Raw genomic sequence first — 56,170 nt, forward strand, 5'->3', positions numbered from 1 at the left:
CATTCCGATGAAGGAGCGCGTGGCGGACCGCAAGTACGACCCGCTCGTATGGCTCGGCAACAAGATCGGGCTGCGGAGCAAGGACTACGAGGGTCGCACCGAGGTCTGATCGGGCGTAGCTTCGAGGCGTCCCGGCGAGGCGAGGAGACGTCCATGAGGTCCAGGATCCTGACGGTGGTCGTGGCGTTGCTCGCCGCCTTGCTGCAGGCGCCGCCCAGCTCTGCTGCGCCGCCGGACTGGCTCGACACCGGCGTCCGGGTGTCGTACCAGGACAACCATCCGGTCTGGGTCACGGACCTCCGCCACGCCCGACACGAGGGCTACGACAGGGTCGTGATCGAGCTGCGTGGCCCGATGCCGGACTACCGCACCGGCTACGTCCGCCGGTTCACCTACGACGGCACTGGCGACCCCATCCCCATCGCGGGTCGCTCGGGCCTTTGGATCGGCCTGATGGCTGCCAGCTACAACCTCCAGGGTGACCGCATCTTTCACGGCCCTCGACTGGTTCGCCCTCGCTACGAGTCGGTCAAGGCGCTCGCACTCGCCGGGTATCACGCGGGGCAGACGACCTTCTTCTTCGCGCTGCGGCACCGTGCGGCATACCGCGTCTTCCACCTGGCCGACCCGAGCCGGATGGTCATCGACTTCCGGCACCGCTGAGGCGCCACGGTGCTGGATCGTCCTCACCTGGCGCCTTGGATCCAGCACTTGTCTCCCGCCTCGGACCGGCGCACTCGGGCCTTCGTGCCTTGCTCAGTCGACGCGCCCTCCCGGCGGCGCGTTCCGCAGCGTGGCCGTGAGGTCACGGACGACGAGGATTGCCAGGACGGCAGCCACGATGTTGACCACATTTGAGCTGAGCTCGGCCCACGCCGCGGACTGGAGCTTCTCGCCGAAGGCCCTGAGGCCGGGCTCGTCGCCGGCGGGCCAGAGCCACCCGGAGACCTGCTCCATGAACGCTCCGAGGAGGAAGGCGGCCCACCAGTAGGGCTGGGCGACCGGGGTGACGCCGAACCGGTCGGCGCCCCGTCGGACGTCGTCGACCATCTGGTAGGGGCGAAACAGTCCCATGATCGGGATGAACCAGCCGATGACGGCCCAATAGGACTCGTGCTGAAGTGCGACCGGGTCCGTCCGGTCGCTCCGGTGTGCCTGGAAGAGCCAGCAGATGAAGGTGATGCCGGTCAGCAGCAACAGGGTCAGGTAGACGACCAACGTCCACAGGGTCACCGTGTCGAAGCGCTGGAGATCCTCGAACGGGACCCTGCGAGGAGTGTCGATGAGGCGTTGGGCGAGGTCCAGGTAGTACCAGTCGGCGATGATCATGGCCACGTGCATCAGGGCCGTGGCGACCAACAGGCCCTGGACGACCCGGGCGAGCCGGAAGAAGTCCGTACCCAACGGCGGGCGCGTGCTCACCGGGGGGATCCAGACCTGGTTCGGGTAAGGCTGAGTCACGACATCCCCCGTTGTGCGCGCCCGACCTCGTGACAGACGACGCCCGGAGGCTAGCGGACCCGCGGGGGCCACGTGAGACGTACGCCATAGGTCCACCGGGGTTGCCGTCGCGCCCGCCGGGCCTATCCTGCCCACCATGACAGACGTCCCTGCCGATCTCGAGGCCGACCTCGAAGGTGGCCTCGCCGAGCCCGAGGACCTGGAGCCCGCCCAGGGCTCGCTCCGGTTGTCCTCGCCCGGTGACGACTACGACGCCGCCCAGTGGGAGGCCGCCACCGCTGGGGTGTTGCGCAAGGCCCGCAGGCTGGGTGACGACGACCCGGACTCGGCCGTGTGGGCCAAGCTGGCGCGCACGACCCTCGACGGGATCGAGGTGGCCCCCATCGGCGTCCCGGGCGACCTCGAAGGCGTCGCGACCTCCGGCCGGCCCACCCGTGCTGGCGACTGGGACATCCGCACCCATGTCAGCGGGCCCGACGCAGCCCAGGCCAACGAGGCCGTGCTGCTGGACCTCGACAACGGCGCAACGTCGCTGTGGGTCGAACTGGGCGCCGGTCTGGGCGTCGAGGACCTGCCGCGTGCCTTGAAGGGCGTGCTGCTGGACCTGGCCCCCGTCGTCCTCTCCGGATCCTCGGCCGCTGCAGCGTCCGCCCTCGTCGCTCTGGCCGACGACACCGGCGTCGACCTGCACCCCGGCACCAACTTCGGCGTCGACCCACTCGCCGACGACATCGCCGAGGTGGCACACCTGGCGCGCGCACACGGCGTGCTTGGCGTCGTCGCGTCCGGCCTGGCCGTGCACGAGCAGGGCGCGAGCGACGCCCAGGAGCTCGCGGTGGCGATCGCGGGAGGCGTCACGGCTCTGCGGGTGCTGACCGGGGCCGGCTTCACGCCCGACGAGGCAGCGGCGGTCATCGAGTTCCGCCTGGCCGTCACCGACGAGCAGTTCCCCTCGATCGCCAAGCTCCGCGCCGCGCGACGGCTCTGGACACGCGTGCTCGAGCTGAGCGGGGTCGGTGACCTCACCGTTCGTCAGCACGCGGTGACGTCTCGTGCCCAGATGAGCAAGTACGACCCCTGGGTCAACATCCTGCGCGGCACGGTTGCCGCCTTCGCAGCCGGCGTCGGGGGCGCCGAGGCCGTGACGGTGATCCCGTTCGACGAGCCGCTGGGCCTGCCCGACGCACTGGGTCGCCGTATCGCGCGCAACACCTCGTCCCTCCTCATCTCCGAGTCGCACGTCGCCCGCGTCGCTGACCCGGCCGGCGGTTCCTATGCCGTCGAGAAGCTGACCGACGACCTGGCTGCTGCTGGCTGGGCCGCGTTCCAGCAGATCGAGGCGGCCGGCGGGCTGGCCGCCGACGTCGGTCTGGCCGGCAGGATCGCCGAGGTCGCCGCGGTCCGGGACGACCAGGTGGCACACCGCACGCGGCCGCTGACCGGGGTGAGCGAGTTCCCCCACCTCGGTGAGTCGCTCCCGGTGCGCCAGCCGTCTCCGGTCGGAGCGGACGTGCGCCGCTACGGAGCCGCCTTCGAGGCGCTGCGCGACGAACCCGCGGCCGCCCCGGTGTTCCTCGCGACCATGGGGTCGGTGGCCGCCCACACCGCCCGGGCCACGTTCGCCACCAACCTGTTCGCCGCCGGCGGCGTCGCCGTCGAGGCTGCTGGTCCGGCCGACGGGGTCGAGTCCGTGCTTGCGGCGTACACGTCACAGGGCGTCGCCTGCAGTGTTGTTTGCCTGGCCGGCACCGACAAGGCGTACGCCGACTGGGGCACCGACCTCGTCACCGCGCTGCGCGAGGCGGGAGCCACGCACGTGATCATCGCCGGGAAGCCGATCGACGGGGTCGACGACAGCTGTGCCGTCGGTGTCGACGCACTGGCGTTCCTGACCAGGACGAGGGAGAAGCTGGCATGAGCATCCCGGAGAGCTTTGCCGACCTGCCGCTGGCGGGTGGCGCGACGACGTCGGCCACCGCTCCGGCCGGCGAGCCGTGGGGGAGTCCCGAGGGCATCGACATCCTTCCCGTCTACGGCCCCGAGCACCTCGAGGGGCTCGACGCGCTCGACACGTGGCCGGGCCTGGCGCCGTTCCTGCGTGGCCCCTACCCCACGATGTACACCACCCAGCCGTGGACGATCCGCCAGTACGCCGGGTTCTCGACCGCCGAGGAGTCCAACGCGTTCTACCGGCGCAACCTCGCGGCCGGTCAGAAGGGTCTGAGCGTCGCCTTCGACCTCGCGACCCACCGCGGCTACGACTCCGACCACCCTCGCGTGCGCGGTGACGTCGGCATGGCCGGCGTGGCGATCGACTCGATCTACGACACCCGGACGCTCTTCGACGGCATCCCGCTCGACGAGATGTCGGTCTCGATGACGATGAACGGTGCGGTCCTGCCCGTGTTGGCCCTCTACATCGCGGCGGCCGAGGAGCAGGGGGTGAAGCCGGAACAGCTCGCGGGGACGATCCAGAACGACATCCTCAAGGAGTTCATGGTCCGCAACACCTACATCTACCCGCCCCTTCCCAGCATGCGGATCATCAGCGACATCTTCGCCTTCACCTCGCAGAAGATGCCGCGCTTCAACTCCATCTCGATCTCCGGCTACCACATCCAGGAGGCAGGGGCGACGGCTGACCTCGAGCTGGCGTACACCCTGGCCGACGGCGTCGAATACATCCGCGCCGGTCTCGACACCGGCATGACCATCGACCAGTTCGCGCCCCGACTGAGCTTCTTCTGGGCCATCGGCATGAACTTCTACATGGAGGTCGCCAAGCTGCGAGCGGCGCGCGCTCTCTGGGCCCGGCTGGTGCGTGACTTCAACCCGCAGAACCCCAAGTCACTCTCCCTGCGCACCCATTCGCAGACCTCCGGGTGGTCGCTGACCGCGCAGGACGTCTTCAACAACGTCGGCCGCACGTGCATCGAGGCGATGGCCGCGACCCAGGGCCACACCCAGTCCCTGCACACCAACGCGCTGGACGAGGCGATCGCGTTGCCGACCGACTTCTCGGCCCGCATCGCCCGCAACACCCAGCTGCTGCTCCAGCAGGAGTCGCGGACCACCGAGATCATCGACCCGTGGGCCGGCTCCTACTACGTCGAGCGGCTCACCCACGACCTCGCCGAACGCGCGTGGGCGCACATCCTGGAGGCCGAGCAGGCCGGCGGCATGGCCAAGGCCATCGAGCAGGGCATCCCCAAGATGCGCATCGAGGAGGCGGCGGCCCGGACCCAGGCGCGCATCGACGCCGGCTCGCAGAAGGTGATCGGCGTCAACACCTTCCGTCTGCCAGTGGAGGACAAGCTCGACGTGCTCCGGGTCGACAACGACGACGTCTACAAGCAGCAGGTCGCCAAGCTGGAGCGGCTGCGCGCCGAGCGCAACGATGACGACGTACGCCGCACGCTCGACGCCCTCACCAGGTCGGCCGAGGCCGGGGCAGTCGGAGGCGGGTCGCTCGAGGGCAACCTGCTGGCGCTCGCGGTGGACGCCGCCCGGGCCAAGGCCACGGTGGGCGAGATCTCGGACGCGCTCGAGAAGGTCTACGGCCGTCACCAGGCCGTGATCCGTACGATCAGCGGCGTGTATCGCGACGAGGCCGAGAGCGGCGCCGGCGGCAAGGTCGCCGAGGTGCTTGCCGCCACCGACGAGTTCGAGGCCGCCGAGGGCCGCCGTCCCCGCATCCTGGTCGCCAAGATGGGCCAGGACGGTCACGACCGCGGACAGAAGGTCGTGGTGACCGCGTTCGCCGACCTCGGCTTCGACGTCGACGTCGGTCCGCTCTTCTCCACGCCCGAGGAGGTCGCGCAGCAGGCGATCGACGCCGACGTCCACATCGTCGGCGTCTCCTCGCTCGCGGCCGGTCACCTGACCTTGCTGCCTGCCCTGAAGCAGGCGCTCGCCGACCAGGGTCGCGCCGACATCATGGTCGTCATCGGCGGGGTCATCCCGCCCGACGACGTGCCCACGCTCAAGGAGATGGGAGCGGCCGCGGTGTTCCTGCCCGGCACGGTGATCGCCGACTCGGCGCTCGACCTGCTGGCGCGGCTCCGTGACGCCTGACGTCCCCTCCCTCGTCGAGGGCATCCGCGCCGGCCAGCGAGCAGCCGTCTCCCGTGCCATCACGCTCGTCGAGTCGTCCAGGCCCGAGCACCGCGTGGCGGCCCGCGAGCTGCTGGCGGCGCTGGCGGGGGCGCAGTCGTCGGTCCGGGTGGGCATCTCCGGAGTCCCAGGGGTCGGGAAGTCCACCTTCATCGAGGCGCTCGGCTCCCGGCTGACGGCTGGGGGCCACCGGGTGGGGGTCCTCGCCGTGGATCCGTCCTCGGTCCGCACCGGCGGGTCCGTGCTCGGCGACAAGACCCGGATGGCGCGCCTGTCGGTCGACCCACACGCCTTCATCCGGCCCTCACCGTCCGCCGGCACCCTGGGTGGCGTCGCTCGAGCCACCACGCAGGCGATGCTGGTGCTGGAGGCGGCCGGCTACGACGTCGTGCTGGTCGAGACGGTGGGCGTCGGTCAGTCGGAGGTCACTGTGGCCGGCATGGTCGACACCTTCTGCTTCCTCACCCTGGCCCGGACCGGCGACCAGCTGCAGGGCATCAAGAAGGGGATCCTCGAGATCGCCGACGTCATTGCGCTGAACAAGGCGGACGACGCCGGCGGTCACGCCGAGGGGGAGCAGGAGGCGCGGGTGGCCGCCCGCGACCTGGCAGGGGCGTTGCGCCTCGTCCGCGGTCGCGGGGAGTGGGCGCCCCCGGTCGTCACCTGCTCGGCGCTCCGCGACGTCGGTGTCGACGAGGTGTGGGCCCGGGTGCTGGCCCACCGCGAGCACCTGGGGGAGTCCGGGCTGGCCCGGAAGCGCGCAGGACAACAGCTCGACTTCACCTGGGCGCTGGTCCGCGACGAGCTCGACCAGCGGCTGCGTCGCTCACCCGGCGTGGCCGCGATCCGCGACGACGTCCGGGCCGCGGTGCTGACCGGTGAGCTGGCGGCGCCGATGGCAGCCGACCGCATCTTGGCGGCCTACGACTCGTCTCCTGGCGGTGAGTGACCCACATTCCCGGGCCGTGAAGTGTGGCTGTGCGACCGCTCCACCGGGTGGTCGCCGCAACCCGCCCGGCGAAGGTTCGTGAGCCACATTGTCGAGCCGGGGAAGGTGGCTGTGACACCGCTACGGGCCTGTTCCCACTCCAACATGCTGGTATCCCCCTGTCGTCACAACCGCTCAACTAGGCTGGGGGGATCATGCCCGACACCCCCTCAACAGCCGACGAACCGAGCGGCGTCATCGCTGGCGTCGTGGAGAAGTATGCCGACCACCTGATCGACTTCCGCCGCGACATCCACGCGCACCCCGAGCTGGCGTGGGGCGAGTCGCGGACGACCCAGAAGGTGCTCGAGGCGTTGGCAGACACCGACTGGCACCTCAAGGCTGTCGTCGGTGGGGGCATCATCGCCGAGCTCGGCACGGGTGAGCGGCGTGTCGCGCTCCGCGCCGACCTCGACGCGCTCCCGGTCGAAGACCTCACCAAGGACCCTTGGACCAGCACCGTGCCCGGTGTCGCCCACGCCTGCGGCCACGACGTGCACACCGCCGGTCTCGTGGGCGCCGCACTGGCGCTCGACGAGGTCAATGCACGTGGGCTGCTGCCCGGACGCGTCCGCCTGCTGTTCCAGCCGGCCGAGGAGATCATGCCCGGCGGCGCCCTGCACCTCATCCAGGCGGGCGCGCTGGACGACGTGCACCACGTCTTCGGCCTGCACTGCGACCCCAGCCTGGACGTCGGCCGCCTCGGCCTGCGGGAGGGGCCGCTCACCGGGGCCGCGGACTCGCTGTTCGTGCGGGTCGGGGGCAAGGGCGGGCACACCAGCCGTCCCCACCTGACCGAGGACCTCACCTTCGCGCTCGGCAAGCTGATCACCGAGCTGCCTGCGATCCTGAGTCGCCGCCTCGACCCCCGGGCCGGCGTCAGCGTCGTGTGGGGCATGGTGCAGGCGGGTTCGGCCCCCAATGTGATCCCCGGGCGCGGTCAGCTCTCCGGCACCGTGCGGATGCTCGACGCAGTCGCCTGGGCCGACGCCGAGCACCTCGTGCGGACCCTCGTCGGGCAGATCGTTGCGCCGTACGGCGTCTCTGCCGAGGTGACCTACCAGCGTGGAGTGCCGCCGGTCGTCAACGACGTCGACGCCACAGCGATCCTCGCCGGAGCGATCGAGCGCGTGCTCGGCGTCCACGGGCACGTCTCGACCAGCCAGAGCCTGGGCGGTGAGGACTTCGGCTGGTACCTCGACCGCATCCCGGGCTCGATGGCCCGGCTCGGCACCCGGACACCGGGTGGGCCGACCTTTGACCTGCACCAGGGCAACCTGCGCATCGACGAGCGCTCCACCGGGATCGCCGCGCGCGTGCTGGCCGAAGCAGCGGTCGCCTCCCTCACGGCCTGACGCCTGCTGACCCGCGGGGCAGAGGACGGCCGGCGGCCTACTCCTTCTGGTAGGGGATCCCGTCTGCCGCTGGCGGTCGTGACCGGCCGACCAGTCCGGCCACCGCGAAGATCGTGATGACGTAGGGCAGCATCAGCATGAACTGGCTGGGCACCGGCGACCCCAGGACCGCCAGGACGCCCTGGAGGTTGGAGGCGAAGCCGAAGAGCAGCGCCGCGAGGGTCGCGCGGACCGGGTCCCACTTGCCGAAGATCACGGCGGCCAACGCGATGTAGCCTGCGCCGCCCGTCATCTCGCGGTTGAACTGCGGCACCGAGACCAGGGTGAAGAACGCGCCACCCATCCCGGCGATGGCGCCGGCCAGCACGATGGTGCGGTAGCGAGTGAGGTTGACCTTGATGCCGACCGTGTCGGCAGCCTTGGGGTGCTCACCGACGGCGCGGACGCGCAGGCCCCACCGGGTGCGGTAGAGCGCGAACGTCACGAGCGCGACCGCGATGTAGAGCAGGTAGACGATCATGGTCTGGCGGAAGAAGATCGGCCCGATGAGCGGGATCTCGCCCAGCAGCGGGATCGGCACCCGCGGGAAGCGCGGGGGCGAGTTGAGGGTCGCGGCGTTGGGCGCCAGGACCTGGCTGAACAGGAAGCTCGTCAGGCCGATGACGAGGACGTTGAGCACCACGCCGACGATCACCTGGTCGACGAGGTAGGTGATGGCGAAGACGCCCAGCACGAGCGCCACGAGAGCTCCGGCCAGCATGGCCGCGGCCAGTCCCGCCCAGGGGGAACCGGTGGCAGAGCCCACGATCGCAGCCGCGAACGCGCCGAGGAGGAGCTGACCGTCGATGGCGATGTTGACGACACCGGCTCGCTCGCCGAGGACGCCGCCGAGGGCGCCGAAGACGAGGGGTACGGCGAGGGCCAGTGACCCCGCCAGCAGTCCCACGACCGGCACCGAGCCGCCAGCGGCGGCCCAGGTCAAGAAGGCGGCCATCCAGGCGACCGCGAAGGCTATGACCGCCCAAGCGGGGGTGGAGCGCTTGGCGAGGTAGCGGCGCAGCGACTCTGCGGTCAGCAGGGCGCAGACCGCAGCCAGGAGCCAGGCGGTGCGCAGGGAGGGGACGGTCAGCTCCGGCAGGGAGACGAAGTCGGTGTCGGCGGCGAGACGGAAGGTCGTCTCGCCCGTCTCTGCGGATCGCGCGAGGATGAGAGCCAGGCCCACGGTGAGCACGGCGAAGATGATCAGCGTCTTGCGGCTGACGACTGTCACGGTGGCGACCACCGGCCCCCCGGTGCGGGGGGCGGGGGACAGGCCGGCGGTGGTGCTCACTTCGCCTCCTTGGCAGGGAGCCGGAAGATCGCGCGCACCAGGGGTGGTGCGGCGATGAAGAGGACGATGAGGGACTGCACCACGAGAACGATGTCGACCGGGATGCCCTCGGAGGCCTGCATCGAGAAGCCGCCCGCCTTGAAGGCGCCGAAGAGCAGGCCGGCGCCCAGGATGCCCAGGGGCCGGGACCGGCCCAGGAGGGCGACGGTGATGGCGTCGAAGCCGATGCCGGCGTCGAGGTCGGTCGTGACGCCGCTGGTCACCGTCCCGAGGACCTGGTTGGCACCGGCGAGGCCGACGAGTGCGCCGGCGATCAGCATCACCACGACGTAGGTGCGACCCACGTCGATGCCCGAGGCCCGGGCGGCGGAGGGGTTCTCGCCGACGGCCCGGATGCGGTAGCCGAGAGTCGAGCGGTTGAGGAGCCACCACACCGCCGCGACGGCCACGAGGGCCAGCACGAAGCCGAGGTGGAGGTTGAACCGCTCACCGAGGACGTCCGGCAGGATCGCCGACTCCTTGGCAGGTGCCGACTTCGGGTTGGATGACTTGGGTGCCTGGAGCAGTCCTGGGGTGCTGAGCGCGTAGAACACCAGGTAGTAGCCGACGTAGTTGAGCATGATCGTCACGATCACCTCGTGCGCCCCCGTGCGAGCCTTGAGCAGACCAGCGAGCCCGGCCCACAGGGCCCCCGCCAGCATGGCGGCGAGGATGGCGAGCGGGAGGTGCACGATCATCGGCAGGTCGAAGGTGAAGGAGACCCAACCTGCGGCAGCCCCGGCGAGGAGCATCTGGCCGCGCCCGCCGATGTTGAACATGCCGGCACGGAAGGCCAGCCCAACACCCAGACCGGCCGCGATCAGCGGTCCGGCGAACTTCAAGGTCTCGGTGAGCGGGCGGATCTGGGTGGCGAAGTCGTCGACCCGGTCGTTGTAGATGGCACCGCGGAAGAGAGCGGTGTAGGCGCCCCAGATCGCGTCCCAGCTGGCCTGGAAGAAGTCGCCGGGCCGCGCGAAGACATAGCCCGCTGAGGCGCGGACCTCCTCGTCGGTCAGCGCGATCATCACCGAGCCCACGAGCACGGCCAGGAGGACGGCCAGGAAGCCGGCCAAGGCGTTGCCGGAGGCGATCTCGCGAAGCACCGACTGGGATCGGCTCGGGCCCACGGGTCGCGCGCCGGAGGTCTTCTCGCCCTCGGGCGTCGGCTTGTCCGTGTGCGGTGCGGGGGGTGGGGTCTCGGTGCCGCTCACGCGACCACATCCTTCGGGCGCTCGCCGGTCATCATCAGTCCGAGGGTCTCGCGGGGAGTGTCGCCGGGCACGATGCCCACGACCTGCCCGCGGTAGAGCACCATGATCCGGTCAGCCAGGGCCACGACCTCGTCCAGCTCCGTGGACACCACCAGCACCGGGATCCCCCGGTCACGCGTGGCGATGACCTGCTTGTGGATGAACTCGATCGAGCCGACGTCGACGCCGCGCGTGGGCTGCGCGGCCACGAGCAGGCGCAGGTCGCGCGAGAGCTCACGGGCGACGACCACCTTCTGCTGGTTGCCGCCGGAGAGCTTGCCTGCGTGGGTGTGGATGTCGGGGGCGCGGACGTCGTACTCCTGGAGCTTCTCGCGCGCGAAGGCGTCGAGGGCGTCTCCGCGGAGCGTGCCACGCTTGACGAAGGGCGAGCGGAAGCTCCGGTTGAGCATGAGGTTCTCGGCGATGGAGAAGCCGCCGACCAGACCGTCTGCCTGACGGTCCTCCGGGATGAAGCCGACACCGGAGTCGAGGATGCGCCGGACGGACTTGCCGACCAGCTCCTTCCCGTCGAGCTTGATCGAGCCCTTGACGTGGTCCTGGAGGCCGACGAGCGCCTCCGTGAGCTCGGTCTGCCCGTTGCCCTGGACCCCGGCGACCGCGAGCACCTCGCCGGCGCGAATGTCGAAGCTGATGCTGTCGAGGTGGACGTGGCCGAGCGCGTCGACCACGCGGAGGTCCTTGACCACCAGCGCCTCGTCGCCGAGCTGCGGGGCGTCCTTGTGCACGGTCAGCTCGACCGGTCGCCCGACCATGAGCGCCGCCAGCTCGGCGTTGGTGGCGGTGGGTTGGGCCTCGCCCACGACTGCACCGCGGCGGATCACCGTGATGCGATCGGCGACGGCACGCACCTCACGGAGCTTGTGGGTGATGAAGACGATGGCCTTCCCGGCCTCTTTGAGCTGGCGCATGATGTCCATCAGCTCGTCGGTCTCCTGGGGCGTGAGGACCGCGGTCGGCTCGTCGAAGACCAGGATCTCGGCGTCACGGGAGAGTGCCTTGATGATCTCGACCCGCTGCTGTACGCCGACGGGCAGCTCCTCGACGATCGCGTCGGGGTCGACGTGGAACCCGAACCGGGCCGAGATCTCGCGCACGCGCTCGCGAGCCGCGCCTGCGTCGAGGGTGCCGGCGAAGCCGGTGGACTCGTTACCCAGCATGACGTTCTCGGTGACGGTGAAGACGGGGATCAGCATGAAGTGCTGGTGCACCATGCCGATGCCGGCGGCCATGGCGTCGCCGGGCCCCGAGAAGCGCTGGACGACGTCGTCCAGCAGGATCTCGCCCTCGTCGGCCTGGTAGAGCCCGTAGAGCACATTCATCAGCGTGGACTTGCCGGCGCCGTTCTCACCGAGCAGGCAGTGCACCTCACCGGGCAACACCTCGAGCGAGATGTCGTCGTTGGCGACCAGCGACCCGAATCGCTTGGTGATGTTTCGAAGGACGAGCTTCATGGGTCGGCATCCTATGCATCAGGGCGGCCACGGACGTGCAGAGGGAGGCTGACCCTACGGGTCAGCCTCCCTCGCGACTAGTACTGCGACTAGTGCTTGCGACTGAGCGTCACTCAGCCAAGTAGGACGTGACCTCGATGGAGCCGTCGATGATGCCCGCCTTGACCTCTTCCAGCTCGGCCGCAAGGGTCTCGGAGATCTCGCCCTCGAAGTTGTGGAACGGGGCGATGCCCACGCCCTCGTTCTCGAGCGTGCCGACGTAGGCCTCGGTGTCGAAGCTGTCCTCACCTGCGGCCATGACGGCCTCGTAGGTGGAGACCTCCATGCCCTTGAGGATCGACGTCAGGATGACGTCCTGGGTGTTCGGGTCGGTCTCGTAGACGTCTGCGTCCACACCGAGCATGACCGCGTCCGCGCCGGAGTCTTCGATCGCGGTGAGAGCACCCTGGTAGATCGGGCCACCCACCGGGAGGATGACATCGGCGTCCTGGTCAAGGATGCGGCGAGCCGTGCTGGTCGCTGCCTCGTTGGCCTCGAAGCCACCGGTGAAGGAACCGGTCTTGCCGTCCCAACCGACGACCTTGACGTCCTTGCCCTTGGTCTCGGCGTAGTAGTCGGCGCCCTGCTTGAAGCCGTCCATGAAGATCGTGACGGTCGGGAACTCCATGCCGCCGTACGTGCCGACGACGCCGGTCTTGGTGAAGTCGGCTGCGGCATAGCCAGCGAGGAACGCGGCCTCGGCCGTGTTGTAGAGCAGCGGCTTGACGTTGTCGGCGTCCTTGGTGCCGTCGAAGTCGTTGTCCGCGGCGTCGTCGATGAGGACGTAGTTGATGTCGGGGTTGGCCGTGGCCGACTCGACGGTGGCCGCTGACAGGGCGAAGCCGACCGTGACGATGACGTTGCAGCCCTCGGCCACGAGGCTCTCCAGGTTGGGCGCGTAGTCGTTCTCGCTGTTGGACTCGACCGCCTTCAGCTCAGTGCCCAGCTCTTCGGCGGCGCGGGTGGCGCCCTCGAAGCCCAGCTGGTTGAACGACTTGTCGTCGAAGCCTCCCGCGTCGGAGACGATGCAGGGCAGGAAGTCACTCGCTTCTTCCGTCGGCTCGCTGCTCTCGCTGCTCTCGCTACCGCTCCCGCTGGGCTCTTCTTCTTCGGGGGCGTCGCCACATGCAGCCAGCGACGCGGTCGCCATGAGCGCCATGATGCCGCCAGCGACGACCCTTCTCGTGTTCCTCACAGATGCCTCCATACTCGAACCGTCCCCAGGGTGGGGCCAGGTATCGGAGTGAATGATGCCCCTGCGGCACCCGGTGGGGAAGACATACACGCCAATACGTACCCGTCTGTGACCTGCCGAGCACCCGATGCGCCATGATTGATGACGATGAACTGGACAGAACTGCGCGCCGAAGCGGTCATCGCGATGCGACACGCGTACGCCCCCTACTCCCGCTTCCCCGTCGGTGCTGCTGCGCTGGCGGACGACGGACGGCTCCTGGTGGGCTGCAACGTGGAGAATGCGGCATACGGCGCAACACTGTGCGCCGAGTGCGGGCTGGTGTCCGCGCTGCATGCCACCGGGGGCGGTCGGCTCACCCACTTCGTGTGCGTCGACGGTGACGGCCACGTGATCATGCCGTGCGGTCGCTGCCGACAGCTCCTCTGGGAGCACGGCGGAGCCGAGCTCCTGATCGAGACGCCTGAGGGCGTCCGGACCATGGCCGAGATGCTGCCCCTCGCATTCGGACCCGACAACCTGAAGGACGTGTGAATGGCTCCCCACGACGCCGTCGAGGTGATCACCGCCAAGCGCGACAAGGGCGAGCTGAGCGACAGCCAGATCGACTGGGTGATCGCCGCCTACACGCGCGGTGACGTCGCCGACGAGCAGATGTCGTCGTTGGCCATGTCCATCCTGCTCAACGGGATGGTGCCGCGCGAGATCGCCCGCTGGACCGCGGCCATGATCGCCTCCGGGGAGCGCATGGACTTCTCCGCCCTGTCCAGGCCCACGGCGGACAAGCACTCCACGGGTGGTGTGGGTGACAAGATCACGTTGCCGCTGGCTCCGTTGGTCGCGGCGTGCGGAGTCGCCGTACCCCAGCTCTCGGGTCGAGGCCTGGGCCACACCGGCGGGACGCTCGACAAGCTCGAGTCGATCCCCGGCTGGCGTGCCACGATCTCCAACGAGGAGATGTTCGACCAGCTCGAGTCGGTCGGGGCAGTCATCTGCGCAGCCGGCGACGGGCTCGCGCCCGCCGACAAGAAGCTTTACGCCCTGCGGGACGTGACGGGCACCGTCGAGGCGATTCCGCTCATCGCGTCGTCGATCATGTCCAAGAAGATCGCCGAGGGGACCGGCGCACTCGTGCTCGACGTGAAGGTCGGCACTGGGGCCTTCATGAAGGACGTCGACGCGGCGCGCGAGCTGGCCCAGACGATGGTCGAGCTCGGCACGCACGCCGGCGTCAACACGGTCGCGCTGCTGACCGACATGAACACCCCGCTGGGGCTGACGGCAGGAAACGCGATCGAGGTCGTCGAATCCCTCGAGGTGCTGCAGGGGGGCGGGCCCGCCGACGTGGTCGAGCTGACCCTGGCCCTCGCTCGCGAGATGCTCGCCGGCGCCGGTGTCACCGACGTCGACCCGGCCGACAAGCTCGCGGACGGCTCGGCCATGGACGTATGGCGCGCGATGATCAGCGCTCAGGGGGGAGACCCCGAGGCGGCGCTCCCCGTTGCGCGCGAGTCGCACGTCGTCACGGTGCCGAGCACCGGCACGCTGACGCGGCTGGACGCGATGGCTGTCGGGCTCGCGGCCTGGCGCCTGGGGGCTGGTCGTGCTCGCAAGGAGGACCCGGTCCAGGCCGGTGCCGGAGTCGTGTGGCACGCGCAGCCCGGCGACGTGGTCACGCAGGGTGAGCCACTCTTCACGTTGCTGACCGACGAACCCGAGCGGTTCGACCGCGCCCTGGCGTCGCTCGAGGGCGGCTTCGACATCGGCGAGGGCCCGTTCACGGCCCAGGACCTGATCATCGACCGGATCGGCTGAGCCGCCCCGACCTCGAGGTGAGGTCCGTCAGGGAAGCAGCAGGACCACGAGCTCAGCCACGCAGGCGGGCTTCTCGACGCCCTCGATCTCCAGCGTGTGCTTGATGATCAGCTGCTTGCCGGCGGGGAGGTCCGTGACGTCTCCGAAGGACACGTGCGAGCGCAGCCGCGACCCGACCGGGACCGGGTGCGGGAACCGCACCTTGTTCAGTCCGTAGTTGAGTCGAGCTCCCGGCGTCTCGAGCTGGAAGGACTGCACGTTGAAGTAGGGCAGCAGGCTGACGGTCAGGAAGCCGTGCGCGATCGTGGTCCCGAAGGGACCCTCCTGGGCGCGCTGCTCGTCCACGTGGATCCACTGGTGATCGCCCGTGGCGTCCGCGAAGAGGTTGATCCGCTCCTGGTCGACGACCAGCCAGTCGGTGGTGCCCATGTCGGTGTTGGCGGAGCCGGCCACCTCGTCGAGCGTGGTGAATGTGCGCATGGCTGGAAGGATAGGGCCATGAGCACCCCTTCGATCGACGACGTCCGTCGCGCCCCCAAGGTCCTTCTGCACGATCACCTCGACGGAGGCCTCAGGCCGCAGACCATCATCGACCTGGCCTCCGAGTGCGGGCACACCCTGCCCGTCGACGACGCGGCCGGTCTTGGCAAGTGGTTCGTGGAATCGGCGGACTCGGGGTCACTGGTGCGATACCTGGAGACCTTCGACCACACCGTTGCCGTGATGCAGACCGGGGCGGCGATCACTCGGGTCGCGCGCGAGTGCGTGGAGGACCTGGCAGCGGACGGAGTCGTCTATGCCGAGGTCCGCTACGCCCCCGAGCAGCACGTCGAGCAGGGGCTGACGCTGGACGAGGTGGTGGCAGCCGTCAAGGAGGGCATCGACGAGGGCGTGGCCGCCGCGGGCGGCCGTATCGTCGTCCGGCAGCTGCTCACCGCCATGCGCCACCAGGCGCGTTCGATGGAGATCGCGGAGCTGGCAGTCGCGTGGCGCGATCGTGGTGTCGCAGGCTTCGACATCGCCGGCGCCGAGGCGGGGTTCCCGCCCACCCGCCACCTCGATGCCTTCGAGTACCTCCGCCGGGAGAACTCTCACTTCACCATCCACGCGGGCGAGGCGTTCGGCCTGCCCTCGATCTGGGAGGCGATCCAGTGGTGCGGCGCCGCGCGGCTGGGGCACGGCGTGCGCATCGTCGACGACATCTTGGTCGCCGACGACGGCTCGGTCGAGCTCGGTCGCCTGGCGGCATACGTGCGGGACAGGCGCATCCCGCTGGAGATGTGCCCCCGGTCCAACGTCCAGACCGGGGCGGCCCAGTCGATCGCCGAGCACCCGATCGGGCTGCTCACGCGGCTGCGGTTCCGGGTCACGGTCAACACCGACAACCGGTTGATGAGCCAGACCTCCATGACCGACGAGATGTTCGGGCTGGTGGAGGCGTTCGGCTACTCGTTCGAGGACCTGCAGTGGTTCACGATCAACGCGATGAAGTCGTCGTTCCTCCCCTTCGACGAACGACTCGCAATCATCAACGACGTCGTCAAGCCTGGTTATGCCGCGCTGATCGACGCACGCTGAGGACCAGCCAGGGCTGCTGCCAGCTGGCCAGGCGGAGACGACCCTCGATCCACTCTTCCCGGGTGACCTGGGCGACTCGTCCCGACGACGGTTCATACACGCGTACGGCGTCCTCGCCCTGCTCGAGAGCCAGCACGACATGCCGGGGCGCCCAACGATCGCCGACGTAGGCGGGGACGACGAGGCCGCGGGCCAGACCGGTGTTCATCGCGGCCCAGGCCACCCCGGGGCGAAGCCTGGCGGGCACCACATGATGCTGTCGCGTCCCGCGGCCCAGCTGCCGGGCCAGTGCCCACGGAGGAGTGCCGACCGCCCGCGGCCACGGTGCCTGCACGTGGCCGGACACGTCGATGAGCCCGGTGATCCGCCGGTGCATGCCGATGACCTCGGCACCGAACTCCTCGTCGCCGCCCGCGAGCAGTCGGCGGGCGTAGCGGTCGTTGCGCATGGCCTCGGCGATCACCGCGACGGCCGCGCCGCAGGAGCGCCGATCCGGTTGCTGGAACTGGCGTCCCAGCACCAGGCGTCCGGTCTCGCTGATGCTCACTCCGCAGACCCTCGCGCGAAGCGTCGGCTCAGCTCTGCGTGAGCCTGATCGGCCGTCAGCACCCGGCAACCGACCGCACGCGCTGCGTCGACGATCCGTCGCTGGGCCCGCATCAGGTTCCAGCCCCGCCGGACCAGGACGAGCGGCGGCTTGCGCCGTTCAGCGAGGTCCCGGCGCAGGCGCCGTACGAACGTCAACAGCGGGTGCTGCGTCACGCAGACCGCCTGCGCCAGGAAGTCGCGCTCACGGCACTCCTCGATGATGTCCTGGGCGAAGATCCCCTCGGCGACGAACGCCGTGCCTTCTCCGAGCCCGAGGGCCTGGGTGCCGGTGGTCCTGCTGCTGGAGATGTCATACACCGGGACGTCGGTGTGGCCAGAGCAGCACAGCTCGGCGATGGCATCAAGGGCATCCGCCCGGTTCCACGAGTCCGTGTGGTCCCAGTCGACCAGCCCGGCGTTGGCGCCGTGCGTGATCCTCGGCAGGGTCGGGTCGTCGCCCTGCTTGTAGAAGTCGTCGAGCCTCAGGACCGGTAGTCCGAGCCGCTCGGCCAGACGTGACTTGCCGGCTCCGCTGGGACCGGCAAGGACGATCACGTGTGCGCGCACGGGACACATTGTGACGGGTGGCTCCGCCGCGCCCGGATGTGACCTGCGTCCTAGGGGGCAGGGACTTTGTGCATTCCACCTACCGGGGCTCTGGGGAGGACCTATCGTCAGCGCACATCCTCATCTCAGCTCTGAGAGGCACCCTGCATGTTCGGCGCTCACAACACCCACACGTCCGACACGGTCGACCGCGAGTCTGCCACGTCGACTTCCAGGCCGTATCGTCTCGCGATCGCCGGCCTCGTGCTGGCGCTGCTCGCAGCGGCCGCCTGGGTCGCCCTGCTGGGATCCGGCGATGACGACACGGCTGCGGTCGACGCCGACTGCAAGGTCACCCTCGTCACGGTGGCGGTGGCCCCGGCCATGACCGACCTCGTCGACGACGCCGTCGAGGCACTCCCAGACAATGGGCAGTGCATCGAGCTCCAGGTGATCACCAAGACTGTCGCCGACGTGTCGGCCGAGCAGGAGGAGCTGGACGAGGGCGACGAGGACGTGCTCCCCGACCTGTGGGTCCCCGACTCGCCGGCCTGGCAGAGCGTGCTCACCGATGCCGGTCGCACCGGCAAGGTCCTGGTGGCCTCGTTGGCCACCACCCCGGTCGCTTTCGCGAGTGGTCGAGCCGATGATCCGCCCGCTTCCTGGCTGGAGGCGCTGGCCTCCCCGCGCCTGGTGATGTCGGACCCCAAGGCCAGCGGAGCCTCCGCCCTGGCACTGCTCAGCCCGTTCGTCGAGGGTGACGTCGCTGCTGCTCAGGGCGAGCTCGTGCCAGTCGCCCAAGCGTTCGGTGACGACGTGGCGTCCGAGAAGGTCGGCAAGCTCAACATCGACAACCTCGAGGCCGGGAACGACAAGCTGCTCCCGGTCACCGAGCAGGACTTCCTGGTCGCCGAACGCGGTAACTCCGCCCTGGAGTGGGTCGCACCCGACACCGGCGTCGGCCTGCTGAGCTATCCCCTCATCCAGCCCTCTGCGGGTGGCAGTGGAATGGCCGTCAACTCCGGATCCCTGGATGTCGCGGGCCGGACCGGAGCACGCCTCGCTGAGTGGTTCACCACCGATGCGGGCCTCGCGGCCATCGCGGCGGAGAAGCTGCGCGCCCCCGACGGCGCGCCGCTGCCCGACGGTGAGGGCATCAGCGACGAGGAGCAGCTGCCGCCTGTCGACAAGGCACAGGTCGACTCGGTGATGAAGAGCTGGAACAGCTTGATCGTGCCGTCCAGCATCCTCGCCCTGGTCGAGACGTCTGACTCGATGGGCACCGCCTTCGGCGACACCACCCGGATCCAGCTGGCAGTGGACGCCTCGCTCACGGCCCTCGACATCTTCCCCGATGCGGTCCGCCTGGGCCTGCGTTCCTTCTCCACCAACCAGGAGTCCAACGGGCAGGACTGGCGTGAGCTGGCCCCGCTGAGCCGCCTCGACGCGCCGCTGGGCAAGGGTCAGGGCATCCACGTCGAGCTGGTCCGCAAGAGGGCCGACGAGCTGCCGTCCCAGACGGGTGGTGGGTCCGGTCTCTACGACTCGATCCTCGCCGCATACCAGGAGACCAACCGGCTCTACAACGAGTACTACGAGAACTCGCTGGTGGTCTTCTCCGACGGTCCCAACGACGACCCCGAGGGCATCTCGCTCAACGAGCTCAAACGCGAGCTGCGCCAGCTGTACGACCCGGAGAAGCCGGTGAAGATCATCCTGATCGGTATCGCTGACGAGGCCGACCTCGCCGCCCTGGAGGAGATCGCCGCGGCGCCCGAGGGGAGCGGGAGCGGGGCCTACCAGGTCCTCAAGGCCGACGACATGCTGACCGTCCTGGCCTCCACCCTGCTCTCGCGCGACTGATCCCAGTCCCTGTGTGACCCCGCCGTCCTCGGACGGCGGGGTCGGGGTCACACCCCGATCGGGTGCCAGACCGTCTTGGTCTCCAGCCAGTCGGTCATCCGGTCGATGCCGGGCGTGGCCAGCCAGTCGACTGCGACCTCGGGTGCGCGGCGTACGCGCTTGAGGTTGTCAGCCGACGCCATCTCGAGCGAGGCCGCCAGCTCGGGATCGGCGACCCCGGTCAGGTCGATCCCGTTGACGTCCATGTGGGACGCGAGCCACGGAGCGATCTCCGCGACCGAGCCGGTCAGCATGTTGACGACGCCGCCCGGAAGGTCGGAGGTCGCCATCACCTCGCCGAGCGTGATCGCGGTCAGTGGGTGGGCCTCGCTGGCGATCACGACGCAGGTGTTGCCCGTCGCGATGACGGGCGCGACGACGCTCACCAGTCCGAGCAGCGGACCGCTCGGGGCCACGACTGCAACGACGCCGGTCGGCTCGGGGGAGGAGAGGTTGAAGAAGGGCCCGGCAACGGGGTTGGCGGTGCTGACGACCTGGGTGATCTTGTCCGCCCAGCCGGCGTACCAGACGAGCCGGTCGATCGCGGCGTCCACATAGGTGTTGGCCTTGGCGGCGGTCATCCCCTCGGTGGCGCGGAGCTCGGCGACGAACTGGTCACGTCGCCCCTCGAGCACCTCGGCGATGCGATACAGCACCTGACCACGGTTGTAGGCGGTCGCGGAGGACCAGCCGCCGAAGGCCTTGCGGGCTGCGATCACCGCGTCGCGGGCGTCCTTGCGGCTCGCCTTGGCGGCGTTGGCCAGCAGGTTGCCCTGGGCGTCGTTGACCACCGAGGTGCGTCCGGACTCCGAGCGCGGGAACGCGCCGCCGATGTAGAGCTTGTAGGTCTTCTTGACGTCGAGGCGAGCCATCAGCCGGTTCCCTTCAGGTACGCAGCGAGGCCGGGGAGCCCGCCCTCGCGGCCGTAGCCCGACTCCTTGTAGCCACCGAACGGTGCGGTCGGGTCGAACTTGTTGAACGTGTTGGCCCACACCACGCCGGCGCGGAGCTGGTTGGCCATCCACAGGATGCGAGAGCCCTTGTCGGTCCACACGCCGGCCGACAACCCGAATGGGGTGTTGTTGGCCTTCTCCACGGCCTCCGCGGGGGTGCGGAACGTGATGACGGACAGGACCGGGCCGAAGATCTCCTCGCGCGCGATGCGGTGGGCCTGGGTCACGCCGGTGAAGAGGGTGGGCGGGAACCAGAAGCCGTTCTCCGGCAGGTCGCACGCCGGCGACCACCGCTCGCCGCCCTCCTGCTCGCCGACGTCGGAGAGCTCACGGATCTTCGCCAGCTGCTCGGCGGAGTTGATGGCACCGACGTCGGTGTTCTTGTCGAGCGGGTCACCCACGCGCAGCGTGGACATCCGGCGCTTCAGCCGCTCGAGGACCTCGTCGGCGACCGACTCCTGCACGAGCAGGCGCGACCCGGCACAGCAGACGTGACCCTGGTTGAAGAAGATCCCGTTGACGATGCCCTCGATCGCCTGGTCGATCGGCGCGTCGTCGAAGACGATGTTGGCGGCCTTGCCTCCGAGCTCGAGGGTGACCTTCTTCTTCGTGCCGGCGACCGCGCGAGCGATGGCCTTGCCGACATCGGTCGAGCCGGTGAAGGCGATCTTGTCGACGTCAGGGTGAGCGACGATCGCCCGGCCCGTGGCGCCGGCGCCCGTGACGATGTTGACGACCCCCGGCGGCAGGTCAGCCTGCTGGCAGATCTCGGCGAAGAGCAGGGCGGTGAGCGGGGTGGTCTCGGCCGGCTTGAGGACGACCGTGTTGCCGGCGGCGAGCGCGGGTGCGATCTTCCACGCGAGCATGAGCAGGGGGAAGTTCCACGGAATGATCTGGCCAGCGACCCCCAGCGGCTTCGGGTCCGTGCCGAGACCGGCATACGACAGCTTGTCGGCCCAGCCCGCGTAGTAGAAGAAGTGCGCCGCGACGACGGGGATGTCGATGTCGCGCGACTCCTTGATGGGCTTGCCGTTGTCGATGGACTCCAGGACCGCGAGCTCGCGACCCCGCTCCTGGATGATCCGGGCGATGCGGAAGAGGTACTTGGCTCGCTCGCTGCCAGGCATCCGGCCCCACACCCGGGTGTGGGCGCGCCGCGCGGCCCGGACGGCGAGGTCGATGTCAGCCTCGTCGGCCTCGGCGACCTCGGCGAGGACCTCTTCGGTGGCGGGGTTGATCGTCTTGAAGCTGGCGCCGTGCCCGTCGACGAACTCACCGTCGATGAACAGGCCGTAGGACGCCTTGATGTCGACGATGGCCCGAGACTCGGGGGCCGGGGCGTACTCGAAGAACGGGGTGGCCCGCTCGGGAACCTTGACCATGTGTGTGTCGCCTCAGTCCAGGGTGAAGTAGTCGGGGCCGGAGTAGCGGCCGGTCGTCATCTTGGTGCGCTGCATGAGCAGGTCGTTGAGCAGCGTCGACGCGCCGAACCGGAACCAGTCGGGGTCGAGCCAGTCGGGGCCGGCGATCTCGTTGACCATGACGAGGTACTTGATGGCGTCCTTGGAGGTCCGGATGCCGCCAGCGGGCTTGACCCCGATCATCTGGCCGGTCTGGTCGCGGAAGTCGCGCACGGCCTCGAGCATGATCAGCGTGACGGGCAGCGTGGCAGCGGGCTGCACCTTGCCGGTCGAAGTCTTGATGAAGTGGCCGCCGGCCATCATCGCCAGCCACGAGGCGCGACGGACGTTGTCGTAGGTCTGCAGCTCGCCGGTCTCGAAGATCACCTTGAGATGCGCGTCGCCGCACGCCTCGCGGACGGCGACGATCTCGTCGAAGACCTGGAGGTAGCGGCCGGAGAGGAAGGCGCCACGGTCGATGACCATGTCGATCTCGTCGGCACCAGCCTCGACCGCATCACGGGTGTCGGCCAGCTTGATGTCGAGGGCCGCCCGGCCGCTGGGGAACGCGGTGGCCACGGCGGCCACCTTGACGCCGGAGCTTCCCAGCGTCTGCTTCGCGGTCGCGACCATGTCGGGGTAGACACACACGGCGGCGGCCATCGGACAGGTCGGGTCGGCAGGGTCGGGCCGCATGGCCTTGGAGGCGAGCGCCCTGACCTTGCCCGGGGTGTCCTGGCCCTCGAGGGTGGTCAGGTCGACCATCCGGATGGCGAGGTCGATGGCGAAGCTCTTGGCCGTGGTCTTGATCGAGCGAGTGCCGAGGCCCGCCGCCCGGGCTTCCGCCCCGACCTGGTCGACACCGGGCAGCCCATGGAGGAATCGGCGCAGCGAGGACTCGGACGAGGTGATGTCGTCGAAGTCCCCTGCACTCCCCGTCGAGGCAGAAGTTGTCGTCACCGACCCAGCATAGGGTTGCATCGGTCAGGGCTGAAAAACACTGAGGAGCACGATGCCGCACGACCAGGACGACGAACTGCGCTTCCGCCCGACCAGCGGACTGATCATGGGGAGTCTTGCCGTGATCGGCGCCCTGGTGGTGGTGATGATCGCCGTCGCCGACCCTGGGGGAATGCCGGCGCAGGTGGTGGCCGGAGCGGTCCTGGTCGGGGTGCTGGGCTGGGCGACGATGCTCTGGCCACGCCTCTCGGTCACGTCCGAGGACCTCGTGATGCGCAACGTCGTGGAGACCGTCCGCCTGCCCCTGGTGGCCATCGAGGCACTCGCCGTACGCCAGGTGTTGGCCGTGCGCGCCGGGGACAAGCGCTACGTGTCGACCGCGTTGGGCCGGACGTGGCGCAAGACGATGGTGGGGGACAAGCCCGCGACCCGGAAGGACACCGACCAGCCGATCACCGAGATCGACTACGTGGACTACGTCGAGAAGGAGGTCCGCGACCGGATGGAGCGGGCCCGCGCGGCGGCCGGGATCTCGCTGCTGTCCGACGAACAGCTGGCCCTGGCGGCAGGCGTACGCCGACAGCCGGCCTGGCTGCCGATCATCCTGATCGGGGCGTCGGTGCTGGCGCTGGTGGCGTCATTCCTGCTCTGAGCCTGCGTCAGGTCAGAGCCCTGCGGCGATCCTGAGGTCACCCTTGATGGCGTCGAGGCGACCGGCTGCCGCGATACGGGCGGCGCCGACCCCGTCCTCCGGGTCGACCCGGATGACGACTTCGAGGTAGCACTTCACCTTGGGCTCGGTGCCGCTCGGCCGGACGATCACCCGAGCGCCACCGGCCAGCGCGAAGCGCAGCCCGTCGGTGGGTGGCAGGCTGGCGCTGCCCTCGGACAGGTCGTCGATCCGCTCGACCGCGAGACCGCCCAGGCTGGCCGGCGGGGTCTCCCTGAGGCGCTGCATGGTGGCCGGGATGGCGCTCAGGTCGTCGAAGCGGACGGAGAGCTGGTCGGTGGCGTGCAGCCCGTGCTCGGCAGCGATGTCGTCGAGGAGGTCGTCGAGGGTGCGGCCCTCCGACTTGACGCGGGCCGCGATCTCGCACACGAGCAGCAGCGCGGAGACGCCGTCCTTGTCCTTCACGTGATCGGGGTCCACGCAGTAGCCCAGCGCCTCCTCGTAGCCGAAGGCGAGTCCGGAGGCACGGCTGATCCACTTGAAGCCGGTCAGGGTCTCCTCGTGGGGCTGCCCGGCGGCCGCCGCCATCTTGCCCAGCAGGCTGGAGGACACGATCGAGTTGGCGTAGGTGCCGGTGCGGCCGCTGCTCAGCAGGTGGTGACCGAGCAGCGCACCCACCTCGTCCCCGCTGAGCATGCGCCAGCCGTGGGCGCCTGGGACGGCGACGGCGCAGCGGTCCGCGTCCGGGTCGTTGGCCACGACGATGTCGGCGGACTTCTGTGCGGCGAGCGCCATGGCGAGGTCCATCGCACCGGGCTCCTCGGGATTGGGGAACGCGACCGTCGGGAAGTCCGGGTCGGGGTGCTCCTGCTGGCTGACGACGTGGGGCGCGTCGAAGCCGGCCGTCTCGAGGACCTGGATCACTGACGTGCCGCCCACGCCGTGCAGGGGCGTGTAGACGATCGTGAGGTCGCGCGGACCGTCGGTCGCGAGGTCGGCCACGGTGTCGAGATAGTTGTCGACGATCTCCTCGCGTACCACGGTCCCGGCGTTGCCTCGCGGCACCTCGGCGAGCGCACCGACGGCGTCGATCCGGGCCGCGATCTCCCGGTCGGCGGGCGACACGATCTGGCTGCCGTCCCCGAGGTAGACCTTGTAGCCGTTGTCCTGGGGCGGGTTGTGGCTGGCTGTCACCATCACGCCTGCCGCGCACCCGAGCTCGCGGATCGCGAAGGCGAGCAGCGGCGTGGGCAGCGGCCTGGGCAGCACCAGCGCCTTGAGGCCGGCACCGGTCATCACTTCGGCGGTGTCGCGCGCGAAGGCGTCGCTGTTGTGGCGAGCGTCGAAGCCAATCACCACGCTGCCACCGCGGTGCCCGGTGTCCAGGAGGTATGCCGCCAGGCCGGCCGCAGCGCGCGTCACGACGACCCGGTTCATCCGGTTGGGTCCCGCGCCCAGCGCGCCGCGCAGGCCAGCCGTCCCGAACTCGAGGGTGCCGGCGAACCGGTGCGCCAGGTCAGTGGCGTCGCCACCCGACTCGACGTCTGCGATCACCTGCTCCAGCTCGGCCTTCGTCTGCGGGTCCGGATCCTCCGCGGCCCAGGCGCGGGCGCGGGTCAGCAGATCGGGGGGGGTGCTGTCGTGAGTCATGGGCCGACGCTATCGGTCGGGTGCGGCTGCCGGTGCGCTCAGGCCTCACGGTCGCCTTCCGCGTACGGCTGGTCCTCCGGGTCGTGGTCGGGGTCATCGGTGAAGCGGCCCGAGCCCGAGTCGAAGGTCCGGTCCGTGTTGTCGATCTCCGCGTTGTCCGGACGGTTCTCGGGGTCCAGGCGCTCCTCGCGCTCGGCTTCGAGCTGCTCGACGGTCTCCGGCGGCACGTCGTCGGGGTCCGGGAGCCCGGCATCCCCGGAGTGTGTCGCCGTCTGCTCTGCGTCAGGCTCCTGCTGGTCCTCGGACATCGGGTTCCCCTCGGTGGTGGGTCGCTGGCGGCGTACTCCCCACCACCAAACCCCCGCCGTCGGGTGCCTGTCAACGGGTGCGTGGCCACAGGGGGAGGCCTAGAGTGCGGCCATGGCACGGATGAGCAAGACGGCGCGCTCCGAGACCATCGTCGACGTGATCCGGGAGGCGTTCGCGCCGCTGATGCGGGCCGATCCGGTGGCCTTCCGGGCGAAGTACCGCAAGATGGCGCTCGATCCGCATGCGTTCTACCGCGGCTCGGCGTGCCTGTTCTACAACGACGTCACCCAGGAGCCCGAGGACTGGTGCGACCACGGGTCGGAGCGCATCTGGATCCACGGCGACCTGCACGTCGAGAACTTCGGCACCTACCTCAACTCCGACGGCCGGCTGATCTTCGACGTCAACGACTTCGACGAGGCCTACCTCGGGCGCTACGTCTGGGACCTCCAGCGCTTCGTCGCCAGCCTGGCGCTGATCGGGTGGCAGAAGGCGCTGCCCGAGGACGCCGTGCGCAAGCTGATCGCGCGCTACCTGCGCTCCTACCTCGCCCAGGTCGACCACTATGCGCGCGTCGACAAGGACGACGACTTCGCGCTCAACCTCGAGAACGCCGACGGACCCGTGCTGGTGGCGCTCGAGAGCGCGCGGTCCCTGCGTCGCGCCGATCTGCTCGACGAGATGACCGTGCTCACGAAGGGAGTACGCCGCTTCGCCGAGGGCGACGGCGCGCGGCGGCTGGACCGCGAGGAGCGCACCAAGGTCGTCAGCGCGTTCCGCGACTACCTCGACACGATCCCGGAGTCCAAGCGCTTCGACCGGTCCCTGTTCTACGACCTGCGCGACGTGGTCGGCAAGTCCGGCTTCGGGATCGGCAGTGCCGGTCTCCCGGCCTACAACGTGCTGGTCGAGGGCTACAGCCAGGCGTTGGACAACGACGTGGTGCTCTCGATGAAGCAGGCCAACATCCCGGCGGTCTCGCGGTTCGTCGACGCCAGCGAGGTGGACGCCTACTTCGAGCACGAGGGGCACCGCACCGCGGTCAGCCAGCGCGCCCTGCAGGTGCACACCGACCCCCTGCTCGGTCACACCCGCATCGACGGGATCGGCTACGTCGTCAGTGAGATGTCGCCGTACGAGGTGGACCTCGACTGGACCAACATCAACGAGCCCGAGGACATGCAGGCCGTCGTGGACCTGCTCGGTCGGGCGACGGCGAAGATCCACTGCGCCTCCGACGAGGACAGCGAGCAGGACCTCGTCGACATCCAGGTCGAGAAGGCCATCGTGGACTCCCTCAAGGGTCGGCGGCGCGAGTTCAACGAGTGGTTGGGCCAGTGGGGCATCGAGTACGCCCTGCGCGCGCGGGAGGACCACTCGCTCTTCGTCGACGCCTTCCGCGAGGGGAAGATGGGGATCGCCGCGACCTGAGCGGGCCCCGTTACGCCCTCCAGCTGTAACGCCGGGTTACCTCCTGTACCCCCTCGGACGTACAGGGGTGGGTACAAGGGGTAACCCGGCGTTACATGGCTCAGGCCTGCTCGTCAGGCGTCGATGTGCGACATGTCGCCGTACCTCGCGCCCACGACCGATCCTCGCGGCACGGCAGCGTCGAGGGCCTTGAGGTCGTCGCTGCTGAGCGCGACGTCGAGTGCACCGACGTTCTCCTCCAGGTAGGCCACTCTCTTGGTGCCCGGGATCGGCACCACGTCGTCGCCCTGGGCGAGAACCCACGCGAGAGCGAGCTGGCCGGGCGTGCACCCCTTCTCGGCCGCGATGGCACGGACGCGGTCGACGAGCGCGAGGTTCGCCTCGAGCGCCTCGCCGTTGAGCCGGGGGAAGTAGGCGCTCGATCGGGAGTCGTCGGCAGGCAGTGAGCCCGGCGTGATGGCCCCGGTGAGGATGCCGCGGCCGAGCGGGGAGTAGGGGACCAGCCCGATGCCGAGCTCACGGAGGACCGGCAGGATGTCGTCCTCGAGATCACGGGTGAAGAGGGAGTACTCCGTTTGCAGAGCCGTGATCGGATGCGTGGCATGAGCGCGGCGGATCGTCTCGGGAGCGGCCTCGGACAGGCCGAGGTGGCGGACCTTTCCGGCCTCGACGAGCTCCGCCATGGCGCCGACGGTCTCCTCGATCGGGACGCCCTGGTCGACACGGTGCTGGTAGTAGAGGTCGATGTGGTCGACGCCGAGTCGCTGCAGACTGGCGTCGCAGGCCGAGCGGACGTATTCCGGGCTGCCGTTGATGCCCACCCGCGTGCCGTCGGGGAGCCGTTCGTTGCCGAACTTGGTGGCGAGCTGAATGTCGTCGCGACTGTGCTGGCTGGCGGCGATGGCCTTCCCCACGAGCCGCTCGTTGGTGAACGGGCCATACATGTCGGCGGTGTCGAGGAAGGTGACGCCGAGGTCAAGGGCGCGGTGGATGGTCTCGATGCCCTGCTGGTCGTCGGCGGTCCCGTAGAACTCGCTCATCCCCATGCAGCCGAGGCCGAGGGTCGAGACGGTCAGGTCGCCGAGCTGTCGCTGGTGAGTGGTCATGATGAAGAGTCAACGGGTTGGAGCGCGCTCGAAGTCAAGACCGGACGTGGACAGCCCCTTCGTAGAGGTCGATCTTGAACTCGATGGCACCCAGGTGCGAACGCACCTCGTCGAGCTGCTCGAGCACGCGCTCGCGATGTGCCTTCAGCAGGGCGAGGCGCTCGGCCTCGTTGCCGTCCCCGGCCCGCACGAGTGCGGCGTAGAGCTTCACGTCGCGGATCGGCATCCCGGTCGCGCGGAGCTTGGAGATGAGGCTGATCCAGGCCAGGTCCGCATCTTCGTAGGCGCGGTGTCCCGATGCGGAGCGCCGAACAGCCGTGCGCATCAGGCCGTCCCGCTCGTAGTAGCGCAGCGTGTGGGCGGTCAGGCCCGTGCGTTCCGCGGCCTCCGCGATGGTCAGGCTCATGGCGTCAGTCTCTGCCTTGGAGTGCACTCGAAGTCAAGGGGTACGCCGACGGGCCGGCCCACGGCGAGGCTAGGTTGGGCGACGTGACCCATCGGCCTGACCCACCGAGCAACAAGCCAGGTTTCGCGGTCGGCCACTTCAAAGATCGTGTGGAAGTGCTTGTCACCGGACCCTGGTCGGCCGAAGCTGCGAGCTTGATCGAGTCCGGCGAAGCGGACCGGCTGGTGCTCAACTACGGGCACGGGTTCAACGAGCCCGACCTGGAGTTCGTTCGCGGGCTGCCGGTCCGTCAACTTGTGATCCTTGACCGGCGACTGCGGAGCCTGGCGCCCCTCAGCGCCCTCGGCGACACGCTCGAGATGCTCAGTGTGGTGACAGACCCTGCACTCACCATCGACCTCGCGTCCTTTCCCAACCTGACCGACCTGTCGTGCGACTGGCACCAGGTCAGGGCAACGGTCGGCACGGCTCCCCAACTGCAACGTCTGAGCGTCGGGAGTTATGACCAAGCCGATCTCGAACCGTTGGCGGAGCTCACCCGACTGCGGCGGCTCGTCATGATGGATCGGCCCCGGTTGCGATCCCTCAGCGGCGTGCAGCGGTTCACGGACCTGCGCGAACTGTCAGTGCCACTGGCGAACAAGCTGCACGACGTGAGCGCACTTCGCCGGCTGGCGAACCTCGAGTCCCTCGACCTGGAGGGCTGCCGGAAGCTGTCCACGATCGACGACCTGATCGAGTGCGTCGAACTGCGCCAGCTCAATCTCTGTGAATGCGGCAACCTGGCGTCGCTGGCCCCGCTCCGGGGGCTGACTGCGCTCGAGCTGCTCCATATCTACGGCTCGACCAACATCACCGACGGCGACCTCACCCCCATCGCGGCCCTGCCCCGGTTGAAGGAGCTGCGCATGATGTCTAGACGCCACTACAACCCGAAGGTGGACGAGATCGAGGCGTGCGCGAGCTGAGCCGCCGACGGGCCGGCCCACGGCGTCGCGGGCCGGCCTTCGGCGTACAGGTGGCACTCAGTGCGCGTCGGGCAGCACCCGGTCGTGGCGCAACGACGAGGCGCGGGTCTCCTTGGCGAAGTAGACCGCGATCAACGTGATCACCGAAGCGATCGTCATGTAGATCGCCACCGAGTCGACGTTGGTGTCGCCCTCCGTCGCGGCCCCGAGCAGCTTGATCGCGATGATGGGAGCGAGCGCTCCGGCGAAGATCGAGGCGAGCTGGTAGCCGACCGAGGCGCCGGTGTAGCGGACCGACGTGCCGAACAGCTCGGAGAAGAAGGCGGCCTGCGGGGCATACATGAACGCGTGCAGGACCAGCCCGACGACGACCGCGAGGATGATCTTGGACTCGTCCTTGCTGGTGATCAGGTCGAAGAACACCCACGACCAGGCAGCCACGCCCACGGCGCCGATGACGTAGAGCGGTCGCCGGCCGACCCGGTCGGAGAGGGCACCGAGGAGAGGGATCGCCGTGAAGTGCACGACCGCGCCGATGAGCAGGGCCTTCAGGATGATGCTCTTGTCGCCGGTGGTGCCGACGTAGGTCGTCAGGAACGTGATCGAGATGACGGTGAAGAGGTAGTAGGAGATGTTCTCGGCCATCCGCATGCCCATCGCGACGAAGACCTCGCGGGGGTAGAGCTTGATGACCTGGAGGATCGGCACGTGCTTCTTGTCCGTGGACTGGATCTCGGCCTGGGCCTCCTTGAAGACGGGCGACTCCTCGATCGAGAGGCGGACCCACAGGCCGATGATGACCAGCACCGCGCTGAGCAGGAACGGGATGCGCCAGCCCCACGCGTTGAAGGCGTCATCGGACTGGACAGCGGCCAGCACCCACAGGATCCCGGTGGCGAACAGGTTGCCGAGCGCCACGCCCGCCTGCGGCCACGACGACCAGAAGCCGCGCCGGGCGTCGTCCCCGTGCTCGGCGGCCATCAGGACGGCGCCGCCCCACTCGCCCCCGACTGCGAAGCCCTGGACCAGGCGGCAGGTCAGCAGCAGGATCGGCGCGGCGATGCCGATCGTGGCGTACGTCGGCAACAGGCCGATCGCGAAGGTGGCGACCCCCATGAGCAGCAGCGAGGTGACCAGCATCTTCTTGCGACCGACCCGGTCGCCGAAGTGGCCGAAGACGATCCCGCCGAGGGGTCGCGCCACGAAGCCCAGTGCGTAGGTGCCGAAGGCCAGCATCGTCGCAGTCGCCGGCTCGCTCTCGGGGAAGAACAGGCTGCCGAAGACGAGAGCGGCCGCCGAGCCGTAGAGGAAGAAGTCGTACCACTCGACGGCGGTGCCGATCAGCGAGGCGAAGACGACCTTGACGATGTTGGTCTTCGGCTGCTCGCTGGCTTCGGGCGGGCTGCCCGGTGACTGCGTGGACGTGGACATGATGAATGCCTTTCTCGGACGGACTCTAGGGGCACTGCGGGATCGGGATGGGTGCAGGGTGGTGCTCAGGCGGCGGTCCAGCCGCCGTCCATCAGGTAGGAGGAGCCGGTCATCGACTGGGCGGCGCTGCTGCACAGGAAGTGGACGACCTCGGCCACCTCGTCGGGCTCGACCAGTCGCTTGAGCGCCGAGCGCTCGAGCAGGACCCGCTCGACGACCTCGCCCTCGGGGATGCCGTGCGTCGACGCCTGGTCGGCGATCTGGCCCTCCACCAACGGCGTCCGGACGTAGCCCGGGCAGATCGTGTTGCTCGTGACCCCGTGCTCGGCGGCCTCCAGGGCGATCACCTTGGAGAGCCCCTCCAGGCCGTGCTTGGCGCTGACGTAGGCGCTCTTGTATGCCGACGCACGGTGGCCGTGCACCGAGGAGACGTGGATCAGCCGGCCCCAGCCGCGGGCGTACATCCCCGGCAGCAGCGCCTGGGCCAGCCGGAAGGGGGCCTCGAGCATGATCGCGTGGATCTGGCGGAACATGGCCGGCTCGAAGTCCTCGATCGGGGCCACGTGCTGGATGCCTGCGTTGTTGACGAGGATGTCGGCATCGACGCCCTCCATCGCGGCGGTGACGGCGTCTCCGTCCGCGAGGTCGAGGGTCAGGGCCTTGCCGCGGACGAGGTCCGCAACCCGCTCGGCGCCCTCGGTGTCTCGGTCGACGACGATGATGCTGGCGCCGGCCCCGGCCAGCCGCGTGGCGATCGCGGCGCCGATGCCGCTGGCACCGCCCGTGACGACGGCCGTGCGACCGTGAAGGACGGAGGGCCCGGTCGGTGCGCTCGGTGTGACGTGGCTCTCAGGCATGGCGCTCACGCTAGGCGTGGCCGCGGACCTCCGCTATGTGGTGAGCGGCCATATTCGGGCGCCAAGCATGTGTCTTCGTCACAGTTGCTGGAGCTTGAGCAGACGCAGTGCGACCTGGAGCTCCAGGGCCACGGCCGGCTCGCGCCACGCCGGGCCGAGCAGCTCCCCGATCCGAGCCAGTCGCTGGCTGACGGTGTTGGGGTGCACGTGCAGTGCCTCGGCGGTGCCTGCGATCGAGCCAGCGCGGTCGAACCACGCCTCCAGGGTCGCCAGCAGCGCCGTACCCCGCTGGGCGTCGTGAGCCAGCACCGGACCCAGGGTGCTCTCGACGTAGTGGGTGACAGCCTCCGGAGTCGCGTCCCCGAGCAGGAGGCTGGCCATGCCCAGGGAGGAGGCGTCGCCCACCTCGCCGTGCCGTCCCAGGGCGCGTAGGGCGACGGCGGCGCGGTGCGAGGAGTCGTACGCCGCGGGGACGTCACCGACGGACGTGGCGGCGACCCCCACCGTGGCGCTCGCGCCGAGTGCCGACAAGACCTTCGTGCCGAACGCGATCGCGTCGGCGGCGGGCGCCAGGACGAGCAGGTCGCCGTGGTGGTTCGCCGAGATCCCGCGGTGTTGTAAGGCGAAGCGCGATGCTGCCCGAGCAGCGGCACCCCAGTCGCCGTCGATGATGGCGGTGGCCAGGACCAGCCCCGCATCGGGGTCGAAGGTGTGCCGGCGGGCTCGCTCGCGCAGCCGGTCGGGGTCGAGCTCGCGCCCCTCGACCAGGTCCACCAGGAGCTGGGTGCCGAGACGCTCGCTGGCCTCGGCGACGCTGCGCGCAAAGACCAGCACCAGCGCGGTGACGAGGGCGCCGCGCTCGAGGGTGCGCTGCTCGACCGGGTCGAGCGGGGCCGCCCGGCCGTGGAGGATCACGGTGGTGACGTGCTCTCCGGCCGCCACCGCCGCCGCGACCCAGGCCCGCCCGGCATCGATGGCGTGTCCTGACCGGGCCGACTCCCCAGCGACCTCGAGGATCGCTGTGCGGTCGTCCACGTCGGAGCCGGCCAGGAGCTGACCGGCCGGGTCCCAGGCGGCGACGTCCCCGCCGAGCACCTGCGCGAGCACCTCCACCACCTCCGCCACCCCGCCGCCGGCGAGGAGCAGGTCGGTCATGCGCTCGTGCGCCAGAGCGGCCGCCTCCACCGATGTCGCGTGCGCGGAGATCGTCCGGTTGGCCTCGTCCAGGCGGGCGAACAGGCGGGCGTTCTCCAGGGCGACGGACGCGTGCGCCGCGAAGGACATCAGCAGCGAGACCTCGTCGGAGGGGAACTGTCGCACGGTGCGGTGCACGGCGAGCAGCGCGCCGATGACGCGTCCCTCGACGAGCAGGGGCACGCCCAGGATGGCCCGGATGCCCTCGCCCGCGACGGCGTGGTCGATGTCGTGGCGGTGCACGAACCGGGCGTCCGCCTGGTAGTCCTCGGTGAAGTACGGCGCCCCGGTCTGTGCGACCAGGCCGAGCAGCCCGGTGCCCAACGGCAGCCGCAGCGTCGTGAACTCACGGGTCAGCGCGCCGTCGGTGACCTTCATGTAGGAAGCGCCCTCGACCTCGTCGTTGAGCGAGAGGTAGGTCATGTCGGCGCCCAGCAGCAGGCGGGCCCGCCGGACGATGGCCGTGAGGATCTCGTCGAGGTCGCGGATCGCGGTCAGGTCGTGCGCGGTCTCGTAGAGCGCCGACAGCTCGGCCTCGCGGGAGCGGTGACGCGCGATCAGGTCACGCAGACGGAGCGCGAGGTCGTAGTCGCCGGCGCGCTCGGGGTGAGCCGCGACGAGGCGATCGAACTCGACGCGGTCCGCGCCGGAGTAGAGGAGGTCGAGGAAGCTCGCGTCGGCGTCGGGCACGTCAGCCGCTCACCCGAAGTCGAGCGCCGGCCGGTAGAACTCCGGACCGGCGTAGGGACCGCCGACGTGCGCTGCCTCCATCTCGTCCTCGTCCCGGGGCTCGATCCGGTCGCGGTATGCCGCCGCGTCGTCCTGCGGCTCGTAGCCCAGCCGACGGCCGGGCTCGAGGTCCCACCAGGCGTCGGCGTTGTTGCTGATGCCGTAGACCACTGCGTAGCCCGGTGCCGGAGCGGTGAGCGCCGCCTCGACCATGCGGACGGCGTCGTCGGGGGAGAGCCAGGTGGCGAGGTTGCGGACGGTCGTCGGCTCGGGCAGGAAGCTGCCGATGCGACAGCTGATCGCGTCGATCGAGTGGCGGTCGGCGTACAGCCTCAGCAGTGCCTCCGCCGCCACCTTCGCGACGCCGTAGAACGTGTCGGGGCGGGGGAGGGCGTCGTCGGAGACGAGGCCGTCAGCGGGTCGGGGGGTGCGGCCCACGGCGTGGTTCGAACCGGCGTAGACGATGCGCTCGACGCGGTACTCCACCATGGCGTCGAGCAACGCGGCCGTGGTGATGACGTGCGAGGTGATCTCCGTGGGCAGGTCTCGCTCATCGGCTACGCCAGCGAGGTGGACGACACCGTCGAGGTGCTGCTCGGCGAAGACGGCGCGCACCGCCTCCGGGTCGCTGCAGTCGATCGTGTGCCAGTCGCCGGTGAAGCCCTCGGGCTCCGGGACGAGGTCGAGGCCCACGACCTCGTGCCCGCGCTCGCACAGGCCGAGGGTCACGACGCGACCGATCGAACCGGCAGCCCCGGTCACCAGCACGCGCATCAGATGCGCGGCACGATCTGGCCGAGGAGTTCGCCCATCCGGCTGGCCGCGGTCCTCCCGGCCTCGAGGACCTCGGCGTGGTCAAGAGGTTCGCCGCTGATCCCGGCGGCCAGGTTGGTGACCAGGCTGATCCCCAGCACCTCGAGCCCGGCCTCGCGGGCCGCGATGGCCTCGAGCGTCGTGCTCATGCCCACCAGATGTCCGCCGATGGCACGCACCATGCCGATCTCGGCGGGGGTCTCGTAGTGGGGGCCGGGGAACTGGACGTAGACGCCCTCGTCGAGGCTGGGATCGATCTCCTTGCACAACGCGCGGAGGCGAGGTGAGTAGAGATCGGTGAGGTCGACGAAGTTGGCGCCCTCGATCGGGCTGGTGGCCGTCAGGTTGATGTGGTCGGAGATCAGCACCGGCTGGCCGGGCTTGAAGGTGTCCTTCAGGCCGCCGCAGCCGTTGGTGAGCACGATGGTCGAGCAGCCCGCTGCTGCGGCCGTACGCACGGGGTGGACGACGGCGGCGACGCCCTTGCCCTCGTAGAAGTGGGTGCGGCTGAGGAACACCAGCACCTGCCTGTCACCGACGGCGACGCTGCGGATCTTGCCGGAGTGACCCACGACCCCGGCGGCGTGGAAGCCCGGCAGGTCGGTGGTGGCGATCTCGGCAGTGGCCGGGCCGAGCGCGTCGACGGCCGGCAACCAGCCGGAGCCGAGGACCAGGGCGACGTCGTGGCGCTCGACGCCGGTGAGCTCGGCCAGCTTCGTGGCGGCCTGCTGGGCTTGGGTGGTGGTGTCGTTCACCGGGCGATCCTAGGACGTCGCACCGGGAGAGGCAGGATGTGGGCGTGCCCGCCATCGACGAAGCGATCCCGACGGACCTCGAGTTCTACGACTACGACACCCGGCTCGCGGCGTACGCCGTGATCATGGACGACGACCGTGTCCTGCTCTCGTGGTGGAACGGCGAGGGGCACAGCGAGCCCGGCTGGTCGTTGCCCGGGGGTGGGGTCGACCTGCCCGAGACGACCGAGCAGGGCGTGCTGCGCGAGGTGCGGGAGGAGACCGGCTTCGATGTGGAGCTCACCGGTCTGCTCGCGGTCGACTCGCACATCAAGGCTCCCGAGGACCGGCTGCTCGCAACCGACCGGTGGGCGCGGCACCTCAGGTTGGTCTTCTCCGCGCGGGTCGTCGGCGGAACGCTCGGGACCCTCGAGGTCGGCGGTTCCACCGACTACGCCGAATGGGTGCCGATCGCGTCAGTGCCGGGCCTGCCGCGTGCCGGCATCGTCGACGTCGGTCTGGCCGCCTGGCGCGCGACTGCGCGCACGTGATGCAGCGCGAGCGGAGCTAGAGCCCGGTCGAACGGCAGTCGCGCCGACGCAGGGACGCGACGTAGTCCTCCGGCGCCGAGGCCGCCTCGGCTGCGTCGGCAAGCACGCCCAGGTAGTGCGCACTGGGCACGCCACCCTCGAACGCGTCCAGCACGTAGGCCCAGGCTACGACCTCGCCGGACATGGTCGAGACCCGCACCTTGGTCTTGCGGTAGAGGCCGGTGTCGGCCGACTCCCAGCGGTCGAGCTCGGTCTCGTCCTCGGGAGTGACGTCGTAGACCGCGACATACACCTGCTCGAAGTGGTCCTCGACGATCGTGGCGAGAGCTCCGTCCCAGCCGTGCTCCTCGCCGCCGAAGGTCAACCGCCACCCAGGGATCCACCCGGTGGAGCGCAAGGGCGAGTGCGGGCAGCGCTCGCCCATGCGGGCGGGGTCCATGTTCGTCCCGTAGGCGGCGTAGAGCGTCACGGGCAGCAGGCTACCCAGCAGGGACGCCGAAGCGCGCCCGCAGACGTCGGTGTCGATGACGGAACAGGGCGGTGGCGAGCAGGGCGACGACCGCGGTCGGCGTCAGCGCACGTCCCTCCACCTCGAGCACGTCGCTCACGGACGTGCCTGTCGAGCACGCCACGACCTCGCGACGGTGGCTCCAGCGGCGAGCGCTGAGCAGGGTCGATCTCTCCTGGAACAGGCGGCCGGGCACGACCTCGGTGAGGCGGAGCCGATCGGCGTCGAACGGCAGTACGCCGAACAGCAGGAGCCAGGCCCAGCCCAGGGGTTCGTCGAGCGGCAGCTCCTCGATCGAGGAACCTCGCCAGCGGCTCGGCATACGCATGCGCACCAGGGGTCCGAGTTCGTGGTTGATTCCCTCGGGCGTCACCACCCACGACCAGACCTCGGCAGGCGGCGCCGCCACGGTGGAGGCGAACCTCAGAGTCCTCACCCGGGCGATCGTAGGTGACTCACACCAGCCGCTAATCTGGTCCCGTGACCCACTTCGACACCCTCGTCCTCGGCGCCGGCCCCGGTGGCTACGTCGCCGCCATCCGCGCCTCCCAGCTCGGCCAGAAGGTCGCCGTCGTGGAGGAGAAGTACTGGGGCGGTGTCTGCCTCAACGTCGGCTGCATCCCGTCGAAGGCGCTGCTGAGGAATGCCGAGCTCGCGCACACGCTCGTGCACGAGAAGGAGCAGTTCGGCATCGAGGGCGACGCCACGATGTCCTTCGGGCCCACGCACGCGCGGTCGCGGCAGGTGAGCGCCGACATCGTCAAGGGCGTCCACTACCTGATGAAGAAGAACAAGATCACCGAGATCAGCGGCTGGGGCACGCTGACCGGTCCGACCGGGATCGACGTGGAGAAGGACGGCGAGAAGACGTCCTACACCTGTGACAACCTGATCATCGCCGCCGGCGCCACCGTGCGGATGCTCCCGGGCATGAAGGTCAGCGACAACGTCGTGACCTACGAGGAGCAGATCCTCGACGCCGAGCTTCCCGGCTCGATCATCATCGGCGGGTCGGGCGCGATCGGTGTCGAGTTCGCCTACGTCATGGCCAACTTCGGCGTCGACGTCACCATCGTGGAGTTCCTCGACCGGATGGTCCCCACCGAGGACGCCGACATCTCCAAGGAGCTGCTCAAGCACTACAAGAAGCTCGGCGTGAAGGTCATGTTGTCGACCAAGGTCGAGAACGTCGAGGACACCGGGTCGGGGGTCAAGGTCACTGTCAGCCCTGCGTCCGGCGAGGGTGAGCAGCAGGTCCTGGAGGCCGACAAGATGCTCAGCGCCTTCGGGTTCGCGCCCCGCGTCGAGGGCTACGGCCTGGAGAACACCGGGGTCACGGTCAACGAGCGCGGCGCGATCGAGATCGACGACTACTGCCGTACCAACGTGCCGAACGTCTACGCCATCGGTGACTGCACGGGCAAGCTCATGCTGGCCCACGTCGCCGACGCCATGGCGATGGTCGCGGCCGAGACCATCAACGGCGCCGAGACGATGCCGGTCAACTACGACATGGTCCCGCGCGCGACCTACTGCAACCCGCAGATCGGCTCCTTCGGCTACAGCGAGGCCCAGGCCAAGGAGAAGGGCTACGACGTCAAGACGGCCGCCTTCCCGTTCTCGGCCAACGGCAAGGCCAAGGGCCTCGGTGAGGCCATCGGCTTCGTCAAGGTCGTCGCGGACGCGAAGTACAACGAGATCATCGGCGTGCACATGATCGGGCCCAGCGTCACCGAGCTGCTGCCGGCACTGACGCTGGCCCAGATGTGGGACCTCACCGCCGACGAGGTGAGCCGCAACGTCTTCGCCCACCCGACCCTCGGCGAGGCCGTCAAGGAAGCCATCCACGGCATCTCCGGCCACATGATCCACCTCTGAGGATCGCCCGGGCCTCGTCCGGCAGATGTCAGTCGCTGGCTGCCGTCTGGTTGCGCACGTGCCCGCTGGCGATCTGGGCGGCCGTGGCCAGCGCCTCCTGAGCGTTCTCGAGGGCTGGTCGAAGCCGGCCCTCCCAGTCGGAGCGGAACCGGGTCGCGTCGGTCCCGATCCAGTCGGTGTCGGCGAGCCGAGCCTCGAGGCGCGCACTGAGCTCGTTGACCCTTGCTCCAGCATCCTGGAGGTCTGCCCCGAGTACGGCGACCACAGCCGTGTCCATGCCGCGCCAGCTCATGCGGTTGCCACCGCCTGAGCAGCCAGGTCCCGGATCCGGAGGCGGAGGCCCTCGGCTGTCTCGGGCGCAGCCACGGCCCCCGATCCCGGGGTGGAGGCGACGGACCAGCAGCCGTCCGGACCGGAGAACACGCCGATCAGCTCCGGCCGGGTCGCGGTCGTCCCCGTGGTGTCCCTGGCGGAGATGACGACGACATCGGCACGCAGGTGTGCTTGCCCCAGGACCTCCAGCAGCAGTGCGGGGGCCTCGTCGTCGGGCATGGCGTCGATCGACACCGTCTCGCCCGTGCCGTCGGTGGCGTCGGCGTGCAGCGCTGCGCCGACGAGCAGCGCCGGCAGGTCGCGGGTGAAGCCGAGGGCGAAGCGGTGCAACCCGTCCACCGTCACCTCCTCGAGCACGACCAGCTCGTCGACCACGTGGGCGTACCAGAAGTCCTGTGCGTCCACGAGCGTGCGGGCCACGGCGACGAGGGTGGTCGCTGCTTGACGAAGAGTCACCAGGGTCAGGATGTCCTCACGCAGCGCCAGCCGCACGGGACCTCCGCCGGGATCCGCCTCCGGATCAACGATGCCGCGGGCGACGAGCCCGCGGTAGGCCGTGCGCTGGGCAGTCTCGAGGTCCTGGGTGGCCAGGCCGGACAGGTAGGGCGTGACCACGGCACCCGGTCCGTAGGTCAGCAGGGAGAGCTCCTCGTCGGTGAAGACCTCGACCGGCCGCAGCCGGGGTGCGGCATCCTGGACGGGAGGGGCGCTGATCGTGGCAGTCATCGGGTGGCTCCGGAGGGGGTGGCGAGCATGGTGTGGGCGTACGCCTTGGCGGCGCGGGTGGCGTCGTCCCACCGGTCGGTGAGCCAGCCGCCGGTGACGTTCACCGCGCGCCCGATGGCGTCCCGGTTGTCGTAGCCGTAGTTGGCCAGGCCCCAGAGGCCGTACGCCGTGACCGCAACGGCGGCGACGGTCGCGGTGATCGGTGCTGTCGCGACAGCACCCACACCCCCGGCGATGAGCACCACGGCTCCGAGGCCACCGGCAGCCGCGAAGCCTCGCGTCGCCCACTTGCGACCATCCTGGTATCCGCCGCCCGTCACGACATCGCCGATCGCCCGGAGGACCGTCATCGGCAGGGCCGCGCGCGAGAAGGCACGCATGACCGGGTTCTTGCTGGTGCCGTGGATGAACGCCTTCCCGGCCGCGATCAGCGCCTCGGTCCGGGAGAGGGCCGCAAACCCTCGGGCCGGCATGGCCAGGGCGCGGAAGAACTTGGACAGGTTCGACATCCGCTTCCACATCTTCCACGCCTTCGCGCCGGCCTTGACGGTGACGGCAAGGTCGTAGAGCCCCCCGAGGACCTTGTAGAGATGGGTGTCGCCACTGGCGATGTCCTGGGCCCAGGCGTTGATGCGCAAGTCCTGGCTGGCGGCGTTGAGCCCGTCGGCGACCTTCGCCATCTGGGTCTGCGCCAGTCCGCTCCACTCGATCTTGCACCGATCGGCGCTCGGCCCCTGCCAGGAGTCGGTCCGCTCGATCGAGCCGGCGAGTCGGCGGGCGAGCTCGTCCAGCTCGTCGGCAGCATCCCCGAACTCGGTCGCGAGATCTGCCAGCCGCGCTGTGTCGGCACCCACCATCGTCATGTGGCAAGGCTAGGGGCGCAGCCCGGGGAACTCATGCGGAAACTTCCGCCTTGATGGCCGCTCGGGCCACCACCTCGACCCGCTGCAACAATGGGTCCCATGGACCGAGTGGTGATCATTGGCGGCGGCCCCGGCGGCTACGAGGCGGCACACGTGGCGGCCCAGCTGGGCGCCGAGGTCACGGTCGTCGACACCGACGGTATCGGTGGTTCCGCGGTCCTCACCGACTGTGTCCCGAGCAAGACGTTGATCGCCACGGCCGAGCTGATGACCGAGGTCAGCGACTCGGCGGAGCTGGGGATCGACTTCTTCGACCATGAGGGCGACGCGACGACGACGATCCGCGTCGACCTCGCCAAGGTCAACGCCCGCGTCAAGAAGCTGGCCGCTGACCAGTCCGCCGACATCGCTGCGCGGCTCGAGCGTGACGGGGTGCGGATGGTGAAGGGGCGGGGCCGACTCGGACCCGACCTCACCGTCATCGTGGGCGACGAGACGATCCAGGCCGACTCGATCCTGGTCGCGACCGGCGCCGCGCCCCGGACCCTGCCAGGTGCCATGCCCGACGGCGAACGGATCCTCACCTGGGAGCAGGTCTATGACCTCACCGAGGTGCCGGAGAAGCTGATCGTGGTCGGGTCCGGTGTGACCGGCGCAGAGTTCGCCAGCGCTTATCTCGCGCTCGGGATCCCGGTCACCCTGGTCAGCTCGCGCGACCGGGTGCTGCCCGGGGAGGACGCCGACGCCAGCGCCGTACTGGAAGAGGTGGCCACCCGTCGCGGCATGGAGGTCCTGTCGCAGTCGCGCATGGAGTCGGTGACGCGCGACGGCGAGGTCGTGACCGTGCGCCTGACCGACGGTCGCGAGGTCACCGGGTCGCACTGCATCCTGGCGCTCGGCTCGGTCCCCAACACCGCCGACCTCGGCCTCGAGGAAGCCGGAGTCGAGACCGACGAGGGCGGGTTCATCAAGGTCGACCGCGTGTCCCGCACGTCGTGTCGAGGGGTGTACGCCGCAGGCGACTGCACCGGCGTCCTGATGCTGGCCTCGGTGGCAGCCATGCAGGGGCGGATCGCGATGTGGCACTTCCTCGGCGACGCGGTGGCTCCCCTCGACCTGAAGAAGGTCTCCTCCAACGTCTTCACCGCCCCGGAGATCGCCACCGTCGGCTGGTCGCAGAAGTCCGTCGACGCCGGCGAGATCCAGGTCCAGGTGGTCATGCTGCCGCTGGCCGGCAACGCCCGGGCCAAGATGCAGGGCGTGCGTGACGGCTTCATCAAGCTCTTCATCCGTCCCGGGACCGGCATCATCGTCGGGGGAGTCGTCGTCGGGCCACGGGCCTCAGAGCTCATCCACGTGGTGTCGCTCGCCGTCGCCGAGTCCCTGACGGCCGACAAGCTCGCGCAGGCCTTCACCGTCTACCCCTCGCTGAGCGGCTCCATCGCCGAGGCCGCACGACGCCTGCACCGCGTCGAGTCCTGACGGCTCAGTCGCCGCCGCCACCTCCGCCGTCTCCGCCACCCCCACCGTCGAACCCGCCGCCGACGCCCCCGTCCCCGTGCGAGCCCGAGTAGTCGTGTCCGCCGATCATGCCGCCACCGTCCCAGGCGCCCGGGTCGGACCAGGCAACAGCCCCCGCGACTCCCCAGCTGTCGGCGCGAGCGGTCGAGTAGGTCATCGTGAGGCGGTCGGCCGCGATCCGGTTGTCGTCCACCAGGTCGGCGTACCACCCCTGCGCCCAGGCGGCGTAGGCCGGACCGGACGCGAACCACGGTGCGCGGCGGTTGCCGACCCGGACCATCCGGATGTCGGGGGGCGCCTCGCCGGCAGCGAGGCGTTCGAAGTCGCGGAAGCAGACGGGTACGCCGCGGGGCACGCCGCCCGGCGGCGCCCACTCCACGTCGTGGTGAGCCGGACCGTGTGCCGGGTTGAAGAAGCAGGGTTCGCGTCGGGTGGGCCTGGGCGTGCCGTCGCGGCCGGCAAGGACGCAGGCGTGCGAGAACCGGCCGTCCGTGAGCGTGCGGGTCACGCCGGTGATGTCGGACGCGTGCTCCGCGGCGGTCAGCTGTGCCTTGGCGCGCTCGTAGGCGTCCAGCGCCTGCTCGTAGTCGGTGCGCATCGTGTCGTCGAGCTCGCTGGTGAGGGTCTCGATGTGCAGCTGGCCCAGCTCCTCACCGAACGTCGTCACGTCCTCATGAGCCGCCCGGCGCACGAGTCGGAACGCCTCGAGCTCGGCCAGCCGAGCCTCGCGCCGCCGCCTGCCGATGCGCATCATGACTCACATCCCGCCCCCAGCGGCCTGGCTGGCAATGTCGACCGACTGGTGAATGTAGGCCTCGGCCAGGTTCTTCTTGTTGTGCGAGGTGGACCGCTCACTGGCCATGGTGCGGTGGCGGTTGACGATGGCCTCGACCGAGCCGGCCTCGTGGACGGGAACGTGCCGGTCACCGACACGGATCATCCGGACCTCGGGGGCGGCGCCGCCCTCGAGCCGGCGGGCGTCGGACGCGCAGACCGAGACGGTGCGCTCGACTCCCGCAGGTGGCGTCCACTGCATGTCGCGGACGCTGGGGCCGTGGCGCGGGTCGAAGAAGCACGGCTCGCGGCGGGCGGGCAGAGGTTCACCGGCCTGGAGGGCGAGGACGGCCGCGCGGTGGTAGCGCGCGTCCTGCAGCAGCTGGTCGCCGGCCAGGACGTCGTCGGCCGTCTCGGAGGTGCGGACCCGTTCCTTGGCCTGGTCGTAGTGCTCCAGCGCTCGGCGGTAGTGGTCGGTCGCCTCCAGGTCGAGGTCGCTCCCGAGGGTCTCGAGGTGGAGCTCGGCGAGCTCCTCACCCAGCGCCGTCACGTCGTCGTTGGCCAGCTTGCGCGCGACCCGCCAGCGATCAGCCTCGGCCAGCTCGCGCTCACGTGCCTCGCGCGCCCTGCGGAACGGATTCAGGCTCATGGCTCGGAGCCTAGTCCTGGACGCGGTCAACTACAGGCGTGTAGTTACGTCGACCCTGTTGTCCAGCGACGACGGGCGTGTTCTGATCGAACGTCACGCCAGTCCCACCAGACCCACAGAACACGGAAGTAGCCCCTTGATGCCCCGTCCGGTCCGCCGCCTCGCTGGCGTGGTGATCACCCTCGTCGTGACCCTCACGGTGGCGCTGACATCCGCTTCGCCCGCGTCGAGCAACCGTCGGGCAGAGGTCTATCCGGTTGCGGGCCCCAGCACCATCACGCTCTCGGGACACGGCTACGGACACGGGCACGGCATGTCGCAGTACGGCGCCGAGGGGGCGGCCCGAGCGGGCGTCCCCTGGCAGCAGATCATCGAGTTCTACTACCCGAGCACCTCATGGGGGGAGCATCGGGGAGCGATCCACGTGTGGATCACCGGCGACACCACCGACGACCTGGTCGTCGTCGCGGAGCCGGGCCTGAAGGTCACCAGGCTCCAGCCGAAGAAGGCGTGGAAGCTCCCTGCCAACGGCGCCAGGCGCTGGCGGATGTCGGGGCTCACGGGTGGCCGCACGCAGGTGCAGTTCCGTACGTCCGGCAGCTGGCGCACGTGGAAGTCCTTCGCCGGCGACGGCCAGTTCTCCTCGCCCGAGGGCCGGCTCACGCTGGTCAAGCCCGCCGGCAAGGCGACCTATCGTGGGCGCCTCCGCTCGGCATCGGTCCGGCCGGGCCAGCCGGCGCGGGACACGGTCAACGTGCTCAGCATGGAGGCCTACCTGCGTGGCGTCGTGCCGCTCGAGATCCCCGCGCTCTGGAGCCCCGACGCCGTCCGCGCCCAGGCAGTGGCAGCCCGCACCTACGCCGCGGCGGAGCGCTCCCACCCCAACGCGTCGCACTACGAGATCTGCGACACGACGCAGTGCCAGGTCTACGGCGGCTACGACGTCGAGCACCCGGCCGCCACCCAGGCGATCCTCGACACGGTCGGCCAAGGTCTCGTCCACGACGGTCGACCCGCCTTCACCCAGTTCTCCTCCAGCAACGGCGGCTTCTCCTCCGCGGGGTCTGCGCCCTACCTCGTGGCCAAGGAGGACCCCTACGACGGCTGGGCAGGCAACCCGAACCACACGTGGTCGGTCGTCCTCGACGATGCCGCACTGGAACGCCACTATCCCGCGATCGGCGACCTGACCGGGATCGAGGTCTCGCAGCGCGACGGCTACGGCGAGTGGGGTGGCCGGGTCCTGAAGATGTCGCTGGTCGGCACTGCCGGGCGGGCCGACATCAGCGGCGACTCCCTGCGCACCGTGCTCGGGCTGAAGTCCTCGTGGTTCACCTTCACCGTGACCCCCGCGGCACCGCGGCCCAAGCGCCAGCGCTGATCCGCAGTCAGCACGGACCTCAACCGAGCACCAGCACCAGGTCGCCCCCCTCGACCGCCTGGGTTCCTGGTACGGCGACGCGCACGACCGTGCCGGCACGGGGGGACGTGATCGAGGCCTCCATCTTCATCGCCTCGATGGTCGCCACCGTCTGGCCCGCCTCGACCTCGTCACCCTCGGCGACCCCGACGGTGACGACACCGTCGAACGGAGCGGCCACGTGCCCGCTGTCGGAGCTGTCCGCCTTCTCCGCCGCGGCCACCGCCGAGGCGACGCTGCGGTCGCGGACACCGATGGGCCGGAGGTGCCCGTTGATCGTGCACATCACCGTGCGGATGCCGCGCTCGTCCGGCTCGCCGACCGCCTCGAGCCCGAGGATCAGCGTCTTGCCCTCGCCGAGGGAGACCGAGTGCTCCTCCCCCCGTCGCAGGCCGTAGAGGTAGTCGATCGTCGGCAGCACCGACACGTCGCCGTACGTCTCCCGGGACTCGCGGAAGTCCTGGGTCGGACCGGGGAACAGGAGCTCGTTGAGGGTGGCGCGGCGGTTGCTCTCGAGCCCGGCAACCTGGCTGGGGGTGAGGGTCTCCGCCGGACGCTTCCAGGTGCGACCGGCCAGCGCCTTGGTGCGGAAGGGCTCGGGCCAGCCGCCGGGCGGGTCACCGAGCTCGCCGTTGAGGAAGCCGATCACGGAGTCGGGGATGTCGAACGCGCCCGGGTCGTCCTCGAAGGCGCGCGGGTCGGCGCCCACGGCCACGAGGTGGAGGGCGAGGTCGCCCACGACCTTGGATGAGGGCGTCACCTTGACGACGTTGCCGAGGATCGTGTTGGCGGCGGCATACATGTCCTCGACCTGCTCGAACTTCTCGCCGAGCCCGAGCGCGATGGCCTGCTGGCGGAGGTTGGAGAGCTGCCCGCCGGGGATCTCGTGGGTGTAGACGCGACCGGTCGGGGCAGGCAGGCCGGACTCGAAGGGGGCGTAGACGCGGCGCGTGGCCTCCCAGTAGGGCTCCAGCGCGTTGACGTTGGCCAGCGACAGCCCCGTCTCGCGTGGGCCGTGGTCGGTGGCGGAGACGAGCGCGGACAGGGCCGGCTGCGACGTGGTGCCGGCCATCGCGGCACAGGCGGCATCGACGGCATCTACACCGGAGTCGATGGCGGCGAGAAGGGTCGCCAGCTGACCGCCCGGGGTGTCGTGGGTGTGCAGGTGGACCGGCAGGTCGAACTCCGAGCGCAGTGCGGTGACCAGGGTGCGCGCGGCGGGCACGCGCAGCAGCCCGGCCATGTCCTTGATCGCCAGCACGTGCGCACCGGCGTCGACGATCTGCTCGGCGAGGCGCAGGTAGTAGTCGAGGGTGTAGAGCCGCTCGTCGGGAGACGACAGGTCGCCGGTGTAGCAGAGCGCCACCTCCGCGACGGTCGTGCCGGTCGCCCGCACCGCCTCGATCGCAGGCCTCATCTGGGAGACGTCGTTGAGCGCGTCGAAGATGCGGAAGACGTCGATGCCCGTCGCCGCCGCCTCCTCGACGAACGCCTGCGTCACCTCGGCGGGATAGGGGGTGTAGCCGACCGTGTTGCGGCCGCGCAGCAGCATCTGCAGACAGATGTTGGGCACGGTCCGACGGAGCTCGGAGAGCCGTTCCCACGGGTCCTCGGCCAGGAAGCGCAACGCCACGTCGTACGTCGCACCGCCCCACGCCTCCAGCGACCACAGCTCCGGCGTCGTGCGCGCGACGTGCCCGGCGACCGCGACGAGGTCGCGCGTGCGCACGCGGGTGGCGAGCAACGACTGGTGCGCGTCGCGGAAGGTCGTGTCGGTGACGGCGACCTGGTCCTGGGCGCGCAGCTGTCGGGCGAACTCCTCGGGACCGACTCGCAGCAGGAGCTGGCGGGTGCCGTCGGGCGCCGGGACGTCGAGGTCGACGTCCGGCAGCTTGGTCATCGGGTCGACGCTGACCGGCGCCCGTCCGTGCGGCTGGTTGACAGTCACGTCGGCGAGGTAGGTCAGCAGCTTCGTGCCACGGTCCCCGGAGGCTCGCGCCGTGAGGAGCTGCGGGTGGTCCTCGATGAACGAGGTGGTGACCCGGCCAGCCGCGAAGTCCGGGTCGTCGAGCACGGCCTGCAGGAACGCGATGTTGGTGGACACGCCCCGGATGCGGAACTCCGCGACCGCGCGGCGCGCCCGCTCGACCGCCTTGTCGAAGGTCCTGGCCCGGCAGGTCAGCTTGGCCAGCATCGAGTCGAAGTGGGCGCTCACCTCAGCGCCGGTGTAGGTGGTGCCGCCGTCGAGGCGGATCCCGGCCCCGCCGGGGGAGCGGTAGGTCGTGATCTTGCCCGTGTCCGGGCGGAAGCCGTTGGCCGGATCCTCGGTCGTGATCCGGCACTGCAGGGCGGCCCCGCGGATGGAGACCGTCTCCTGGGAGAGCCCGAGGTCGGCCAGGGTCTCACCGGCCGCGATCCTGATCTGCGACTGGACCAGGTCGACGTCGGTGATCTCCTCGGTGACCGTGTGCTCCACCTGGATGCGGGGGTTCATCTCGATGAAGACGTAGTTGCCGTGCTTGTCGAGGAGGTACTCCACCGTCCCGGCGTTGCGGTAGCCGATCTCGGTCGCGAACCGCACGGCGTCGGCGCACATGCGGTCCCGCAGCTCGGGGTCGAGGTTGGGCGCGGGGGCGATCTCGACGACCTTCTGATGGCGCCGCTGCACCGAGCAGTCGCGCTCGAAGAGGTGCATGACGTTGCCCTCCCCGTCGGCCAGGATCTGGACCTCGATGTGGCGGGGTTCGACGACGGCCTGCTCGATGAAGACGGTGGGGTCCCCGAAGGCGCCCTCGGCCTCGCGCATGCAGGTCTCGATGGCCTCCCGCAACTGGGCGCGGTCGTCGACACGGCGCATGCCTCGGCCTCCGCCACCGGCGACGGCCTTGACGAAGAGCGGCTCGGGGATCTCCTCGGCGGCGGCGACCAAGGCGTCCACGTCGGTGCCGGGGTCGACGCTCCTCAGCGTCGGGACACCGGCCGCCTTGGCCGCGGCGATGGCCCGGGCCTTGTTGCCGGTCAGGGTGAGGACCTCGGCGCTCGGACCGATGAAGGTGATGCCGGCGTTGGCGCACGCCTCCGCCAACGCGGGGTTCTCCGACAGGAAGCCGTATCCCGGATAGACGGCGTCGGCGCCGGCCTTCAACGCCACCGCCACGATCGCGTCCGGGTCGAGGTAGGCGCGCACGGGGTGGCCCCGCTCGCCGATCTCGTAGGCCTCGTCCGCCTTCAGCCGGTGCTCGGACCCGCGGTCCTCGTAGGGGAAGACCGCGACCGTTCGCGCGCCGATCTCGTAGGCCGCGCGAAAAGCCCGGATGGCGATCTCGCCGCGGTTGGCCACCAGCACCTTGGAGAACATGCCCGAAGGCTAGAGGTCGGGATCGGCAAAAGTTGCTACTCGTCCGTACGGCGGTCGTTGGCGCATTCGGCAACGCGGTTCGCTCTCCGGTGCAAAGATCTCCGGATGCCCACCGCCTCTGTGTCTCGCCGGCTCACGGCTGCACTGACCGCTGCCCTGTTCCTCACCACGGCTTGCTGGAGCGGCGAGGCCGCGGACTCGAGCGGCCAGGCCGCGGACTCGATCGGCGAGGCCGCGGACCAGGAGGCGCCCGAGCCCACCACCTTCGGGAGTCTCCCGGCCGACATCGACTACGTAGCACTCGGCGATTCCTACAGCGCCGGTCCGCTGGTCGCCACCATGCGCACTGATCCCTCGAACTGCTACCGGTCCACCCAGAACTACCCGGCCTTCCTGGCCGACTATCTGGTGGTCTCGACCTACACGGACGTCACGTGTTCCAGGGCCGACAGCACCGCTCTCAAGGGGCGTCAGGGCTTCGAGGAAGACGGCACTTCGGTACGTCCGCAGCTCGATGCGCTGTCTCCCAAGACCGATCTGGTGACTCTCGGGATCGGTGGCAACGACTTCGGCATCTTCACCTCGCTCCTTGACTTCTCCAAGGGCGGCTCCCCGGAGGAGCAGCAGACGCTGCAGCGCAACGTGGTCCGGGTGCAGGGACGGGTGGCAGGTGCCGTACGCGCGATCTCCGCCAAGGCTCCCAACGCTGCGGTCTACGTCGTCGGCTACCCCCATATCCTCCCGGACCGCGAGCCCTGTGCCGCCATCCGGCTCACCCCGGCACAGCTCACCGCTGCCGCCCAGCTCACCCAGCGCTTCACCGACTCTCTCAAGACGGGGGCGGAGTCGGCTGGAGCGACCTTCGTCGACCTCGACGAGGCCTCGACCGGTCACGACGTCTGTGCTGGCGAGGACGCCTGGATCAACGGACCCGAAATGCGCCCGGGCATCGCGGCGTCCTTCCACCCCATGCTCATCGGCATGCGCGCTACCGCCGCCGAGGTGTTCAGCGCCATCACCGGCGATGACGCGCCAGCAGGGGGTGGCAGCGCGAGCGTGCCCAGAGGTGCGAAAGTGATCAACAAGTAGGCCTCCCACGTCCTGGCCCTGCTTGGCAGCGGTGGCATGATCGGCCGAGTGTCCCTGCCTGACTCCACCGCGCGACTGAGCCTTGTCCTGGCGCTGCTCCTGTTGGTGACGACCGCGTGCTGGAGCGGCGACGCGGCCGAGGAGGGCGGCTTCCCACGCGAGAGCTTCGGCGACCTGCCCGCGGAGATCGACTACGTGGCCATGGGCGACTCCTACAGTGCCGGCCCGCTCGTGACCACGGTTCGCTCCGACCCCTCTGGCTGCGTCCGCTCCACCGACAACTACCCGGCGTTCCTGGCGGGCTGGCTGGACGTCGAGACCTACACCGATGTCACGTGTTCCGCCGCCGACACCCGCGACTTCACCCGTCGCCAACGGATGGTCGACGGCAAGCGGGTGGCCCCGCAGCTCGACGCCCTGTCGGCCGACACCGACCTCGTCACGCTCGGCATCGGCGGCAACGACTTCGGCATCTTCTCCTCCCTGGTGAGCTGCGCAGAGGGCTGCTCGCCGAAGCAGCAGGTGCGCCTGCTCCGCGATGCCGCCCGGGTCGAGGCCCGGGTGCGCAAGGTCGTGGAGGCCATCGTCGACCGGGCGCCGGAGGCCCAGGTCTACGTCGTCGGCTATCCGCAGGTCCTGCCCGAGGGCGAGTCCTGTCGCGCCGTACCCCTGTCACCAGCGCAGCTGGACGCCGCCGCGCAGATCGCCGGCCGGCTCAACGGGTCGCTGGCGGCCGGAGCCGAGGGTGCCAGTGCGTCGTACGTCGACGTCGGCGAAGCCTCGGAGGGTCACGACGTCTGCGCCGGCAAGGCCGCCTGGATCAACGGTCCCGAGATGTTGCCGGGCATCGCGGCGTCCTTCCACCCCATGCTCGACGGCATGCGCGGGGTGGCGGCCGAGGTCTTCTCCGAGATCACCGGGGACGAGGCACCGGAAACCGAGCGCGCGGCTCCTCCTCGCGACGCGGTCGTTCGCAACTAGGAGCCGTTCTCGCGCCACCAGGCCACCGTCTCCTTGAGGCCGACGTCGAACGGCGTCGGCGCGAGCCCGAGTCGCGCCTCGCTGGCGGTCGAGTCGACGACGAAGGGCCGGTCGAACATGTAGCTCACCTCCACGAGCTCCTTGGTGCTCGGTGACACCACGCCGATCGATTTCACTGCCCAGCTCGGCAGCGCCGACATGCGCGGCACGGGGACCCCCGCCGTGGCTGCCACCTGGGTGATCAGCTCGCGCTGGGTGACCGGGGGAGCAGTGGGGGCATGGAGGAAGGTGTTCCACAGCTCGGGGGTGGCCGCCGCGCGGATCATGGCGGCCGCCAGGTCGGGGACGTAGGTGAAGGAGTGCGGCTGGTCGAGACTGCCCACGACCCGCATCGTCTTCCCCGCCAGGACGGTGGGGAAGAGTCGCTCGCCGGCGTGGGCATTGAGGACCCGCGGGCCGTAGAAGTCGGACGCCGCGATGCTGATCGTCGCAGTGGCCGACGCCGCCCGCTGGGCCAGGAGGTCGCTCCGGACGCCGAGCTTGCCGCCTGTGGCGTTGCGTGGCATGTCCTCGGTCATCGGGCCCTCGACCGGGCCGTAGGAGTAGAGGCTCTCCGGGAACACCACGACCGCCCCGGCCCGCCCGGCAGCATCGAGCACGGTCCTCTCCGCCGCGGGCAGCTCGGCCCGCCAGCTGCGCGCGGCGTATGCCGAACCGTGGATGCAGTGGTGGACCACCTTTGCTCCTTCCATCGCGCCCGCGAGCTGGTCGGGCCGCGACACGTCGACGCGCTGCCGATCGATCATCGGGTGGTCGGGTCCGCTTCCCGATCGGGTCAACAACCGCACCTGCTGGCCGGTCTCGGCCAGCTGCAGGGCGACAGTCGAGCCGACAGGGCCGGCTCCGGTGATGACGTGTACGGCGGTCATGGTGCTCCTCGAGTTTATGAGAGCAGTGCTCTCGTTTCGATGAGCATGACACGGCGACGAGGACAAAGCAAGAGCGGTGCTCTCTTGTGCAACCTATGCTCCCTCATGTGTGCCATGATCAGCGCATGGCAGCAGCGACCACACCGCGAGCGCGAGCTCGGGAGCAGACCATGCGCGACATCGTCCGGATCGGCCGCCAGCACCTCGCCACGGACGGTGCCGCCGCGCTCTCGCTGCGGGCCATCGCTCGCGACCTCGGCCTGGTCTCCTCGGCGGTGTATCGCTACGTCGACAGCCGCGACGAGCTGCTGACCCTGCTCGTCATCGACGGCTACGACGAGCTCGGCGACGCCGTGGACGCGGCGCTCGAGTCAGTCGCCACCACGAACCACGCCGACCGCCTGAGGGCGATCGGTCGCGCGGTGCGCACCTGGGCATTGGCCGAGCCGGCGACGTACGCCCTGCTCTTCGGCAGCCCCGTGCCCGGCTACCGGGCGCCAGCCGAGCGCACCACCGTGCCGGGGACGCGGGTGATCCGTCGCCTGGTCCAGGTGTGGGAGGACGCGTGGGTCGCCGGGGCTGTCTCCCACGACGGGGGAGCCGTCTCGCCGCGCCGGTTGAGTCGTGATCTGGCTCGGGTCCGGCGCGACCAGGGCATCACCGCCCCCGACGAGCTCATCGCCCGTGGGGTGCTGATGTGGGCGGCCCTCTTCGGCTGCATCAGCTTCGAGATCTTCGGGCAGTACGGCGCCGACACCTTCACCCAGCCGCAGGACCTCTTCGAGCACCACCTGAAGGTTCTCGTCGAGACCGTCGGTCTGGGCTGAAGCGAGCCGCGATCAGTCCTTGATCTCGCAGATCACGGCACCGTTGGTGACGGTGGCGCCCACCTCGGCCTCGAGCCCGGTCACGGTGCCGGACCTGTGGGCCTTCAGGGGCTGCTCCATCTTCATCGCCTCGAGGACCACGATGACGTCGCCCTCGGCGACCTCCTGGCCGTCGGTGACCGCGACCTTGACGATCGTGCCCTGCATGGGAGACGAGACGGAGTCACCCGACGCCGCGGCGCCGGCCTTCTTCGCCGACCGCTTCGGCTTCTTCGCACCGCCGCCCGAGCCCGAGCCGACGGAGAGCCCGCCGAGACCCGCTGGGAGGACGACCTCGAGGCGTCGGCCGCCGACCTCGACGGTGACTGATCGGCGCTCGCCGGCCTCCTCGGTCTCCGCTGTGTCGCCGGCGTAGGGCTCGATCTGGTTGTCGAAGTCGGTCTCGATCCAGGTCGTGTAGACGGTGAACTCGCCCTCACCGCTTGGCGTCGAGGGGCCCACGTACGCCGGGTCGTTGACAACCGCCTGGTGGAAGGGGATGGCGGTGGGCATGCCGTCGACGACGAACTCGTCGAGCGCGCGACGCGAGCGCTCCAGCGCCTGGGTGCGGTCGCGGCCGGTGACGATGAGCTTGGCGATCAGCGAGTCGAAGTTGCCCGGGATCGTCTCGCCCTTGTTGTAGCCACCGTCGAGACGGATGCCGGGGCCCTGCGGGGGAGCCCACTCGGTCAGGGTGCCGGGCGCCGGCATGAAGTTGCGCCCGCCGTCCTCGGCGTTGATGCGGAACTCGATCGAGTGGCCGCGGATCTCCGGGTCGCCGAAGCCCAGCTCCTCGCCGGCGGCGATGCGGAACATCTCCCGCACCAGGTCGATGCCGGTGACCTCCTCGGAGACGCAGTGCTCGACCTGGAGACGAGTGTTGACCTCGAGGAAGGAGATGGTGCCGTCCGCGGCGACGAGGAACTCGCAGGTGCCGGCCCCGACGTAGCCCGCCTCCTTGAGGATGGCCTTCGAGGAGTCGTAGAGCTTCTTCACCTGCTCGTCGGTCAGGAACGGCGCGGGCGCCTCCTCGACGAGCTTCTGGTGACGACGTTGCAGTGAGCAGTCGCGGGTCGAGACCACCACGACGTTGCCGTGCTGGTCGGCCAGGCACTGGGTCTCGACGTGACGGGGACGGTCGAGGAACTTCTCGACGAGGCACTCGCCGCGACCGAACGCGCCGACGGCCTCGCGCACGGCCGACTCGTAGAGCTCGGGGATCTCCTCGATGGTGTGGGCCACCTTGAGACCACGACCGCCGCCGCCGAACACGGCCTTGATCGCGACGGGCAGCCCGTTGGCCTTGGCGAACTCGACGATCTCGTCGGCGTCCTTCACCGCGTCCTTGAGGCCGGGCGCGAGCGGCGCGTTGGCCTTCTGGGCGATCTGCTTCGCCTTGGCCTTGTCACCCAGGGCGTCGATCGCCGCAGGCGAAGGGCCGATCCAGATGAGCCCGGCGTCGATCACGGCCTGGGCGAACTGGGCGTTCTCGGCGAGGAAGCCGTAGCCCGGGTGCACCGAGTCGGCGCCGGAGTCGGCGGCGACCTTGAGGATCTTCGCGATGTCCAGGTAGGTCTCGGCCGGCGTTGCGCCACCCAGGGCGTGGGCCTCGTCGGCGAGACGGACGAACTGCGCGTCGCGGTCGGGGTCGGCGTACACCGCGACACTGCCGATGCCCGCGTCCTTGCACGCGCGGACCACCCGCACTGCGATCTCGCCGCGATTGGCGATGAGGACCTTCTGCAAACCCTGCGACTGGGGCACGAAACACTCCTGGTCTTCCTCGACTGGTCTTCGCGGAGACTATCGCTCCCTGCTCCGCGTGCCGACTGTGGTGCGGTGTGCCGAACGCCACAGGTTAGCGCTCGCTAACCCCCGCGCGTTAGGCTCGTCACATGAGCTTCGAGTTGTCTCCCGAGCACGAGCAGTTCCGCCGCAGCGTCCGCGACTTCGCGCAGGCCGAGATCGCGCCCCATGCCGCGCAGTGGGACCGCGACCACCACTTCCCGACCGATGTCGTGAAGAAGATGGGCGCGCTGGGCCTGATGGGCCTCACCGCTCCGGAGCAGTACGGCGGCGCAGGGCTGGCCGGCGAGGACGGCGGCTTCACCTCGCTCTGCCTGGCGATCGAGGAGATCGGCCGCGTCGACCAGTCGATGGGGATCACCCTCGAGGCCGCGGTAGGACTCGGCATCAACCCGATCCTGACCTTCGGCACCGACGCCCAGAAGGAGGAGCACCTGCCCGCCCTGGTCGCGGGCGAGCAGCTCGCGGGCTTCGGGCTGACCGAGCCGGGCGCCGGCTCCGACGCCGGCGCGACGAAGACCAAGGCGGTGCTGTCCGACGGCGAGTGGGTCGTCAACGGCGCCAAGCAGTTCATCACCAACTCCGGTTCCTCCATCACCTCGCTGGTGACGGTCACGGCCCGGACCGGTGACCGTGACGGTGGCCGCCCCGAGCTCTCCACGATCATCATTCCGAGCGGCACGCCCGGCTTCACCGCCGAGAAGCCCTACGACAAGCTCGGCTGGCACGCCTCCGACACGCACCCGCTCTCCTTCGAGGACTGCCGCGTACCCGAGGCCAACCTGCTCGGTGAGCGCGGGCGCGGCTACGCGCAGTTCCTCAGCACCCTCGACGACGGCCGGGTCGCCATCGCGGCCCTCGCCGTCGGTTGTATCCAGGCCTGCCTCGACCTGTCGCTCGAGTATTCGCTCGACCGCCAGACCTTCGGGGGGCCCATCGGTCGCAAGCAGGGTGTGGCGTTCCAGATCTCCGACCTCCAGGTGATGCTCGACGCCTCCCGGCTGCTGACCTACAAGGCGGCTGCGATGAAGGACGCCATGGACGCCGGTGCCGGCGTCTCGATGAAGGACTTCAAGCAGGCGGCCGCCGTGGCCAAGCTCTACTCCACCGAGTCGGCCGTGACGGCGACCCGGATCGCCACGCAGGTCTTCGGCGGCTACGGGTTCATGGAGGAATATCCCGTGGCCCGCTTCTACCGCGACGCCAAGGTGCTCGAGATCGGCGAGGGCACTTCGGAAGTGCAGCGAATGCTCATCGCGCGGGGGCTCGGCCTGCCGGTCGAGTAGTTCGCCCCCCGGATGCAACCTTTCGGGCCGCTCGATGGTCGAGTGTGCAAGGAAGAGGGGGCGCCGAGGTGGGGCACGATCTGCAGCAGGTCTTCGAAGCGTCCTGGCGACGCCTCGTGGGTCAGCTCTATGCCGTCTGCGGTGACCTCACCGAGGCCGAAGAGGTGGTCGCGGAGGCCTTCGCCCGGGCTGCCGCCCGGCGCCGGATGTTCGAGGGGCTGGACAGCCCCGAGGCGTGGTTGCGCGTCACGGCCGTCAACATTGCCCGGACGCGCCACCGACGACGCCGTGTCGGGGAGCGGCTGGGCCTGTCCGGAGTCGTCGGAGCCGCCGAGTCGCGGCATCCGTACCTGACCGACGACCGACTCGCGGTCGTCGGAGCGCTGGCCCAGCTCCCTCACGTCCAGCGCGAGGCGCTGGCCCTGCACTACCTCGCCGACCAGTCGGTCGCTGACGTTGCGGCCACCCTGGGCGTCCCGATCGGAACGGTGAAGGCCCGGCTGTCGCGGGGGCGCGTCGCGCTCGCCGCCGTCCTCGGGGAGACCGAGCTGCTCGTGGAAGGAGAGTCCCGTGGGTGATCGACTCGACCCGGAGATCGTGCGGCTCGCCGAGGAGGCCGCCCGGAAGCCCGACTTCAACGCCGTCCTGGCCCGTGGCGCAGTGCTGTCGCGACGGCGTACGGCGAGCGCGCTGATCGCCACCGTCGTGGTCCTCGCCGGCCTCGTCGTTGCCACCCAGCTCGCGGGTCAACCCCAGGCGGATCAGGTGGTGCCGGTGATGCCGAACCCGACGCCAACGCCATCGACGCCGACGATGCCAACGCCGACACCCACGCCGACGCCGACGCCGACGGTGACGACACCTGCCGACACCGAGCGCCGGGCGGAGCGCGCCCGGCCGACGGCGAGGCAGATAGTGGACGATCCTGCGTCGCAGATCCAGGGCGTGCAGGTGGTCCCCGGCGACAATGACAAACGCGTCGTCCTGTGGACCCTGTGCAGAAACTCGGGATGCACGGCGGCCGACTACGCCGTCGCCTTCACGAGCGACGGGTTCCAGACACGCGTCGTCCCCGATGTCGTGTGGTCCAATCTCGAGGGCACCGCCTGGTCCAACATCGTCGTCCGGATCGCCGACAACGGCGACGTCGTGGTCGTGCACGACTTCGACGAATCGAACCGCACGAGAATCCTGACCATCCGTGCAGACGGTGCGGTCACCACCGCCGACATCTCCCGCGATGCTGCGCCGGTGGGCGAGGATGAGGTGCTCGCCACGATCGCCCAATTGGATCCCGGAGGGGCGTACTGGGCGATCGACACCGTCGCTGGCCGTGCCCATCCGGCGACG

Annotated in this window: 53 protein-coding genes (2 of these 53 cut by a window edge); 23 read left to right on the plus strand and 30 right to left on the minus strand. The window is 69.8% G+C overall.

The window, feature by feature from the left end; translation table 11 throughout:
- Together VNJ48_RS01120 and VNJ48_RS01125 are read left to right on the plus strand one after the other, a co-directional pair.
- Window positions 1–109, plus strand: the 3' end of a protein-coding gene (locus VNJ48_RS01120) for a succinate dehydrogenase/fumarate reductase iron-sulfur subunit (protein WP_325598239.1). The gene continues 668 nt to the left of window position 1, outside the view; only the last 109 of its 777 coding nucleotides appear in the window; its start codon lies off the left edge, out of view; its stop codon occupies window positions 107–109.
- Between the two features lie 44 nt (window positions 110–153).
- Entirely contained in the window at window positions 154–663 is a 510-nt protein-coding gene (locus VNJ48_RS01125; protein ID WP_325598241.1) for an AMIN-like domain-containing (lipo)protein, read from the plus strand.
- Between the two features lie 93 nt (window positions 664–756).
- Here the strand turns inward: VNJ48_RS01125 and VNJ48_RS01130 are convergent, their stop codons facing one another.
- Window positions 757–1,461 (minus strand): DUF4328 domain-containing protein, encoded by a 705-nt coding sequence (locus VNJ48_RS01130; RefSeq protein WP_325598243.1) that lies wholly within the window; start codon window positions 1,459–1,461, stop codon window positions 757–759.
- Window positions 1,462–1,597: 136 nt separating this feature from the next.
- On the opposite strand from VNJ48_RS01130, the gene VNJ48_RS01135 reads away from it, so the two are divergent.
- From VNJ48_RS01135 to VNJ48_RS01150, 4 genes are all read left to right on the plus strand, one after another.
- Window positions 1,598–3,379 (plus strand): methylmalonyl-CoA mutase family protein, encoded by a 1,782-nt coding sequence (locus tag VNJ48_RS01135; RefSeq protein ID WP_325598245.1) that lies wholly within the window; start codon window positions 1,598–1,600, stop codon window positions 3,377–3,379.
- Window positions 3,376–5,535: a methylmalonyl-CoA mutase gene (gene scpA / locus VNJ48_RS01140; RefSeq protein ID WP_325598247.1), complete on the plus strand. Its 2,160-nt coding sequence runs from the start codon at window positions 3,376–3,378 to the stop codon at window positions 5,533–5,535. The genes VNJ48_RS01135 and scpA overlap by 4 nt, the downstream gene beginning before the upstream one ends.
- A complete protein-coding gene (meaB, locus tag VNJ48_RS01145) occupies window positions 5,525–6,523 on the plus strand; it encodes a methylmalonyl Co-A mutase-associated GTPase MeaB (RefSeq protein ID WP_325598249.1) in 999 nt (332 codons plus the stop codon). The genes scpA and meaB overlap by 11 nt, the downstream gene beginning before the upstream one ends.
- Window positions 6,524–6,717: 194 nt before the next feature.
- Complete coding sequence (locus VNJ48_RS01150) at window positions 6,718–7,917, plus strand: amidohydrolase (protein ID WP_325598251.1); 1,200 nt, start codon at window positions 6,718–6,720, stop codon at window positions 7,915–7,917.
- Window positions 7,918–7,954: 37 nt separating this feature from the next.
- On the opposite strand, the gene VNJ48_RS01155 is transcribed toward VNJ48_RS01150, so the two are convergent.
- From VNJ48_RS01155 to VNJ48_RS01170, 4 genes are all read right to left on the minus strand, one after another.
- On the minus strand, window positions 7,955–9,247 hold the full coding sequence (locus tag VNJ48_RS01155; RefSeq protein ID WP_325598253.1) for an ABC transporter permease: 1,293 nt from the start codon (window positions 9,245–9,247) through the stop codon (window positions 7,955–7,957).
- Window positions 9,244–10,497: an ABC transporter permease gene (locus tag VNJ48_RS01160; RefSeq protein WP_325598255.1), complete on the minus strand. Its 1,254-nt coding sequence runs from the start codon at window positions 10,495–10,497 to the stop codon at window positions 9,244–9,246. The genes VNJ48_RS01155 and VNJ48_RS01160 overlap by 4 nt, the downstream gene beginning before the upstream one ends.
- Window positions 10,494–12,008 carry an ABC transporter ATP-binding protein gene (locus VNJ48_RS01165; protein ID WP_325598257.1) on the minus strand — a complete coding sequence of 505 codons (1,515 nt, stop codon included), beginning with the start codon at window positions 12,006–12,008 and terminating at the stop codon, window positions 10,494–10,496. The genes VNJ48_RS01160 and VNJ48_RS01165 overlap by 4 nt, the downstream gene beginning before the upstream one ends.
- A 109-nt stretch (window positions 12,009–12,117) precedes the next feature.
- Window positions 12,118–13,242, minus strand: coding sequence for a BMP family ABC transporter substrate-binding protein (locus VNJ48_RS01170; RefSeq protein WP_325598259.1), 1,125 nt, complete (start codon window positions 13,240–13,242; stop codon window positions 12,118–12,120).
- 141 nt (window positions 13,243–13,383) lie between these two features.
- Here VNJ48_RS01170 and VNJ48_RS01175 point away from each other — a divergent pair, with 141 nt between their 5' ends.
- Together VNJ48_RS01175 and VNJ48_RS01180 are read left to right on the plus strand one after the other, a co-directional pair.
- A complete protein-coding gene (locus VNJ48_RS01175; RefSeq protein ID WP_325598261.1) occupies window positions 13,384–13,776 on the plus strand; it encodes a cytidine deaminase in 393 nt (130 codons plus the stop codon).
- A complete protein-coding gene (locus VNJ48_RS01180; protein ID WP_325598263.1) occupies window positions 13,777–15,057 on the plus strand; it encodes a thymidine phosphorylase in 1,281 nt (426 codons plus the stop codon).
- Window positions 15,058–15,084: 27 nt separating this feature from the next.
- Here the strand turns inward: VNJ48_RS01180 and VNJ48_RS01185 are convergent, their stop codons facing one another.
- Window positions 15,085–15,537, minus strand: a complete 453-nt coding sequence (locus VNJ48_RS01185) for a MaoC family dehydratase (protein ID WP_325598265.1) — start codon at window positions 15,535–15,537, stop codon at window positions 15,085–15,087.
- An 18-nt stretch (window positions 15,538–15,555) separates the two neighbouring features.
- Here VNJ48_RS01185 and VNJ48_RS01190 point away from each other — a divergent pair, with 18 nt between their 5' ends.
- Entirely contained in the window at window positions 15,556–16,635 is a 1,080-nt protein-coding gene (locus VNJ48_RS01190) for an adenosine deaminase (RefSeq protein ID WP_325598267.1), read from the plus strand.
- Here the strand turns inward: VNJ48_RS01190 and VNJ48_RS01195 are convergent.
- Window positions 16,598–17,182, minus strand: a complete 585-nt coding sequence (locus VNJ48_RS01195) for a hypothetical protein (RefSeq protein WP_325598269.1) — start codon at window positions 17,180–17,182, stop codon at window positions 16,598–16,600. The two genes, VNJ48_RS01190 and VNJ48_RS01195, sit on opposite strands and share 38 nt — an antisense overlap.
- The gene (locus VNJ48_RS01200; protein WP_325598271.1) at window positions 17,179–17,790 is read right to left on the minus strand and encodes an ATP-binding protein; all 612 of its coding nucleotides are present in this window, start codon (window positions 17,788–17,790) and stop codon (window positions 17,179–17,181) included. The genes VNJ48_RS01195 and VNJ48_RS01200 overlap by 4 nt, the downstream gene beginning before the upstream one ends.
- 147 nt (window positions 17,791–17,937) lie before the next feature.
- On the opposite strand from VNJ48_RS01200, the gene VNJ48_RS01205 reads away from it, so the two are divergent.
- Window positions 17,938–19,632 (plus strand): substrate-binding domain-containing protein, encoded by a 1,695-nt coding sequence (locus VNJ48_RS01205; protein ID WP_325598273.1) that lies wholly within the window; start codon window positions 17,938–17,940, stop codon window positions 19,630–19,632.
- 47 nt (window positions 19,633–19,679) lie between these two features.
- Here VNJ48_RS01205 and VNJ48_RS01210 read toward each other — a convergent pair whose 3' ends face one another.
- From VNJ48_RS01210 to deoC, 3 genes are read right to left on the minus strand one after another with little or no spacing between them, the layout of a single operon-like run.
- Entirely contained in the window at window positions 19,680–20,543 is an 864-nt protein-coding gene (locus tag VNJ48_RS01210) for an aldehyde dehydrogenase family protein (protein WP_325598274.1), read from the minus strand.
- Window positions 20,543–22,006: an aldehyde dehydrogenase family protein gene (locus VNJ48_RS01215; RefSeq protein WP_325598276.1), complete on the minus strand. Its 1,464-nt coding sequence runs from the start codon at window positions 22,004–22,006 to the stop codon at window positions 20,543–20,545. Before VNJ48_RS01215 ends, VNJ48_RS01210 begins: the two co-directional genes overlap by 1 nt.
- A gap of 12 nt (window positions 22,007–22,018) precedes the next feature.
- Complete coding sequence (gene deoC, locus VNJ48_RS01220) at window positions 22,019–23,005, minus strand: deoxyribose-phosphate aldolase (protein ID WP_325598278.1); 987 nt, start codon at window positions 23,003–23,005, stop codon at window positions 22,019–22,021.
- 31 nt (window positions 23,006–23,036) lie between these two features.
- Between deoC and VNJ48_RS01225 the strand changes: the two genes are divergently transcribed.
- Window positions 23,037–23,636, plus strand: coding sequence for a hypothetical protein (locus tag VNJ48_RS01225; protein ID WP_325598280.1), 600 nt, complete (start codon window positions 23,037–23,039; stop codon window positions 23,634–23,636).
- Between the two features lie 12 nt (window positions 23,637–23,648).
- On the opposite strand, the gene VNJ48_RS01230 is transcribed toward VNJ48_RS01225, so the two are convergent.
- Together VNJ48_RS01230 and VNJ48_RS01235 are read right to left on the minus strand one after the other, a co-directional pair.
- The gene (locus tag VNJ48_RS01230) at window positions 23,649–25,304 is read right to left on the minus strand and encodes a phospho-sugar mutase (protein WP_325598282.1); all 1,656 of its coding nucleotides are present in this window, start codon (window positions 25,302–25,304) and stop codon (window positions 23,649–23,651) included.
- A 38-nt stretch (window positions 25,305–25,342) separates the two neighbouring features.
- Window positions 25,343–25,612, minus strand: coding sequence for a hypothetical protein (locus VNJ48_RS01235; RefSeq protein WP_325598283.1), 270 nt, complete (start codon window positions 25,610–25,612; stop codon window positions 25,343–25,345).
- A 112-nt stretch (window positions 25,613–25,724) separates the two neighbouring features.
- Between VNJ48_RS01235 and VNJ48_RS01240 the strand changes: the two genes are divergently transcribed.
- Entirely contained in the window at window positions 25,725–27,044 is a 1,320-nt protein-coding gene (locus VNJ48_RS01240) for a DUF2252 domain-containing protein (RefSeq protein ID WP_325598285.1), read from the plus strand.
- Window positions 27,045–27,157: 113 nt separating this feature from the next.
- Here the strand turns inward: VNJ48_RS01240 and VNJ48_RS01245 are convergent, their stop codons facing one another.
- Both VNJ48_RS01245 and VNJ48_RS01250 read right to left on the minus strand, forming a co-directional pair.
- Window positions 27,158–28,150, minus strand: coding sequence for an aldo/keto reductase (locus tag VNJ48_RS01245; protein ID WP_325598287.1), 993 nt, complete (start codon window positions 28,148–28,150; stop codon window positions 27,158–27,160).
- A 34-nt stretch (window positions 28,151–28,184) separates the two neighbouring features.
- On the minus strand, window positions 28,185–28,556 hold the full coding sequence (locus VNJ48_RS01250; protein ID WP_325598289.1) for a MerR family transcriptional regulator: 372 nt from the start codon (window positions 28,554–28,556) through the stop codon (window positions 28,185–28,187).
- 194 nt (window positions 28,557–28,750) lie between these two features.
- On the opposite strand from VNJ48_RS01250, the gene VNJ48_RS01255 reads away from it, so the two are divergent.
- Window positions 28,751–29,524 (plus strand): hypothetical protein, encoded by a 774-nt coding sequence (locus tag VNJ48_RS01255; protein ID WP_325598291.1) that lies wholly within the window; start codon window positions 28,751–28,753, stop codon window positions 29,522–29,524.
- A gap of 57 nt (window positions 29,525–29,581) precedes the next feature.
- Here VNJ48_RS01255 and VNJ48_RS01260 read toward each other — a convergent pair whose 3' ends face one another.
- The 5 genes from VNJ48_RS01260 to VNJ48_RS01280 form a co-directional block, all read right to left on the minus strand.
- Window positions 29,582–30,955: an MFS transporter gene (locus tag VNJ48_RS01260; protein WP_325598293.1), complete on the minus strand. Its 1,374-nt coding sequence runs from the start codon at window positions 30,953–30,955 to the stop codon at window positions 29,582–29,584.
- Between the two features lie 65 nt (window positions 30,956–31,020).
- Window positions 31,021–31,812 carry a 3-hydroxybutyrate dehydrogenase gene (locus VNJ48_RS01265; protein WP_325598295.1) on the minus strand — a complete coding sequence of 264 codons (792 nt, stop codon included), beginning with the start codon at window positions 31,810–31,812 and terminating at the stop codon, window positions 31,021–31,023.
- A gap of 78 nt (window positions 31,813–31,890) precedes the next feature.
- A complete protein-coding gene (locus VNJ48_RS01270) occupies window positions 31,891–33,696 on the minus strand; it encodes a helix-turn-helix domain-containing protein (RefSeq protein ID WP_325598297.1) in 1,806 nt (601 codons plus the stop codon).
- Between the two features lie 9 nt (window positions 33,697–33,705).
- Window positions 33,706–34,509, minus strand: a complete 804-nt coding sequence (locus VNJ48_RS01275) for an NAD(P)-dependent oxidoreductase (RefSeq protein WP_325598299.1) — start codon at window positions 34,507–34,509, stop codon at window positions 33,706–33,708.
- Window positions 34,509–35,303 (minus strand): purine-nucleoside phosphorylase, encoded by a 795-nt coding sequence (locus VNJ48_RS01280; RefSeq protein WP_325598301.1) that lies wholly within the window; start codon window positions 35,301–35,303, stop codon window positions 34,509–34,511. The genes VNJ48_RS01275 and VNJ48_RS01280 overlap by 1 nt, the downstream gene beginning before the upstream one ends.
- A 44-nt stretch (window positions 35,304–35,347) precedes the next feature.
- Between VNJ48_RS01280 and VNJ48_RS01285 the strand changes: the two genes are divergently transcribed.
- Entirely contained in the window at window positions 35,348–35,833 is a 486-nt protein-coding gene (locus VNJ48_RS01285) for an NUDIX hydrolase (RefSeq protein ID WP_325598303.1), read from the plus strand.
- Window positions 35,834–35,849: 16 nt separating this feature from the next.
- On the opposite strand, the gene VNJ48_RS01290 is transcribed toward VNJ48_RS01285, so the two are convergent.
- Both VNJ48_RS01290 and VNJ48_RS01295 read right to left on the minus strand, forming a co-directional pair.
- A complete protein-coding gene (locus VNJ48_RS01290) occupies window positions 35,850–36,302 on the minus strand; it encodes a gamma-glutamylcyclotransferase family protein (RefSeq protein ID WP_325598305.1) in 453 nt (150 codons plus the stop codon).
- A gap of 10 nt (window positions 36,303–36,312) precedes the next feature.
- Window positions 36,313–36,777 (minus strand): hypothetical protein, encoded by a 465-nt coding sequence (locus tag VNJ48_RS01295; protein WP_325598307.1) that lies wholly within the window; start codon window positions 36,775–36,777, stop codon window positions 36,313–36,315.
- Between the two features lie 44 nt (window positions 36,778–36,821).
- Here VNJ48_RS01295 and lpdA point away from each other — a divergent pair, with 44 nt between their 5' ends.
- Window positions 36,822–38,219 carry a dihydrolipoyl dehydrogenase gene (lpdA, locus tag VNJ48_RS01300; RefSeq protein ID WP_325598309.1) on the plus strand — a complete coding sequence of 466 codons (1,398 nt, stop codon included), beginning with the start codon at window positions 36,822–36,824 and terminating at the stop codon, window positions 38,217–38,219.
- Between the two features lie 28 nt (window positions 38,220–38,247).
- Here the strand turns inward: lpdA and VNJ48_RS01305 are convergent, their stop codons facing one another.
- The 3 genes from VNJ48_RS01305 to VNJ48_RS01315 are packed head-to-tail and all read right to left on the minus strand — an operon-like array spanning window position 38,248 to window position 40,141.
- Window positions 38,248–38,511, minus strand: coding sequence for a hypothetical protein (locus VNJ48_RS01305; RefSeq protein WP_325598311.1), 264 nt, complete (start codon window positions 38,509–38,511; stop codon window positions 38,248–38,250).
- Window positions 38,508–39,278: a hypothetical protein gene (locus tag VNJ48_RS01310; RefSeq protein ID WP_325598313.1), complete on the minus strand. Its 771-nt coding sequence runs from the start codon at window positions 39,276–39,278 to the stop codon at window positions 38,508–38,510. Before VNJ48_RS01310 ends, VNJ48_RS01305 begins: the two co-directional genes overlap by 4 nt.
- A complete protein-coding gene (locus VNJ48_RS01315) occupies window positions 39,275–40,141 on the minus strand; it encodes a hypothetical protein (protein ID WP_325598315.1) in 867 nt (288 codons plus the stop codon). Before VNJ48_RS01315 ends, VNJ48_RS01310 begins: the two co-directional genes overlap by 4 nt.
- A 99-nt stretch (window positions 40,142–40,240) precedes the next feature.
- On the opposite strand from VNJ48_RS01315, the gene VNJ48_RS01320 reads away from it, so the two are divergent.
- Window positions 40,241–41,623 carry an NAD(P)H-quinone dehydrogenase gene (locus tag VNJ48_RS01320; RefSeq protein WP_325598317.1) on the plus strand — a complete coding sequence of 461 codons (1,383 nt, stop codon included), beginning with the start codon at window positions 40,241–40,243 and terminating at the stop codon, window positions 41,621–41,623.
- Window positions 41,624–41,627: 4 nt separating this feature from the next.
- Here VNJ48_RS01320 and VNJ48_RS01325 read toward each other — a convergent pair whose 3' ends face one another.
- Window positions 41,628–42,416 carry a hypothetical protein gene (locus VNJ48_RS01325; protein WP_325598319.1) on the minus strand — a complete coding sequence of 263 codons (789 nt, stop codon included), beginning with the start codon at window positions 42,414–42,416 and terminating at the stop codon, window positions 41,628–41,630.
- 3 nt (window positions 42,417–42,419) lie between these two features.
- Window positions 42,420–43,085, minus strand: coding sequence for a hypothetical protein (locus VNJ48_RS01330; RefSeq protein WP_325598321.1), 666 nt, complete (start codon window positions 43,083–43,085; stop codon window positions 42,420–42,422).
- A gap of 139 nt (window positions 43,086–43,224) precedes the next feature.
- On the opposite strand from VNJ48_RS01330, the gene VNJ48_RS01335 reads away from it, so the two are divergent.
- On the plus strand, window positions 43,225–44,466 hold the full coding sequence (locus tag VNJ48_RS01335; protein WP_325598323.1) for a SpoIID/LytB domain-containing protein: 1,242 nt from the start codon (window positions 43,225–43,227) through the stop codon (window positions 44,464–44,466).
- A 19-nt stretch (window positions 44,467–44,485) separates the two neighbouring features.
- Here VNJ48_RS01335 and VNJ48_RS01340 read toward each other — a convergent pair whose 3' ends face one another.
- On the minus strand, window positions 44,486–47,863 hold the full coding sequence (locus tag VNJ48_RS01340) for a pyruvate carboxylase (protein WP_325598325.1): 3,378 nt from the start codon (window positions 47,861–47,863) through the stop codon (window positions 44,486–44,488).
- 105 nt (window positions 47,864–47,968) lie between these two features.
- Here VNJ48_RS01340 and VNJ48_RS01345 point away from each other — a divergent pair, with 105 nt between their 5' ends.
- Both VNJ48_RS01345 and VNJ48_RS01350 read left to right on the plus strand, forming a co-directional pair.
- On the plus strand, window positions 47,969–48,952 hold the full coding sequence (locus VNJ48_RS01345) for an SGNH/GDSL hydrolase family protein (RefSeq protein WP_325598327.1): 984 nt from the start codon (window positions 47,969–47,971) through the stop codon (window positions 48,950–48,952).
- A gap of 48 nt (window positions 48,953–49,000) precedes the next feature.
- Complete coding sequence (locus tag VNJ48_RS01350) at window positions 49,001–49,933, plus strand: SGNH/GDSL hydrolase family protein (RefSeq protein ID WP_325598329.1); 933 nt, start codon at window positions 49,001–49,003, stop codon at window positions 49,931–49,933.
- Here the strand turns inward: VNJ48_RS01350 and VNJ48_RS01355 are convergent.
- On the minus strand, window positions 49,930–50,862 hold the full coding sequence (locus VNJ48_RS01355) for an NAD-dependent epimerase/dehydratase family protein (RefSeq protein ID WP_325598331.1): 933 nt from the start codon (window positions 50,860–50,862) through the stop codon (window positions 49,930–49,932). The two genes, VNJ48_RS01350 and VNJ48_RS01355, sit on opposite strands and share 4 nt — an antisense overlap.
- A gap of 125 nt (window positions 50,863–50,987) precedes the next feature.
- Here VNJ48_RS01355 and VNJ48_RS01360 point away from each other — a divergent pair, with 125 nt between their 5' ends.
- Complete coding sequence (locus tag VNJ48_RS01360) at window positions 50,988–51,689, plus strand: TetR/AcrR family transcriptional regulator (RefSeq protein ID WP_325598333.1); 702 nt, start codon at window positions 50,988–50,990, stop codon at window positions 51,687–51,689.
- Between the two features lie 12 nt (window positions 51,690–51,701).
- Here VNJ48_RS01360 and VNJ48_RS01365 read toward each other — a convergent pair whose 3' ends face one another.
- On the minus strand, window positions 51,702–53,474 hold the full coding sequence (locus VNJ48_RS01365) for an acetyl/propionyl/methylcrotonyl-CoA carboxylase subunit alpha (RefSeq protein ID WP_414689899.1): 1,773 nt from the start codon (window positions 53,472–53,474) through the stop codon (window positions 51,702–51,704).
- A 149-nt stretch (window positions 53,475–53,623) separates the two neighbouring features.
- Between VNJ48_RS01365 and VNJ48_RS01370 the strand changes: the two genes are divergently transcribed.
- The 3 genes from VNJ48_RS01370 to VNJ48_RS01380 form a co-directional block, all read left to right on the plus strand.
- Entirely contained in the window at window positions 53,624–54,820 is a 1,197-nt protein-coding gene (locus VNJ48_RS01370; RefSeq protein WP_325598337.1) for an acyl-CoA dehydrogenase family protein, read from the plus strand.
- 68 nt (window positions 54,821–54,888) lie between these two features.
- Entirely contained in the window at window positions 54,889–55,398 is a 510-nt protein-coding gene (locus VNJ48_RS01375; RefSeq protein WP_325598338.1) for a sigma-70 family RNA polymerase sigma factor, read from the plus strand.
- Window positions 55,391–56,170 carry the 5' portion of a hypothetical protein gene (locus VNJ48_RS01380; protein WP_325598340.1) on the plus strand. The gene runs 603 nt beyond the window's last position, so 780 of the gene's 1,383 nt are visible here — the first part of the coding sequence; its start codon is at window positions 55,391–55,393; its stop codon lies beyond the right edge, outside the window. Before VNJ48_RS01375 ends, VNJ48_RS01380 begins: the two co-directional genes overlap by 8 nt.

Source organism: Nocardioides sp. (genome assembly GCF_035576065.1).
Classification (GTDB): Bacteria; Actinomycetota; Actinomycetes; order Propionibacteriales; family Nocardioidaceae; genus Nocardioides.

Excerpts from the sequence above, each read along its gene's own strand:
- VNJ48_RS01125 (WP_325598241.1), top strand. The coding sequence starts at position 154 with ATGAGGTCCAGGATCCTGACGGTGGTCGTGGCGTTGCTCGCCGCCTTG.
- VNJ48_RS01135 (WP_325598245.1), top strand. The coding sequence starts at position 1,598 with ATGACAGACGTCCCTGCCGATCTCGAGGCCGACCTCGAAGGTGGCCTC.
- scpA (WP_325598247.1), top strand. The coding sequence starts at position 3,376 with ATGAGCATCCCGGAGAGCTTTGCCGACCTGCCGCTGGCGGGTGGCGCG.
- VNJ48_RS01150 (WP_325598251.1), top strand. The coding sequence starts at position 6,718 with ATGCCCGACACCCCCTCAACAGCCGACGAACCGAGCGGCGTCATCGCT.
- VNJ48_RS01165 (WP_325598257.1), bottom strand. The coding sequence starts at position 12,008 with ATGAAGCTCGTCCTTCGAAACATCACCAAGCGATTCGGGTCGCTGGTC.
- VNJ48_RS01175 (WP_325598261.1), top strand. The coding sequence starts at position 13,384 with ATGACGATGAACTGGACAGAACTGCGCGCCGAAGCGGTCATCGCGATG.
- VNJ48_RS01180 (WP_325598263.1), top strand. The coding sequence starts at position 13,777 with ATGGCTCCCCACGACGCCGTCGAGGTGATCACCGCCAAGCGCGACAAG.
- VNJ48_RS01185 (WP_325598265.1), bottom strand. The coding sequence starts at position 15,537 with ATGCGCACATTCACCACGCTCGACGAGGTGGCCGGCTCCGCCAACACC.
- VNJ48_RS01190 (WP_325598267.1), top strand. The coding sequence starts at position 15,556 with ATGAGCACCCCTTCGATCGACGACGTCCGTCGCGCCCCCAAGGTCCTT.
- VNJ48_RS01205 (WP_325598273.1), top strand. The coding sequence starts at position 17,938 with ATGTTCGGCGCTCACAACACCCACACGTCCGACACGGTCGACCGCGAG.
- VNJ48_RS01210 (WP_325598274.1), bottom strand. The coding sequence starts at position 20,543 with ATGGCTCGCCTCGACGTCAAGAAGACCTACAAGCTCTACATCGGCGGC.
- VNJ48_RS01215 (WP_325598276.1), bottom strand. The coding sequence starts at position 22,006 with ATGGTCAAGGTTCCCGAGCGGGCCACCCCGTTCTTCGAGTACGCCCCG.
- deoC (WP_325598278.1), bottom strand. The coding sequence starts at position 23,005 with ATGCAACCCTATGCTGGGTCGGTGACGACAACTTCTGCCTCGACGGGG.
- VNJ48_RS01225 (WP_325598280.1), top strand. The coding sequence starts at position 23,037 with ATGCCGCACGACCAGGACGACGAACTGCGCTTCCGCCCGACCAGCGGA.
- VNJ48_RS01230 (WP_325598282.1), bottom strand. The coding sequence starts at position 25,304 with ATGACTCACGACAGCACCCCCCCCGATCTGCTGACCCGCGCCCGCGCC.
- VNJ48_RS01235 (WP_325598283.1), bottom strand. The coding sequence starts at position 25,612 with ATGTCCGAGGACCAGCAGGAGCCTGACGCAGAGCAGACGGCGACACAC.
- VNJ48_RS01240 (WP_325598285.1), top strand. The coding sequence starts at position 25,725 with ATGGCACGGATGAGCAAGACGGCGCGCTCCGAGACCATCGTCGACGTG.
- VNJ48_RS01245 (WP_325598287.1), bottom strand. The coding sequence starts at position 28,150 with ATGACCACTCACCAGCGACAGCTCGGCGACCTGACCGTCTCGACCCTC.
- VNJ48_RS01250 (WP_325598289.1), bottom strand. The coding sequence starts at position 28,556 with ATGAGCCTGACCATCGCGGAGGCCGCGGAACGCACGGGCCTGACCGCC.
- VNJ48_RS01260 (WP_325598293.1), bottom strand. The coding sequence starts at position 30,955 with ATGTCCACGTCCACGCAGTCACCGGGCAGCCCGCCCGAAGCCAGCGAG.
- VNJ48_RS01265 (WP_325598295.1), bottom strand. The coding sequence starts at position 31,812 with ATGCCTGAGAGCCACGTCACACCGAGCGCACCGACCGGGCCCTCCGTC.
- VNJ48_RS01275 (WP_325598299.1), bottom strand. The coding sequence starts at position 34,509 with ATGCGCGTGCTGGTGACCGGGGCTGCCGGTTCGATCGGTCGCGTCGTG.
- VNJ48_RS01305 (WP_325598311.1), bottom strand. The coding sequence starts at position 38,511 with ATGAGCTGGCGCGGCATGGACACGGCTGTGGTCGCCGTACTCGGGGCA.
- VNJ48_RS01310 (WP_325598313.1), bottom strand. The coding sequence starts at position 39,278 with ATGACTGCCACGATCAGCGCCCCTCCCGTCCAGGATGCCGCACCCCGG.
- VNJ48_RS01315 (WP_325598315.1), bottom strand. The coding sequence starts at position 40,141 with ATGACGATGGTGGGTGCCGACACAGCGCGGCTGGCAGATCTCGCGACC.
- VNJ48_RS01320 (WP_325598317.1), top strand. The coding sequence starts at position 40,241 with ATGGACCGAGTGGTGATCATTGGCGGCGGCCCCGGCGGCTACGAGGCG.
- VNJ48_RS01325 (WP_325598319.1), bottom strand. The coding sequence starts at position 42,416 with ATGATGCGCATCGGCAGGCGGCGGCGCGAGGCTCGGCTGGCCGAGCTC.
- VNJ48_RS01330 (WP_325598321.1), bottom strand. The coding sequence starts at position 43,085 with ATGAGCCTGAATCCGTTCCGCAGGGCGCGCGAGGCACGTGAGCGCGAG.
- VNJ48_RS01335 (WP_325598323.1), top strand. The coding sequence starts at position 43,225 with ATGCCCCGTCCGGTCCGCCGCCTCGCTGGCGTGGTGATCACCCTCGTC.
- VNJ48_RS01340 (WP_325598325.1), bottom strand. The coding sequence starts at position 47,863 with ATGTTCTCCAAGGTGCTGGTGGCCAACCGCGGCGAGATCGCCATCCGG.
- VNJ48_RS01345 (WP_325598327.1), top strand. The coding sequence starts at position 47,969 with ATGCCCACCGCCTCTGTGTCTCGCCGGCTCACGGCTGCACTGACCGCT.
- VNJ48_RS01355 (WP_325598331.1), bottom strand. The coding sequence starts at position 50,862 with ATGACCGCCGTACACGTCATCACCGGAGCCGGCCCTGTCGGCTCGACT.
- VNJ48_RS01360 (WP_325598333.1), top strand. The coding sequence starts at position 50,988 with ATGGCAGCAGCGACCACACCGCGAGCGCGAGCTCGGGAGCAGACCATG.
- VNJ48_RS01370 (WP_325598337.1), top strand. The coding sequence starts at position 53,624 with ATGAGCTTCGAGTTGTCTCCCGAGCACGAGCAGTTCCGCCGCAGCGTC.